Here is a 57,671-nt window from a genome sequence, read left to right on the forward strand (position 1 = left end):
AAGCAAACGGATATTAAGCAGTGGAAAAAGGTGGAGCTACTATATCAACAAGGGTACGCTTACCACTCCTGCGGCTGCGGCGGCCCCGGGTACAGACCCTCCCGGCTGTCGGAGGTACCTGAATTTCTGGAGATACAGCGAACGTTTGAGAATAAGAGAGAGGCGCTGCTGTACCGACTTTTGCAGAGCTAGTTGACGCGGGCTTATAACAAACGTAAGTGAAAGTAAATTTGGCAATTGGAACAAACATATCCTGGATATATTAATACATATCACAGTGTTTCACAGTAAGTGTAAGCCAGGAATAGAGAATGAAATAAATTATCTTCTTTTTAGTTATCATAAAGAAGAGCCTATAGAATCACATGTGAGATGAAGTGAATTATAGAAACTTTCATGCTTTCCCATTTTCCCAAGTGCAAAGATGAACATGCCCGAAAAAAAATATAAGAGGTTCACTATACGCGCTTCGTTCGCTGAACTAACGGGCAGGTTAGCTCAATAAGAACCCGACGCAACTTCAGGGTTTCCTTAGGCTACGTAGGAGCGATAGGGAACTATGCAGTAACTGAGTTCGGCTCGAGCCATGGTTTTTGATGTGACTAATGATAGCGGAAAATCAAAAAAGAACCTGGATAGTTTTATCAGGTTCTTTTATATTGCATATAAAACAGACACGATGATATAATCAGATTGTGACTTCGTAAATTTAAATTGACATAAAAATCACATTTTATACTTTAACTTTACCATGCCGCTAAACTCTTGTCAAATGTTTTTTTCTCAATTTAATAGTTAGGAGAGATATTGAATGAGTTCTTTGGTTCTCGGTTTTCAGGAAATGGAAAAAACGCAGTTTTTGCTGGTTGGCGGAAAAGGGTTAAATTTAGGGGAATTATCAAAAATTGAAGGAATACCTGTACCAGAAGGTTTTTGTGTTACAACAGTGGGGTATCAAAAAGCCATCGAACAAAAAGAAACGTATTATGCATTGTTGGACCGACTAACAAGGCTAAAAGCAGAAGAACGAGCTCAAATTGGTGAAATCAGCAGGCAGATTCGACAAATGATTATGGAAGTAGAAGTTCCTTCCGATGTTGTGGAAGCAGTTACTCACTATCTCTCCCGGTTTGGAGAAGAACATGCTTACGCAGTGCGTTCCAGTGCGACTGCTGAAGATTTGCCACATGCCTCTTTTGCTGGTCAACAAGACACCTATTTAAATATCATCGGCAAAGAAGCAATCTTGCAGCATATCAGCAAATGTTGGGCTTCCCTATTTACGGATCGCGCGGTTATCTATCGTATGCAAAATGGATTTGACCACAGTCAAGTTTATTTATCCGTTATCGTTCAAAGGATGGTTTTCCCGCAGGCTTCAGGAATTTTATTTACCGCTGATCCGATTACATCCAACCGGAAGCTGCTATCGATCGAAGCTAGTTTTGGACTTGGAGAAGCACTGGTCTCTGGCTTGGTCTCTGCCGATTGTTATAAAGTACAGGAAGGGGAAATCGTCGATAAGAGGATAGCAACCAAAAAATTGGCTGTCTATGGACGAAGAGAAGGCGGAATAGAGACCCGGCAGATCGACCCCGATCAGCAAAAGACTCAAACCCTTACTGAACAACAAATTTTACAACTGGCACGCATGGGAAGACAGATCGAAGCTTATTTTGGCTATCCACAAGATATCGAATGGTGTTTGGCCCATGATACTTTTTATATTGTCCAGAGTCGTCCAATCACGACTTTATACCCGATCCCTGAAGCAAATGATCAGGAAAATCACGTTTATGTATCTGTCGGTCATCAACAAATGATGACTGACCCGATAAAACCATTGGGATTGTCTTTTTACCTGTTAATAACTCCTGCACCCATGCGTATAGCCGGTGGAAGGTTGTTTGTTGATGTTACACATATGCTGGCTTCACCTGTCAGCAGAGAAACTTTCTTAAATACCCTGGGACAATCTGATCCGCTCATAAAAGACGCATTTATGACCCTAATAGAGCGAGATTTTATAAAATCGTTACCAGATGATAGAACAGAACGGAGTCCCGGTAATATCAGTAAAGGTAGGTCGTCTGCAGGTTTTCAAGCACAAATCGAAAACGATCCGGCAATCGTTTCTGATTTGATTAAGAACAGTCAAACATCGATAGAAGAATTAAAACAAAACATCCAAACGAAATCAGGAGCAGATTTATTTGATTTTATTCTGGAAGATCTCCAAGAATTAAAGAAGATCTTATTTGACCCACAAAGTTCAAAGGTTTTTATGACTGCTATGAATGCTTCGTCATGGATCAATGAGAAAATGTACGAGTGGTTAGGTGAAAAAAACGCAGCAGATACGCTTTCTCAATCTGTACCAAACAACATTACTTCGGAAATGGGTCTGGCGCTATTGGATGTCGCAGATGCGATTCGTCCTTATCCGGAGGTAATTGATTATTTACAACATGTAAAAGATGATAATTTTTTGGATGAAATGGTTAAGTTGGATGGTGGACAGGAAACTCAAGACGCTATCTATGCTTATCTCAACAAATACGGAATGCGATGTGCCGGTGAAATCGATATTTCGAGAACTCGTTGGAGTGAAAAACCAATTATACTTGTCCCCATGATTCTCAGTAATATCAAAAACTTTGAGCCTAATGCTGGCAATTGGAAATTTGAGCAGGGGCGACAGGAGGCTTTGAAAAAAGAACAAGAGTTATTAGATCGATTGAAGCAATTACCGGATGGTGAACAAAAAGCCAAGGAAACAAAACGGATGATCGATCTGATCAGGAATTTTATCGGTTATCGTGAATATCCTAAATACGGCATGGTTAATCGCTACTTCGTTTATAAGCAGGCTTTACTAAAAGAAGCCGAACAACTCGTACAAGCTGGCATTATTCACGAAAAAGAAGATATATACGATCTCACTTTTGAAGAACTTCACGAAGTCGTACGCACAAATAAACTGGATTATCAGATCATCAGTAAACGAAAAGACGATTACAAATTATATGAAAAACTAACTCCCCCGCGTGTAATCACGTCTGATGGTGAAATCATTGCGGGTGAGTACAAACGAGAAAATCTCCCAGCTGAAGCGATTGTAGGGCTGCCTGTTTCTACCGGAGTTATAGAGGGACGAGCACGTGTCATCTTAAACATGGAAGATGCTGATCTGGAAGATGGAGATATATTAGTCACCGCCTTTACTGACCCCAGCTGGACACCATTGTTTGTATCCATAAAAGGCCTAGTCACCGAAGTTGGTGGACTGATGACTCATGGAGCCGTTATCGCACGTGAATATGGCTTACCCGCAGTTGTCGGAGTGGAGAATGCTACCAAACTGATAAAAGATGGGCAACGAATTCGTGTGCATGGAACAGAAGGGTATATCGAAATATTGTAATGGCTGTATACGCTAAGTAATAGCCTCTGTCATAATGGACGGCATTAAATACAACCTATCATGGATAAAAGGGCGGTTATCCTGTTCGTCCTTTTATCTACCTATGACACAAAGGAGAGTTGTACTTTAAGAACTTATTTATTTGAAGATCAAAACAACATAATGATTTATATATAGCTGACCCAATAATCTAAATCGCTTGTCCTTTACGGTAATAGGTACAAGTTCTTTTCCTCGACTTGAGACAAGTGCTTGTACCGTTAGAACAAAAAAGCCGCTAAAATAGCGACTTTTAATGTCTTGTTCTCGACAGTATCGGGTGTTAAATACCCAAATGTGCCCTCAGAGTCGAACCTGCATATTCGCTTCTGAACAAGCCTCTTTCAACCAACTGCGGCATCAGTTTTTCAAAAAATATTTTCATAGATTCTTCTGAACCGCCCGGAAGAGCTATAAATCCGTCAATAGCCCCAGCCTCAAAACGCTCAATAATATCATTCAATACGTCCTCAACCGTTCCAACGGAAACCCAATTAGCAGATCCGACGACCTCGGGTCTTGCCAACACATCTTCCACTGTAGGCTGATGGTTTATAATATACCGGCGCAAAAGCTCAGCATGTGTCCGGCTACGGACTGGGTGATTCGGATCAGGAAGCATATCGGCAGTTATGCGATGATCCAAAGCAAAGCTGCTTAAATCAAGGCCAAGCACTGACTTGAGCAGTGCATGTCTGCGCTCCATACTTAGATGCGCATGTGCTGACTTATGTAATTCATGCGCTTCCTCGTGAGTTTCAGCCAAGAAAAAATATAATCCAGGCAAAACTTTGATGGCGTTCGGATGTCGTCCATGTTCTTTGGCTCTTTTTCTCAGATCATTTCGCAATTCCACTCCGGATTCAAGGTCTGACATGGCCGCAAAAATAGCATCCGCTATTGAAGAGGCAAAATTTCGTCCTGTATCTGACGCGCCTGCTTGAAATAAAGGAATAGATCCCGATGTATGGGCAGGTAAAGTAAGCGGTCCCTGGACACTGAAAAAATCGCCTGAATGATTAATTGAAGAAACCTTATTCTTATCAGAAAAAATGTCTGACTCGCGGTCAATTACAATCGCTTCATCAGGAAAACTTTCCCATAGTTTGCGTACGACATCAGTAAATTCCATTGCTTTCGCATATCTTTCTTGCGGTGAAGGCATAGGCGAATCACCGAAATTTTCTGCGCCTTCAATCGAAGTTACGATATTCCAGCCTGCGCGCCCGTTACTGAGCCAGTGCAACGACTGAAGCTGCCTTGCGACAACATACGGTGGATTGAAAGTGGTGGAAACCGTTGTCACTAATCCAATCCGCTTAGTTTCACGAGCAATCGCCGCAAAAATCATTGTAGGATCGGGACTGCCAAAGTTAGCGGAATCGCCCAGCATCTGCGGACTAACATAAAGATAATCCGCCTTGAAAATAAAATCGAGCTTTGCCTTCTCCGCCATTTTTGCCAAATCAATGTAATAGTCAATTGACCCCATCTTTTCCACACCGCTGTCCTGGTGCCGCCAACCGTCTCCTTTCATCCAAGTCGCAGATAAGGATAATCCAATGCATAATTGTCTATTTGTAGTCAACTCTATCAACCTTTCTCTATAGAAAAATAATGTTGCGCCTAGGTAATATTCCGATCAGTGCATGCTTAAGTAGGCGAAGCCAACCGAGTTAACATCCAACACCGACGTCTCTCCATGGCAACAAGCGCTCGGTGATCATAATCAGACCTTCGAATTAGTTAATAATGATTCTCATTATCAATATAGATTGTAGCAAGTACTACACAAAATGCAAATATACAAATCGCGAACGCTATATGTAGCATTATCTAATCCAGCCTTGCTGTGTGATTATTTATGATGATCTAATCTTAATCTATGCGTGATGCAGAGGGAGACACACCGAAATTATTTAAATACTTTTGATCTTGAACTTAAATTCTATTTCTTTTAGATGATAGTAAAGTCTATGAATTAATCCGTTTCCTTGGTTAGATAGGATTAAGCAATTGTTTCTATTCAACAAATATCCAAATAGTGATTGAGCTATCGAGAAACGATAGTTCAATGAACAAGACAGCAAGGCTATAACATGTCAAGTTGCATTAGAATTTAAAGAGCTGGAAGTTGCAGTTTCATCTGACCAACCTCCAGCCCGCAAGCTTAAATATCCCGTCGCTCAGGCCAGCTGCAGCGATGGCTTCCCTAATGAGAACCTTACGGTCATGGAACCCACAATTATAGTGAGTTCTATGATGTCCTTCGTCATTGGGGTAAAGTGACTGACTTGACTTGAGCAGAGGTATTTCCGTAAATATCCTTGGCCAGTACGAGAATATGCAGCGTATCGGCTTGGGAGGAACCACCCTGTTTGTATTTAGTAGTTGGAAGCGTTGCTGACCAATTGGTTTTATCTTCTGTAATAACGACACGAATCCCATTGACATAAACTTTAAGCTGCGCGATATCGCTTTGATCTGTGACTGAACCTTCCAAAGTGAGAACATCATCCGTGATTGAAGCATTCAACTTAAGTTCAGGGGTTCCTGTTTCCTTGCGTTTAGAGGGTGGGAGAGCAGTTTGCGGGTTATAGGAAAAGGTTTCATCCTCAAGCGCTGGCGTGCGTGCTGCAATAGGACGGTTTTTGGTCGCCTGCTCATAGGAATAAGCGTAACGAAGCAGGTCATTATCGCTGTATGCGGCACCTGCCATCGTCAGATTAACGGGCATTCCGGTATCCTTCATAGCGCCCATACTCACAGACACACTTGGGATACCGTACTCGCGTAGAATGAAATTCGTATTGGAGAAATAGTTGCCATTCTCCCAAGCCTCCTCATAGGATGTTTCATTCACATCGGAGTCAGCTTTGCCGATATTCGAATTTGCCGGGAATGCAATAAAATCAAGGTTGTTTTGCTTCATCCAATTTTCAAAATCAATCTTTCGCACATTTTCAAGCCCCCGTAGTCCTTCATGAAACTGGGGAATTTGTTCGTAAGGGGTGACGCCTTTCTTTATGGTTTCAATAAATACGTCATAGTGGCCAAGGTCTCTGCCACGTTTGGCATCTACCGAACCGGGCGGATTTGGGAAGACGGTTGCAGGGTCGATATTAGCCCATGACGGAAAATTCGGATCGCCCACACTTTTAAGGAATTCCTCAGCAGCATAAGGATTAAGCAATCCGAATTCCTTTTCAACCCACTTTGCCGGCATCAAACCACGTTCCTCAGGTGTTTTTGCTGTTGCCCGGTCTTTCTCGCTGTTCGCCTGCAAGGGGAAGTCAACTTCCACAACCTCAGCTCCAAGAGCAGTTAAATCCTTTACAGCTTTTTCCCATAATGCCTGTATCGAAGGTCTGAATTTGATCGGAGTTGTGGTTTCATGGTCCTTACCAATATAGATTTTCGGAACGCCAATGCGCTTGCCTTTTAACGCTTGAATGTCTCGCAGCTCTAAATAGGATTTGGGACGGACACTGTTGACAGAAGGGAGTCGAACGGCTTTCTGTTCTCGCCAGAAATCCCCCTTGGTGATCTTATCTTCTACAACGATCACGTCAAGCAAGCGGAGCATGTCCTCGACAGTCCTCGTATGTGGGACAACGACATCCCGTATAGGGAAGAGCGGCCAATTCCCCCGAATGGAGATTAGGCCCCGCGATGGCGTGTAGGCAATTAAACCATTGTTAGATGCTGGTGATCTTCCAGAGGATACCGTTTCCTCCCCCATACCGAAGGCAGCGAGGTTGCGGCTGTTGATACGCCAGATCCGTTAGAGGAGCCAGAGTACCAAGCTGCAGCCAAATAATTTGGATTGTACGGACTTTCAGCACGGCCATAAACGCCTCTTTGCATTCCCCCTGCTGCCATTGGCGGCATGTTGGTTTTACCAATGAGCACCCCTCCGGATTTGCGTATCTTCTCTACTGTAAAGGCATCGTCTTTTGCCATCAGATTTTTGAAAGCTGGAGATCCAGAAGCGACAGTGAGTCCCTTAACCTTGTAGCTGTCTTTAACCGTGTAGGGGATGCCTTGCAGTGGACCGGTCTTAATACCCTGTGCCCTTAGTTGATCAGCCTGAGCGGCTTCTTTTAGTACGTCGGGGTTCAGAACAGGGATGGAATTCAGCCGAATGCCACTAGCATCATAGGCATATACGCGGTTAAGGTACAGGGCGGTGAGTTCGACACTCGACAGTGCTCCTGACTTCATCGCGTCCTGCATCTGAGCAATCGTAGCCTCTTGCAATTGAAATGTAACTAGGGAGGAGACGGGTTCACTACTGGTTTTACTTGAGGAAGAGGGCGAAGGGGTGGCGGATGCAAGGGAGCATCCCGTGAGAGTTAAAATCATACCAGTCGCGATCCATTTGCAATAATTACCGATTACATTCCTTGCATTCGCTTTTAGCATTCGTGCGCACATAGCATTTTCACTCCTTAAATTAGATAGGATCAGGAATTTGAATAGAGAGGAACGAGAAATTCATAAATGTTTCTAATTATACTACTTATTTTCATACGAAATGTCAATTTTTGTAATACGGATATAAAGGGAGCCATTTAAGGTAAAATGGTGCCCGAGATTACACTAGGGAGCTTCCCTAGCAAATCCCGAGCACCAGAGGGCGTTTTCCATGGGTTACACTTGTAAGTCACTGAGGATGAAACACCCAGACATTCTCAATATAGTAAACATTTGGCTAAGATAAATACGAGCGATCATAATGAAAATTCAATGAAATCCACGTAGGCATCCAAGGTTCCGTCATCGCTCGTCAAGGTGAGTTTGACGTCCTGATCTCAGGTAGCGTGAGTAATGTTGGATAAAGTTTGGACAGTCGGCGTTTTGCCCGTGAAATAAAAGGAACCCACAGTTACTCCTCCAATAACCAAGTCCACTTTGGCCGTACTAGCATTGCTTGAAGCCCCCCGTACTGAGATATTATGCGTAGGGTTGGCAAAATACTGTGAGTATGATGCATAGTCAGCAGTGGCATACAGAGCAGCCCCGTCAAAAGGTGTACTGATCTTGCCCGCATAAGTGCCGCCAATGTTCATGTTCTCAGCTTCAACCTTTGTCCCCGTATTGCTCCCCGTGTTGGGGGTAAACTGCCAGGCATCCAAATTAAATAGATTGCCGTTTCCTGTCCCAGTAAACACCAGATAAATGTTGCGAACCCCAGTTGCATTATTGATCGTGGTCTCTACTTCTCTCCAGGTCTGCATACCTCCAGTTGAAGGTACTTTTAAGGTGCCGACTAAAGGGCCTGTCTCACTGTCAAGACGTACTTCAATACTACCACCGACATTTGTGGCAACATTGGCTTTGAACGTCTTTGCTCCGGTAGAGCCAAAATCAGCCTTCCCGACAGCGACCCAGTCCCCATTGTGAATATTGGTCACATTCAGATTACTGACCGGACCGCCAGTGGCTTGAGTGGGCTCGGACGTAATACCCGCCTGCCACGCCATGGTTTCCGCTTCAACTCTGGTATATGGATTTAGATTGGATAGCTGAGCTATTCCAGTCATATTCCCTTGTACCTCCTGGATGCTTCCATCGGTATTGTACACCAGCTTATTAATGTGAGGAGAGCGATAGCCTTTTCCATTTCCAATTTGTGCCTTGCTGACCGTTTGGGCATGATACACGACGTACCACTCATTTTTAAAGTTAAATACAGCATGGTGGTTGTTGCCGCCAACGCCGAAGAATGTATAGGGGTTTTTCAGGAAATGGCCTTTATAAGTGAAGGGGCCCATCGGGTTATCGCCGACCATATAGCCGATTTCACCTGCAGGGTACTGTGGCGGGTGTGTCCCGGCAAAGTTAATGCAGTAGGAATAATAGTATTTGCCATTGTACTTATGAATACCGGAATCTTCAAATAAGTAAGGTGCATCAATGGTGGTTGTGCTTCCAACAACACTTATCATATCGGCCCCCAACTTGATCACTCTAGCTGTTTTAGGATTAGCAATGGAAGCGGGATCGGATTCGTTAGGAATTCCCCCACCGCTATACAGGTATCCTGTGCCATCATCATCCACCAACACAGCCGGATCAAAAAGCCATGTCACGCCAGCCATTCCAGGCGTACTATGTGTCACAAGCGCTTTACCGAGGGGGTCTGTCCAAGGTCCGATCGGCGTGTCTGCTGTCAGGACTCCAATTCCTGCCCCACCATTGGCAAAATAAAGAAAGAATTTATCTTTGCCATTCAATTTTTTATGCGCAATTGCTGGAGCCCAGGAGTTAGAGGCCCATTTGGCAATGCCTCTACCGTTGTTCTTGTTGTTGGCACCTGCGACCGGTATCGTTCCGTGATCCGTCCAATTCACCATGTCCGCGGAGGAAATGACCTGGATGCGATCCAGTGCACTGAAGTCATTGTCTTTAATCGATCCATCATTGTTATAAACATACGTATCACTTGACATGTAGACATACACCCTTCCACCATATACCAATGAATAGGGATCAGCTCCCAATTTATGATCCACTAGAGGGTTGGAATTTCCAGGGAGTTTAGCCAGTGGTCGATTGGCAGCATCTACACTTAGCACGAGAGAGACACCAAGCAATAAAGTGAAGGAGAGAAATAAAGCTAGACATTTTCTAATCATAACAATAACCTCCGTTTTTTTATATGGTCCAAAGCCGAGCTATTCGTAAATTTATCAAACTCAAGAATATACTCAGACCTCTACCCGTAAGGAGAACTGCTGTGAAGAGGGCACGAGAAATAGAAATGAAATCGCTTACATTTATTGAATTTAAAAGTGAACTACGAGAGGAGAGTCACCATATACTGGTCTCTGTTCATTTATTGACAACTCCAGTTATGTGTTGGAGAAAGTATAGTAATCATAAACATTGGGTTATTAAATATTAATATGTAAATTGATTGCAAATAATGGTTTTATTTGGCGCAATCATAGCATGTTCTATCAAAAATAACAATATCATTCTATTTTCTAAAAAAAGCGAATCGAAAGGAACGTAAATTACGATACCAATGGCATGCTGGACCTTTTGCAAAATCGAGATATCCGACCTGTTATTCCAAGCAAGCGCAATCGACGGGTGAAACTTTAAGTTGGCATTAGTTAAACACACTATGTCCATACGTTGTATGCTGAACATGACTGGATAAATTAGTATGAATGATTGCAGCAGAAGAGGCAGCCCTGCAGGGATGCTTTTGCCTGTCCAGGGGAGATTGCATTAATGCAACACTGATATCCAATTTCCAGTATCCTAAATTAGTGCAATAAATGTTGTAAAGTTAGTATGGGCAGTTACCTGATTCATTCATTATTATAAATGCTGTAATCTACATTACCTAGAGTGGGGTGACAAAGTTGAACGAAAGTAAAAAGAAGACGGATCGGCAGTCTGCTGATGGTAGGTGTGTTGACATGTCGGCCGTGTTGAACGGGTGTAGCAGCAATAGCGAGCGGTCACAAGCCGGGTGACACAAAAACTACATGTGCCAGGCTGGAGATAAGAACGGTAAATACGATCAACCGGTAACAATTACGTATTTGTGACCATGGGGTCCAGATATTAAGTTCAAACCAGGAGAAATCATACCAAATGGACAAAAGAAAAGCTGGGAATCGAGTTGAAAAATCAGTAGGTTTCTCCATCCACAAACAATGCATTTAAGACAAAACTGCGTTTGTCTCTTGTATCAAGCGCTGACTTGCTGATATTATCTCATATCGCGGCGAATTTAATTTGGTTCGAGAACTGATTGAATCTCTGACAAATTTGTGGAAGCCGGCGAATTGTTTGATCAATATGCTGACGAGACATGGAAGGAATGTCGAGGGACAAGAACATGGCCCGATTACCAATTATCCAACAAATGGTAGTCATCTTGAACTTTCGAGTTCGTTATCCGTTTCACGGATCGACTTTATCACAAATTCAGAGAAAGCTTTTACTGTTGGAGATAACCACTTTTTCTTTTTAATCAGCATATGGGAGTATATCGGATCGAACTTTTCGGAATGACTTACGATTTTAAGTTTTCCTCTATTCACGTCTTCTTTAACTGTAATATAAGGCAAAAAAGAAAATCCAAGCCCACTCATAACGGTTTGTTTAATCGCCTCAATACTCCATAACTCCATGGTTTGAAATGGGTGAATATCATGCTTTACAAGATATCTTTCAAACATGGTCCGATAACTATAGCTTTCTTCATTCGTAATAAAAAAATGGTTGGTGTTCTCTCGCTTATATTCATCGAAATGGTCTGGACCGTCATTGCTGCACACCAGGACAATGTTCTCCTGGGCCAAAGAATAATGAATGCATTTTTCCGGATGTATTTCCGGGTAGACCATGAAAGCCACATCTACACGTCCACTGATTAAGCCAACCTGGTTTTGTTCACATATACCGTTGATAAGGATGAATTTGACATGAGGATATTTCAAAGAGAATTCCCTTATAATCGGGCTTAATCTAGAAATTGTTAAAGACTCTGGTGCAGCCACCTTTATAGCACCTTTAACCTCCTGGTTGCTTCGTATATTTCTAATCTGGTCATGAGTAGCCAGTAGATCTTCTGCCAGAGGTATTAATTCTCTCCCTAATTGAGTAAGTTTCAAGTGCCTTCTTTCGTAAGTGAAAAGCTCCCCGCCAATCTCTTCTTCAAGCGACTGTATATGGGCAGTGATCGTGGACTGAGTGTATCCCAATTGCAATGCAGCCCCTGTATAACTTCCGATTTCGATAATCGTCTGAAATGTAATAAGGTGTCTAATTTCCATCGATGTTCTCCTTAGGTTTAATTTCTATCGATAAAAATGATAATGATTTTGAATATTTCAATTTTATTAATGAACAGATCCATCATACAATGGAATCCTTCTGATCGTAAATTAATCTACAAGGGAGGAAACAATGAATGGAACCGTTCAAAATTTCAATTCCAGAGCAACAACTGCATGATCTGTCTATCAGACTAAAACAGGTTCGATGGCCTTCGAGTTTCTCTGTAGAACCATGGGCTCTGGGGACAGACCGTTCCTTTTTAAAGAGATTAGTTGATTATTGGAGCACGGAATACAACTGGCGTGAACAGGAAGCATGGTTAAACCGTTTCCCGCAGTTTATGGAACATGTGGATGGCTTCGATATACACTTTGTACACGTTCGGGGTGAAGGCACATCCGCACGACCACTGTTGTTGACTCATGGATGGCCAGGATCATTTGTAGAGATGTTAGAACTAATCCCTTATCTAACAACTCCATCACTATATGGTGGACATGCTGAAGAGGCTTTTGACGTGATTATTCCCTCATTGCCAGGCTTTGCATTTTCGAGTAAACCCACACGACCGGGAGTGGGGTCCAAATACGTAGCTACGCTTTGGGCAAAACTTATGGATCGTTTGGATTATGAAAGGTATTTGGTTCAGGGAGGGGATATTGGAGCAGGGGTCTCAACATGGTTAGCATTCATGTACCCTGAACGGGTGATGGGACTTCATCTCAATTATATTCCAGGAAGCTACAAGCCACCCCTCACTCCGAATACACCATCTGTTAGCGAAGAAGAGCAAGCTTACTTAGACATCGTAGCTGAGTGGTTGGACCGAGAAGGTGCTTATAGCGCCCTTCATAGAACGAAGCCGGAAACACTGGCTTTTGCACTAAGTGATTCCCCAACCGGTCTTGCCAGCTGGATGGTAGAAAAATTTCAAGGTTGGAGTGACTGTGACGGGGATATCGAAAGGTCTTTCTCACTTGATCATATCCTCACTAACATATCGATTTACTGGTTTACCAATTCGATTGCTTCTTCCATGCGAATATATACTGAAGGTACCAAAATGCCACTGCATTTCACCGAAGATCAGCGTGTTACTGTTCCAACAGGGGTTTCCTTATTTCCCAAGGAGCTGCCCACGCCTCCCCGAAGCTGGGTAGAACGCGCCTATAATATTACGTACTGGGAGAAAGCGAATAAAGGCGGTCATTTTGCCGCTATGGAAAATCCTAAATTGTTTGCCGAACATCTAAATCATTTTTTTCATTCCATAAGCATCTGATAGTCTCTATCCTTGAGAGGGTTATGAACAACCAGTACATTTTTTACCAGACATACATTTACCCCTTAAAGGGGAATGGACACAAAGTTGGCCCTCAAACTTTGTCTTAGAGATTACCACAGTGAAACTGGAGTTGACCTGACTACTAAGATCATGTGAAAAGGGGCAAATTTTAATTTTGTGTTACTGTAAAATATGTAAATGCAAAGCGGTAACACAACTCAATATTCTTCTACAAAATCACATATGAGATTCATTCCGCTACGGTAGGTTCACATATTAGTCCATATAAAATGAGAAAAATATCGGGGTGTATACACTTAAATAGATACATTTATCCATACTTCTCTTAATTATAATTCAGCCAAGTATATTCACAACCTCAACCATACTACACAGCTTCGATATTGTTATATGAATAAAACTGATCGAAACCGTCAGTATCACTCACTAATCTCAAGGCAAAGGAGCATAGATGATCCAACAAAATAACCAGTACTCTTGAATGAACTTACAGGGCAAAGAGAGCTTGGAATAATTCAATGCGCAATAAAAAGCTCATGTCGTTGGCTTTGCGTCTAGTTATCGAAGAAAAAAAGGACATTGACCATTTAATTAGTCGCTTATTTAGCAGCTTTTTATATTTTGGAACGACTGCCCGAACTAAAGATGAGAGATTTTATTATATTTCCGGAAAGTGTACAGTTCATACTTTGGAAAACCTGACAAGGCCTTGATCGATATGTGGGTGAAAAGGAAAACTGAAGAGGGGGTTATTCGAAAAAATAAATGCGGTGAAACTTGGGGGCACAGTCTAATAAAGCAATTTAATCGCTCTGTAAGCTTGCTAATGATCTCAAAAGAGGGCATCGCATTTCCTTTCTCAATTTGACTAATGTAACCTCTGGTTCCAACATCTCTAGCTAGATCCTTCTGACACATTTATAAACCTTTTTGTAAGTTCTTTATCTTCTTCCTAGTAAATAAGAATTTGTGTACCCACGGTATTGGAAGAGGGAGAGGGCTTGGTAATTACAATCGAGCCCTTTTTATTTACAGGTGCAGGGTATGTCGTTGAGCATACGGATGGATGGACTTTATGTGTACCCGACAATAGCTTTGTGGCACAACATGAGCATACCATAATAAGGTGTCTCAGCCGGAGAATACAAGAATAAGCAAAAGCTATAAAGAATGAACTGTACCCTGTCAGTCAGACATGAAGAAGAAACTATGTCTACTTGGCAGGGTACTTTCATTCGTTTCTCTGACTTAAGGAGGAAGAATTGATGTGGAAGAAATGTAGTTTGTTTTTATTAGTTCTAGCATTTGTGTCGATTTGCATTTCTGAGATGCCTGCGTCTGCTGCCAGCTCTACAATTACCAAGCATATAGGAAATTCTAACAATGAAATTTGAAATGGAAGGAGAAGATGTCTAAACGTGCTATGACAGATGAAGCCAAAGCATTGAATCCTTGTTTTTCAATCTTCTATGCCGTGAATATGAGAAAAGGCTGAACCAGCTTGTGAAAGCTTTTTATATTATTTTGTGCTGCTATCCTTCCACTGAGAAAGCTAGGACAGAATCAGGATTCTGAGGCTTCTTTGAGGATGTTATTACATAAAAGCGGATCTTAATACAATCTTAATGCTGTAGGCAAATTCGTAATACGGTACTGATTTTGCTCATGATATACTATGGATTGAGAGAGAATATAGTAGAGGGTGGGCACAGGATGGCAGCAAAACAGAACGATGCCGGGTCCATACTTGATCGAATTACTGACTTGCCGGTAAGAAAAAGTAGAGGAAGACTGAAAATTTTTGTTGGATATGCACCAGGTGTTGGGAAGACCTGTGCAATGCTTAGCGACGCTCACGAAGAGCAAAAAGAGGGTATAGATATCGTAGTTGGATACATTAAACATTATGCCCGGCCATACACTGCGGCGTTGTTGGAAGGACTTGAACTTCTTCCTTACATCAAAATTTCAAATAAAGAATCCTCAACTAAGGAATTTGATCTGGACCAAGCGCTCCAGAGAAGTCCTGACCTTATTTTATTGGACGATTTGGCCCATACCAACGCGGCAGGATGCCGACATAAAAAAAGATATCAGGATGTGGAGGAACTTCTTCGCGCAGGAATTCATGTATATACGACGATGAATGTTCAACAGATCGAAAGTCTAACGGATATTGTCTACTCCATTACTGGCATTTCCGTTGACGAACGCATACCGGACAGTGTATTTGACAGTGCTGATCAGGTGGAATTAGTCGATATTGAACCGGATGATTTAATAGGACGTTTGAATAGGGGAAAGATTTACCCTGAGGAGGAGAATACACAGGCTCATTTATTTACCAAAGAGAAGCTGACGACTCTACGTGAAATTGCTTTGCGTAATACAGCAAGTCAGTTAAACCGAATCGCGGAGCAAATCAGTGAGCAGGCGAAAAGAAATGAATTTGATACGAAAGAACATATTCTGGTCTGTCTGTCTTCGGCTGCTTCCAATAAGAAAGTGATCCGAACAGCAGCAAGAATGGCGGCAGCTTTTCATGGTCATTTCACCGCGTTGTTTGTGGAAACACCAGAAGCGAGAGAATTGACATCAAAAAATAAAGCGGAGTTAAGGGAGAACCTTAGGCTGGCTGAGCAAATGGGTGCACAAATCGCAACGATGTATGGAGACGATATTCCAGGACAGATTGCCGAATATGTCAAAACAAGCTGTGTATCGAAAATTGTCCTAGGACGCTCCCCTTACAAGAGGAGAGGGCTTGCAAAATCCAATGTAAGTGATAAACTAACGGCCTTACTTCCTAATATTGAAATCTATATTATCCCCTATACTCAGTCTTCCTTCTATAAAAGATTGCCTTTTTACGAAAAATACCCATTGCTGTCGTTGGCAGATACTATCAAGACCATTGCTATCTTGGCTGTGTGCACAATTATTGGCTTGTGGTTTAAGTATTTGGAATTCCGAGAAGCTAACATTATCACCGTGTACATTCTGGGAGTTTTGTTAAATGCAATTGTGACTAAGGGCAGAATGTATAGCGCCATTTCTTCGGTTATGAGTGTACTTGTGTTTAATTATTTTTTTACCGAGCCTTATTATTCTTTACAGGCTTATGATTCAGGCTATCCGGTCACCTTTCTGGTCATGCTGGCTGCTTCTTTCATGACGAGTACACTGACTATGCGAGTAAGAGAGCAGGCTCGGCAATCCGCGCAAAAAGCTTACCGTACCGAGGTGCTTCTGGAAACAAGCCGGAAATTGCAACAGGCCAAAGACTCTCCGGCTATTATTAATGAAATGGCACATCAAATGGTAAAGTTGTTGGACAGAATGGTCATTTTCTATTCAGTTGACCAAGGGGTACTGTTGGCGCCGCAGTTTTTTCCAAAGAAAGAATCTGCAGTTGATCCAGGGGTCTACACAGGAGGCAACGAACGTGCAGTTGCAGAGTGGGTATATAAAAACAACAAGCGTGCAGGAGCAACGACGGATACTTTTTTTGGCGCTAAGTGTCTATATCATGCGGTGCGTGGAGGAGAGCAGGTTCTTGCGGTGGCAGCTATTGTAATGGATGAGGAAGAACCTTTAGAAGTTTTTGAAAATAGCCTAATGCTTGCCATGCTGGGAGAATGCGCGCTGGCGCTAGAGAAAGAAAAACTGAACGAAAGACAACAAGAGATTTCCATGCAAATCCAGCAGGAGCAACTCCGTGCCAGTCTGCTTCGGTCCATTTCTCATGATTTACGCACTCCACTTACCAGCATCTCAGGCAATGCGGGGATTCTTCTTGGAAACCCAGAGGTACTAAACGAGGAACAGAAAAAAGGTCTATATACGGATATATATGACGATTCCATGTGGTTAATCAATTTGGTAGAAAATTTGCTGTCTATTAGTCGAATCGAAGGTGGTACTCTAAATCTGAATTTTCAGGCAGAATTAATGGAGGAAGTCATTTCGGAGGCTCTGCTTCATGTGAATCGCAACAGTGTGAAGCATGTCATTCAGACGGAACTGGATGATGAATTGATGATGGCTCGAATGGACTCCCGACTTATTGTTCAGGTATTGATCAATATGATTGATAATGCAATCAAGTATACCCAAGATGGCTCTCACATCACAATTTCAGCAAGACGCGAGAGACATATAGTCATTGTAGAAATCTCAGATGATGGCCCCGGTATTTCTTCAGAAGAAGTCAAGGTTAGACTGTTTGAGATGTTTTATACGGCAGACAACATTCATGGGGACGGACGTCGTGGATTAGGATTGGGGCTTTCTCTGTGCAAATCAATTGTGAATGCTCATGGAGGTACTATTGGTGTTAAGGACAATATCCCTAAAGGGACGGTTTTTTATTTTACCCTGCAAGCTGAGGAAGTGAATGTTCATGAATAAACCTTTTATTCTTGTTGTGGAGGACGATAAACCCATCCGCAAGCTGATTACGACAACGCTGGAGACACAGGGGTATAAATATCATACGGCTGAAACAGGGGAAGCATCGATTTTAGAAGCAGTATCCAAGCAGCCGGATCTAATGATTCTGGATTTGGGGTTGCCGGATATGGATGGTGTAGATATCATAAAAAAGTTTCGTGCATGGTCGAATATGCCTATTATTGTGGTCAGCGCACGCAGCGAAGATCGGGATAAAATAGATGCGCTGGATGCCGGAGCGGACGATTATCTAACAAAGCCCTTCAGTGTAGAAGAACTGCTGGCCAGACTTCGAGTCAGTTTACGAAGAATTCGAAATGACAGTGATAAGCTCCTGAAGGATGCTTCCATCTTTATTAATGGAAATTTGAAAATTGATTATGCAGCAGGATGCGTATGGATTGGTGAAGAAGAAATTCACCTGACCCCAAGCGAATATAAACTGCTTTGCCTGCTGGCAAAACATGTAGGCAAAGTACTGACCCATAATTTTATCCTGCATGAAATCTGGGGCAACCACAGCTATGACATTCCTGCCCTGCGTGTGTTTATGGCAACGCTGAGAAAAAAAATAGAAAAAACATCATCACAAACTAAGTTTATTCAAACACATATCGGAGTTGGTTACCGTATGCTTCAGGTTGGAGATGATGGCTAGGTAACAATACCATTATGTAATTAGAGATCATGCTCTTATGGAGCATGGTCTCTTTATTTTTCATCTGCCACTAAATCTTAAGATGATCTTTATACCTATATGAAAACCCTAATCCTAAACTAATGGTGAAAATGTTACGCTGAACTCTGAAGTAAAGAGGATAAGGAGGTTCGGCATGTGAGATGGGCACTACCTTGTTCGTCTGTTTCATCGGCTAAGCTGTCAACTGAGTGAAAGGGAAAGAGGTATGGGGAATGAATGAAATTTTAACAAGTGCGGGTCTGATCTCAATTGTGCTGGCGGTGCTGTATTCCGTTAAAAAAATATATGATTTTATCGATTTGCAGAAGGTGACACGGAAGGATCTCTATGAGAACTATGATATCTATAAAGCAGCTCAGAAGTTTGCTCTCGGTACACCCGTCGATGAGATCAGAGAAATCCTGACAAACAGCTATGAGTTAGACGATAACCAGGTTGAAGAGACAATGTTTTTGGCTCTTCCTCATCGGAACGATACCGATGGTGGTTATCTTGCCTTTATCAAGGCTGTAAATCGGGTGCTGGAACAAGAGGTTTATAGCTAAACTCCGAAAGAAGGAAAAATATGAATCGTCAGGCCGCGTTACCTGGTGTTTGCTCCCAATCTGGCCGGAGAACAATTTCTACAAGCGCTGAGTGAAGAAGAAAAATTATTTGTTGCTTTGGCATCCAATCCTGATCAACAACACCATTTGTAAGAATTAGGAGTAGAAAATGTTATTGAAAGCTTAGAAGGCTTATTCCACTTGTTGAAGACGGAGTGAGCCTTTTTTACATGCAGAAAATTCAACTACAATAAGCAATTAAAAACGGCAAGTCATATATGCAAAGAGGAAGGGAGAATAAGTTCTATAAATTCCATGAAAGCGTTTGACATATTTGAATATCAATCTATAATTATGAACAGAATTGGACCTCACTGAGATGCAAGTATCCTGATTTTTTCAATCTGAATCGGATTAAGATGTCGCCAATTTTCAAATAGGTCGCTGCCTATGAGGAATACGATAATTGATAGAGCTGTTGTTCATAAACAGCAAGCTTCATAACCAGGGGCTTGCTCTTTCATTTACCTAAGGAGAATGGGTCGGAATGACACTTAAAAAAAGAATCTTTTTATTGTTTTTTCTCAGCGCGTTTATTCCCTTTATCAGTATATTTGCAATTTCTTACTATACCATTGATTCCATTTTTGCGAATAAAATCAATGATGGAATTCGGAGCAATCTACAGCAGGTAACTTCATCACTGGAAAATTCAATTACCAACCTGAATCATGTTACTCAGCAATTATCATATAGTGGTACATTAGGAAAAAAACTGGATGAAGTCTTGAAGCCTTCCTCCAATATATTTGAATTGATTGAGGCTAGAGATGAATTAAAGAATGAGTTAAATGTCGTAACGTTTACTAATCCGAATATAGGTCTGACCTTATACTATTTCCAGAAAGAAGGCACTACACAGTTCGCTAACTTTCCCATCAAAGATCGTTTTTCTCCCGAGTCTTTGCCTGTGCTTTCCAAATCATATGGCATTGCGTACTATGGTCCCCATATGAGTATGAACCGATTTGATGATCAGCTTGTTTTATCTGCTATGCGAAAGGTACAGCTGCCTCAAAGGGACGATGTATATATTTACGTCGAATCCGGCTTTCGTCTTACACAGGATATACTGGGTTACAATCAATACAAAGGAGCTTTATCGCATTTAATCCTGAATGGTGAGGGCAACATTGTTTACAGTGAAATTCCAGAAGCGATGAAGGTCGGAGAGAATTTCTCCAGCATATCGAAAGGTACTGCAAAAGATGGAATATCCCGTGATTACCATTGGTTTAAGGAGGACTCCAGTCAGAATTGGAGCGTCATATCGGTAATTTCGCAGGCTAAGTATCAACAGGAGAAAAACCAATGGTTGCTTCAAATATTACTGGTCGCTTTATTTTTTCTCGGCTTTACCGTATTTCTGGCTTGGCTTCTGTGGAAGATGGTTTACAAACCACTAGGTCTGTTCCATTCGGAAATTAACGGAATGTCTCAGAATCCACAAAAGGCAGGAAGCCAGACCCGCACTCAAATTCCCGAGTTTGATTTTCTGTTGGGAGAATTCTCAAATATGCAGCATCAAATCGGCGACCTGTTCAAGGAAGTGCAGCAGAAAGAGAAGATTCGTGCAGATTTGGAAGTGGAAAAATTGTTATATCAGATCAATCCTCACTTTCTAATGAATACGCTGGATACTGTGCACTGGCTGGCCGTCATGAACGGACAAGGAGAGATTGACAAGTTGGTGCAATCCTTAAACAAGCTGTTGTATTACAATTTGGGTAAATTAGGGCAAGTATCCACGATGGAAGAGGAAATTGATGCGCTAAGACAGTACCTAATCCTGCAGCAAATTCGATATGACTTTGAATTTGACGTGCGTATTTCAGCGGATGATCAAGTTCTTCAAATACCTGTGCCTCGTTTTATTCTGCAACCGTTGGTTGAAAATTCACTTTATCATGGACTGAGTGACGAAGGTTTTATTCAAATTGAAGTTACACTTGCCAAAACGCTGAATATTTTAATACAGGATAATGGAGCAGGCATGACCGAGGAAGCGATTCAAAGACTTCTGAATAATCGTATAGCTGAACATAAAAAAGTAGGGATGGGCATCGGACTCAATTATGTCCACCGCATGTTGAGGGCACAGTATGGAGATCAAGCACAACTGGTGATCGAAAGTGAATTGGGTACAGGGACAAGTATACTGCTCATACTTCCTATCAAAGGAGAAGATGTCTGAGGATGATTAAGGTATTGATAGTGGATGACGATAAATTAGTACGAAAAGGAATAAGCTCCGCGATGCCGTGGAACGAGTTCAATATGGAGGTTATAGGAGAAGCAAGTAACGGGTTGAAAGCACTGGATTTTCTGAAAGCCCAACCGGTCGATCTGATGCTGACAGATCTCGCGATGCCGGTGATGTCAGGTATTGAACTGATGCGAGCTGCAAGGCAGCTCTATCCAGAACTACATATTGTTGTATTAACACTGCATCAAGATTTCGATTATATCCAGGAAGCGCTCAGACTTGGAGCCATCGACTATATAGCCAAAGTTCAGCTCGAGAAGGAGCAATTCGAACACGTGCTGCATCGAATACATACCCGGATTGACGAGCTGGCGAATACAAGACGAAAGCTGCCTCTGCTAAGTGAGACCAATGTCCATTATCGCCATGTGTATGCACTTGTTTCACTGGATCGCAAGTCAGGACAGAGCTGGCCGATTGAACTGACATCCAATGTAGACGAGATCCGATGGGAGGTTGAACGGAACAGCTGGATGTGGACGGCACCCATGGACGTAGAGGATCAGCTGTTCCATAAACTGAAGGAATCCCTGGATCAAGTTCCCCAAGTCGCCTTGCTGGTTATGTCCGATGTACAAGAGCGAACATGGTCGCAAATCCAAAACTGGATTATGAATTATACAGAAACGTCCTTATTCTATGCATACAATCCTTATGATCCTGTCATTTCCGTTTCGATGAATGTGGAGGACTCATTTCCAATAGAACCGCAGGATGAAGACATGGATCGTATTAGGCAAAGTTGGTTCCTATCACCATGGACCCACAATGACAGTTATTACAACCAACTGATTGAACAGTTCAAATCACTAAGACTGCATAAAGGCCAGCTGATGGGATTGCTATACTCTATAGTTATGGAATGGAATCACCTTTTTGCTCAGACTACGTTGGGTAGAATCTCAATGATCCATTCTTTTCAATCCTGGTACGAGGTAGAAGATTGGATCAAGCAGACCTCTGTGGGCATTCGTAAGGCAGATGAACAGACTTCGTATTCACAAGAAATTGTAGACGCCGTGAAAAAAGCGATTATGATCATGCAAAATAATTTGGACCAAGCTTTTACAGCTTCAGGTCTGTCCCAACAACTGAACATCAGCCGAAGCTATTTCAGTCAATGCTTCAAGGATTTGATGGGGAAAACCTTTAATGAGTACTCCCGATTTATACGAATAGAGAAGTCTAAAGAGTATTTATTGAATACAACCAACACGATTTTCTGGATTGCGGAGCGAGTGGGTTATACGGATGAAAAATATTTCAGCCGAATTTTTCGCGAATTGACAGGTCTGCTGCCAAGCGAATATCGACAGCTCGGCAGAGGGGATAAATAGCGTACTCTCCCAGATGACCAATAATCCGGGCGAAAGAAGGGAAAGCGATGATTAAGAAGATGGCTGCATGTGTTCTTGTCGTCAGCTTAATTACAGTGACAGTATATTTCAGCAACCCATACTTCCGGGAATCGCCAATGGGACCAACGAAAACAATCTCGGACACTGCCGTTGCCGATCCATTGGGGAAATATGAATATCCCGTTTCCATCCGACTGGGATATGTGGTAGATCCAACAGGCGCGGATCTCTCTGGAGGAGAAACACTTGAGAAGAATATATGGAAAACGATGATTAAACAAAACCTTAACATTGATGTCCAGGTATTATGGCAGGTGTCGAAGGAAAATCTGAGTCAGAAAATCGATCTGGCTATCGCCAGCAATGATCTGCCGGATGCCATGATTGTAAATCAGCTGCAGCTGAACGAGATGATCAAGGCTGGAGAAATTGAAGACCTAACCGAGGCATACAATAGTAGCGCATCACCGGAAATAAAAAAAATTATTGATAGCACAAACGGATTGGCTATGGAACAAGTGACCTTCGATGGCAAGATGATGGCTGTTCCTTCTGTGACAGCGGAAGACTTCAGCATGCTCTGGATTCGACAGGATTGGCTGGACCGTCTTGGACTGAAGCCGCCGAAAACGGTAGATGATCTGGAAGCTATCGCCAAGGCCTTTGTAGAGAATGACCCAGATGGAAACAGTAAGCGGGATACGATTGGCCTTGCTTCAAGCACTGGACTGTATAACGATTTCAACAACAGTGCTTTTTCTTTTGATCTAACCCCAATCTTCGCAGCATATGGATCTTTCCCGGGATATTGGCTGAGCAAAGATGGAAAACCTGTATACGGTTCGGTTCTACCGGAAACGAAGGAGGCCTTGGTCAAACTGCGTGAAATGTACGCCAAAGGCCTTCTCGATCCAGAACTGGGTATCCGCAAAGAAGCGGAAGAAACAGTTATTAACGGTCAGGCGGGGATGTTCTTTCAAGGTTTTTATGCTGGGTACTGGCCCCTTCCGAGCGCTTGGCAGAACGAGCCGGAGGCGAACTGGCAAGCATACGCACTCCCGCTGGATGCAAACGGAGCATACCATGTGAAGGTGGATAATCCGTCAAGTTCATTCTTGGTGGTACGAAAAGGATATGCTCATCCCGAAGCGATCATTAAAATTAACAATCTGTACCTTCGTGATGAGTTCAAGTACGGTACGCGTTTTATGCTGGGCCGCAATTTCTTTGCTCCGGCAGATGAAGCACGATATGAATCGAAGGCAGCGCAGGATATTCTGATGGGAACCAAAACACCCGCCGATTTCAAGGACAAGTCTGAATACAAATTGCTGGAAAACTTAGTTTCGACAATAAAACAAACCAAATTGAAGCCTTATGATCAATATGGTATTTCCTATTGGAATGAACACAGCGACAGCTTTATGCGGGGTTATTCGCTTCTTGTAGGCGGAAGAAATTTTTTCGATCCAAACATCCATAAAGTTCAAAGCCTTACATATATACGAACTCCAACGATGGAGAAGGCTTGGGGTGAACTATCAAAACTGGAACATGATACATTTTTAAAAATTATTTTAGGCGCTGAACCGATCGATTCATTTGATCAATTTGTCGAGGAATGGAAGGAACAAGGGGGTGATCAAGTGACTGTGGAGGTGACTGCACACCATAATCATCGCTGAAGACCATTATGAATGTGATACGATAAATTCTATAAGACACTCTTAAAATTCCATTAATCAAGCCGACGATTCCTATTTCAGGAGCTGCCGGTTTTTTTTGTTCTTCACTTTGATTAGTAAGTAAGGATAGACAAATGTATGTCGGTAAGTAGGATAAATGCTTACAAGCCAACTATGGCTTCATGATCCCGAATGAAACCGTATACATTTCTCTATCCAAACAGACGTTCAATCCCTATCTCGATTTGTCTTCTCCGAGTCTTATAATGAAAGCGCAAACAACAATGATAGAGAAATATTCAAAACGAAGGGGAATCGAATGTGATGAGAACTAAATGGTTCATAAAAAGAAACATGTTGACGAGACGTCTGGCCGTGTTGTCGATGTCTGCCCTGATGATTTCAACCCTTGCAGCCTGTGGGGGTTCCTCCAACCCTCCCACTGCGGAGGAAGCGGGCAAGTATGAGGTAACACCGGGAGACCCATTCAGTGCCTATAAAGACGAAATAACCGTAACGATGGGTCGTGTGACTACAGCCAACCCGAAACTGCCGGCTGGAGATACGTATGAGAACAACGCGTATACTCGGCTGGTCAAAGAAACATTTAACGCTCAGATTAAAGACCAATTTGAAGCCAACGGAGAAGATTACAGCCGTCAGGTTTCTCTCGCCATCGCCTCTGGGGAACTGCCTGACATGATGCGTGTCGATTCCAAGGATGAACTCAAAGAACTGGTTGATAATGATCTGATTGAAGATATGACGGAAATTTACAAGCAGTATGCCACAGATAACATCAAGAACATTTACGAATCTTATGAGGGCCGTGCATTAGATAATGCGACGATAGATGGACGTTTAATGGGACTTCCGGCTACTTCCCTAGATTCCGCGCCAACCATGGTCTGGGTTCGTCAGGATTGGCTGGATTTACTGGGTATCCAACTTGACGCAGACGGAGACGGGGCCATCAAGCTGGATGATGTGGAGAAAACGGCCAAGGAATTCCTGAAAAGAGATCCTGGCCAATCCGGGAAACCGGTAGGTATTCCCTTTGTGAACACCCTTAATACAAGTGACTATAATGGTTCCGCCTATACCATGCTGGGAGTTGCCTCCACCAAGGGTGCATTCCCTCAATACTGGATGAAGGGAAAGGATGGCAGCATTGTTTATGGCTCGACAACAAAGGAAACCAAGCAGATGTTAGGCGTCATGGCAGATTGGTTCAAGAGAGGCATCATCGACCCGCAATTTGGAACACGCACATTTGATGATATTACGGCACTGTACACCAACGGCCAAAGCGGTATTGCTTTTGGACCATGGCATATTCCCGACTGGGGTCTGAGCAGCGTGAAGCAGATGGATAAGAATGCGAAATTCACGGCTTACACTTTGGAGGATGCAGACGGAAAGGTAAACGTGGCACACGCCAATCCAGCCAATCAGTTTATCGTTGTGAGAAAAGGATATGAACACCCGGAACTCGCCGTTAAAATAGTAAACCTTTTCTACGATAAACTGGCAAATGATAAAAATGTGGAAACATCTATGCCAGAAGCCGCCAAGTATCAAGAGAACGGCGTAGACGGTTCTACCAGACCTTTTAATATTGAAGTCAACTCGGCTACCTCGCTGCTGGATGATTACTCTGACGTTGTTCGCGGGATTAAAGGGGAGATTAGTCTGGATCAGGTCCGGACAACCGAATCAAAGAACAATATTGAAAGTATCCAAACCTACTTGAGCGATATGGATACGGATAACGTAACAGCCTGGGCGAAATATCACTCGCGTATCAACGGAGTGGGACTCATCGACAAACTGACACGGGAAAACAAATTCGTCTGGATGACACCCGCTTTCTCTGGCACTACACCAAGCATGAAACAGACATGGGCTAATCTGACCAAGATGGAGCAGGAATCTTTCATCAAAATCGTGACTGGTGCAGAATCTCTGGATTACTTCGATACTTTCGTTAGCAATTGGAAGAAACAAGGTGGTGACCAGGTAATTCAGGAAATTGAAGACGAGGCTGCATCCGAAAAATAAACAATCATGAACTGCTAGAAGGGCCGCGATAAGCAGCCTTTCTTCAGGAAAGGGGTCCATCCATGAAACAGGGAAATGATAGAGCAAAAGTTCGGTTGGGCACGGGTGCCATGTATCATATGATGATGCTTCCGGGAATTTTATTTTTACTGGTATTCAGCTATGTTCCGATGGTCGGTGTCATTACGGCGTTTCAGGATTATATACCAGCCAAGGGGATGTTTGGCTCCAAATTTGTAGGGCTGAAGCATTTTATTTATATGTTTAAGCTGCCGGACATCGCACAGGTTTTTAGTAATACGTTGGTGATTGCCATTGCCAAGATTCTATTGGGAACAATGATGGCTATCATTTTTTCCATTTTGTTAAATGAGATCCGCATCAAATTCGTTAAAAAATCCGTACAGACAATTGTTTATCTGCCACACTTTCTATCCTGGGTAGTTCTAGCATCCGTGGTTGTTAACATGTTCAGTTTGGATGGAATTGTGAATCAAATTTTGGCTTTTTTCGGTCTGGAGAATATTAATTTTCTCGGCAGCAACACCTGGTTCCAGCCGCTGATTATTGGGACAGACGTGTGGAAGGAGTTCGGTTACAGTTCCATCGTCTATTTGGCTGCAATTACTTCGATTGATCCGGGTCTGTATGAAGCGGCAGGAATGGATGGAGCCAGCTGGTGGAGAAAAGTATGGCATATTACATTGCCAGGTATGCTGCCTATTATCCTGCTCATGGGAGTGATGAGTCTGACCAATATTTTGAGTGCCGGCTTCGATCAAATTTATAATCTGTATAATCCGGTTGTCTATGAGTCGGGAGATATTCTGGATACTTATGTATATCGGATTGGACTCGTTGGGCGACAGTATAGCTTCGGTACGGCTGTTGGCCTGTTCAAGTCAGTGATCGGTATTGTTTTGCTATTGTCCGCCAACCATTTGGCCAAGAAATACACCGACCGAAAAATATTCTAAGGAGGCAAAGCCTATGTCATATTCTGTAAGCCTAAAAGATCGAATTGGCCGGTTTGTCATCAATGCCATCGTCATATTGCTGGCATTGATCTGCCTTCTTCCGTTATGGAATATCGTTGCGATTTCATTCAGCAGCAGCGAGGCCGTGTCAGCTAATGCTGTAGGTCTCGTACCGGTCAATTTTACAACAGCAGCGTATACGAAAATTATCGATGATGCTCAGTTCTGGCGTTCCTTTGGCATATCTGTTCTACGTGTTGTGCTCACACTTATTCTCAACATGATTCTTATTATTTTAATGGCATACCCGCTCTCCAAGTCGAAAAGGGAATTTAGGGGCAGAAACATTTATATGAATGTTATGATTTTTGCCATGTTGTTCAGCGGCGGGATGATCCCGAGTTATCTACTGATCAAAAACCTCGATATGCTTAATACAATTTGGTCGCTTGTTCTACCGGGAGCTGTCCCTATATTCAGTGTCATCCTTGTCATGAACTTCTTCTCTGCTGTACCTAAGGCGCTAGAAGAAGCAGCATTCATCGATGGGGCGAATCCGCTCCAGGTTCTGTTCAAAGTGTATGTTCCCGTGTCCATCCCTGCGCTGGCGACGGTAGCACTATTCAGTATCGTGGGAACGTGGAATGATTTTTTTAGCGGTTTGATCTATATGACCCAAGTCAGCAATTATCCGCTAATGACTTATATTCAGTCCCTTAACGTGAATATTGCCGAACTTCTTCAATCCGGCACCAACTCAGCACAACTCAGCAACCTGACTGAAATATCAAACAAAAATCTAAATGCTGCCAAAATCGTAGTCGCTGTCATCCCGCTACTGCTGATTTATCCGCTGCTTCAAAAATATTTTGTGACTGGAATTGTTGTAGGATCGGTAAAAGAGTAATTGTATGATGCGACTTGATTAAGATAAAAACACTATGCGTCTATTGGAAAGGTTGTAATGAACAATGGAAAATAAAAATTGGTGGAAAGAAATCGTTGTATACCAGATATATCCACGGAGCTTTCAAGATAGTAATGGTGATGGAATCGGCGATTTGAAAGGAATTGTTTCCCGTCTGGACTATTTGCAGCAACTCGGTGTCGGTGCGATTTGGCTATCACCAGTTTGTAAATCCCCTCAGGATGATTTCGGTTATGATATTTCGGACTATCGGGATATTGATCCGATGTTCGGGTCTTTGGATGATATGGGGATGTTAATTCATGAAGCTGGGAAACGTGACATTCGAATCATAATGGATTTGGTGTTGAACCATACTTCCGATGAGCACCCATGGTTTCAAGAAGCAAAAAAAAGTAAAGAAAATCCGTACCATGACTATTATGTCTGGAGAGATGGCGTTGAAGGAATGCCACCAAACGACTTGGGTTCCATCTTTGGTGGTTCAGCTTGGGAATGGGTACCCGAGATAGGACAATATTATTTACATCTTTTTTCTGTAAAACAGCCGGATCTCAACTGGGAAAACCCAAAAGTCCGACAAGAGATTTACGAAATGATCAATTGGTGGATAGGCAAGGGTGTAGGCGGTTTTCGGCTTGACGTAATTGACTTAATCGGAAAAGAGCCAGATTTGAAAATTACCAGCAACGGGCCGAATCTGCATAAGTATATCAGGGAACTCAGCAAGGAGACGTTTCAAAAAGCAGGAGACCTGCTGACGGTTGGAGAAACATGGGGCGCTACGCCAGAGATCGCCAAATTGTATAGCAACCCGGACGGCAGTGAGTTTTCAATGGTATTTCAATTTGAACATATTAGTTTGGACGAACAAGAGGGGAAAGGGAAGTGGGATCTTAAGCCTCTAGATTTTCAAGAATTAAAAAAAGTGTTATCTAAATGGCAGACAGAGCTGAAGGGGGATGCCTGGAACAGTTTGTTTTGGAATAATCACGACTTACCCCGAATCGTTTCTCGTTGGGGAGATGACGGAGAATACAGGATAGAATCGGCTAAAATGTTGGCAACCCTTCTTCATGGCATGCGAGGCACACCATACATTTATCAGGGGGAAGAATTAGGAATGACGAATGTTCAATATCCAATTGAAGACTATCGGGATATTGAGTTACTAAATTTCTACAAAGATAGAATTGAGAAAGGATACCCTGAAGATAAAGTTATGGAGTCAGTCTTTGCAAAGGGGCGTGATAACGCTCGAACACCAATGCAGTGGGACGCTTCCGACAACGCTGGTTTTACATTAGGGAACCCTTGGATTAAAGTAAACCCGAATTATAAGGATATCCATGCACAAGAAAGTTTAAATAACCCTGAATCCATATTCCATTATTATCGGAAACTAATCCGATTAAGGAAAGATCATGAAGTGATCATATATGGGGATTATGAGCTGATGTATCCCGAGAATAAAGATTTGTTCGCATACACTCGAACGCTGAAAGGAACCAAACTACTTGTAGTATGTAATTTTCAAAAATACACAACCCATCTCCCACTTCAGAAAGAGCTGGCAGAGACTAAACAGCTGCTAATATCCAATTATCCAAATAACATGTCTGATATAGAAATGCGTCCTTATGAAGCGAGGATGTACCTTATCGATACACTCAATAAATGAAAATGAATATCGTACAAAAGTGTATGATCAATAAATTTCTAATCTTAACTGGTTGAAAAATATTTATGAATTGAATTTAGAATAAGGGAAAAAGGATCAAGCAATATGAAAAGGGCATGGTGGAAAGAAGCTGTGGCTTATCAAATTTTTTATGGACTCCAATGGGGATGGCATTGGTGATATAAAGAGGATGATTCCTTTCATAGTCGAGGTATGAAAGGAATCATGGATTTGTTGATCAATCACACAAGCGACGAACACCCGTGGTTTATCGAATCAATATCTCTTCGCTAGATTTGATTACTTACAGAATAAAGCTGAGACAAGTGACCTAAAGCCATATATCCAGCGCAATGTTATGGCCAAAATGGATTTAAATGTAGTTAAAGAAAGCCAAGAAACCATTGCCAATCGTATGGATGGGAAAATTCTCAGGGAAGACGATTTTGAGTCATTTAGGCAGTTTATATCTCATGATTTCGGAGAAATCAATAAAGAGAATAAACGTATTTTCAATTTCCATCAGTTTAATCGTGAACGGGATACAGCCATTGTTTCCCTCATTTTAGGATCTGGTCTTAGGCTCTCTGAGGTAGCAGGTATTAACATTGAAGATCTGGATATAAATAAAGCTTTAGTGCGTGTTATACGCAAAGGTAATAAAGAACAATATGTATATTTCAGCAAGCAAGCGTTACTGGATTTAGAAAATTATCTGCAGATCAGAGAATCTAGATATATCCCAGAAAAAAACGAACCTTTTTTGTTTATTGCAGCTCCCATAGGTCGTAAAGGAAAAAGCAGACGCTTAACTCAGCGATCCATAGAGAAACTGATCGAAAAATATGCTACAGCTTTTGGAAAACCAGCTTTAACCGTGCATTCTCTGAGACATTCATTTGCAACGCGTTATCACCTGGAGAATAATGATGTACCTAGATTAAAAAATCAATTAGGGCATTCATCCATTCAAACAACAATGATTTATACTCATTTAACTGATGAAGAGATGAAGAATGCAGTGAATAATATGGATAAGTAATGTAAACCTCGAAAGAAATCAAAAGTAGTTTTATAACTACTTGTAATGATATTTTACTGAAACAAGAGAATGAACATGAAAATGTGACAACAAGTTTACCCCTCAGTAGGAAAATGACAACAAGTTTATCCCTTTCAAAGAAAATGGTATCAGAAATATGATATTCAAAAATGCTTTAGGCTTATTCCAACAGAAGTCATATAAGAAATGGGATAAACTTGTTGTCACTGAACATCGGATGATAAAAACATTATCTCATTAATTGCTGCGGAAATCGCGGCTTTTTTATTTTATGAGATAAAGTTCTTGTCAAAACCAAATGACAAGAACTTTATCTCATCACCGATTTTGACAAGAATATTATCCCATTTCCAACAAACCAATTCGGGTTATTGTACCATTTCACGATAGGAGCACCCCTTGAGTCACGGGCTTGATCGTTCACAGCCGAAAGTGGAAGATCTATAATCTTAGGATCATCATCGGAAGTATTGAGAAGCACATAGACGAATTGAAGACTTTATACATTTTTACAATAAGATACGTGCCTGTTATCTTCTGTCGCAATTTCTATTTTAGCGGCTTTTTTATGTTATCGGTACAAGTTCTTGTCCCGAGCCAAGGACAAGAACATGTTCCGATTGCCGATTTGATGATGATCTAAACAGATAACTTACAGTCCACTATTCACCACAACACACAAACTGATGTTCATTCGAAGGTCATGTTTGATTTTCGTGTGTAAAACTGGGTGGAGAGTTGGCTATTTCTGATGAGACGAGCGAATACAGGTGGGTTCCAAAGGAAAATGTTCAATTCAGTAAGCCCATTAATATACGGGTGAAACCTTCTTCCAAGATGAGCCACTATACAATCCAACGTTTGCTTTCTTCAGGCACAACAGGCTTGGTTTCATCTGAACGGGCAGGATAGAGCAATAGCGTCTTTGGCTCCGTTCATCATTAAGGGCATAGCCTGTTTAACAAATGATTCCGCACTTATTGGGCACCCCTCATTGTTCCAAACGTAAGCAGCCCCATACATCCCCCAACTTAACATGATAGAAGCTGTATTTATTAAGAAGTGCGCGTTTGGACTCGATGGCATCTTATCTTTGTCTATAAAGGAAAGAAGTATCGTTTGAATTTTTTCCTTTATTTGAATTTCGAATACAAGTCCAAGCGATGTATACCTTCTTTTGCACATCGTGCTTAGACCCTTGTGAAAATCGCACACACCCAGAAAAATACTCTGAATTGTTTCTTCATTTAGAACTTCGTGCCCGTTTATTCTACGATTTATGATTGTCATAAATGATTCCATTAGTTTGGCCTCAAGAATTTCGAATTTATCTACAAAGTGCGCATAAAAAGTCGCTCTGTTAACAGTAGCCCGCTCTGCAATATCCCTAACGGTTATCGATTCAAAGTCTTTTTCTTGAATTAATGAAGCAAAAGCGTCTTGAAGGAGTCGCCGTGTACGTATCACACGAGGATCAGCTTCATTCTTTTTAATGGTCATCGTTAAGATCTCCCCTAATAAAACGACATTATAGAAATGGTGTTGTCTATACAACGGTTTATGGTTATTGATGATTGCGTACCATTCGGTTGGTATTATAACATATAAATACAACAAGTGTTGTTCAAACTACTAATGTTGTATTGAAACAAAATGCAGAATGCTGCTTTTCCAAAAGGAGGAGAGAACCATGTCGGTTTCACAACCGTCACTAACGATGGAGCACCAACTTTTTTTTGATGTTATTGGAGAACGCCGGTCAGTTCGTAGCTATGATCCCGAGATCAAGATTTCGCGGGAGGAATTGACCGAAATATTGCGGCAAGCCACGCTCGCTCCTTCAGCCGCTAACCTGCAGCCGTGGCGTTTTCTAGTTATCGACTCGCCGGAGCTGAAGCAGAAGCTGCTTCCGATCGCATTCACTCAACAGCAAGTGGTCGAGGCTTCGGCTGTCATTGCGCTACTCGGAGATTTGGAGTGTTATAAATCGGCCGAGAAAATCTACGGAATGGCGGTCGATGCGGGTTACATGCCTGCAGAGACGGCTAAATCGTTCGTGGAACGCTATACCGGGATGTATTCGAGCATGCCGCCCGAGGCCATCCGCGAAAAAGTTTATACCGACGGCGGGCTAGTATCGATGCAACTCATGCTTGTCGCCCGCGCTAAAGGCTACGACACGGTATCGATGGGCGGCTACAACAAACAAAAGTTCATGGAAGCGTTCCGGATATCAGAACGCTACGTTCCGATTATGCTGATCGCCATCGGCAAGGCGGCGAAGCCCGGTCATCCGACGGTGAGGCTGGCAGTTGATGATGTAGCTTTCTTTAACGAAATGCCTAGAGAATAACAAAATGAAAAAGACTTGGCGCCCGCATAATCAACGGCCAGCAGAGACTTGAGGGATACCATCGTTAATTTCAATTCTTGTTTTGCTCGATTGCTCGGGACGGTAGTACAAAAAGATACCAGCTTGAAGCGCTCGCAAAGATTGAACAGCAGATGCTAATGTTGTAATCGTTCCTTTCGAATAACAACGAAGTTATTGGTGGTATTCAGCTTACAATTAATTATTCCGAGGTTTTCGAGATTAGGTACAACATGAGGTTAAATTGAGGGTGTTCGTGTAGACAGGATTATTATGGCAAAGGAATTGGAGAGTCCCCATTTTGTTATACTATTAATGAGGCTAAAACAATGGGTTACGAAATAATCTAACTGACAACCATACACACCGTAAAGATGCTACAGATTCAATAAACGACTTGGATTTGTTGCTAGTCAAGATAGTATGAAATTCACTCAGTAATTAGTTCATACAACTAACGCGAAACGTTAGTTGTACAACAGTATGGAGCAGTTTTGCCAGTTGGCAGCTGCTCCATTTTTATTAAGCTAACCAGGTTAGCGCAGCCAAAATATTCAAAATAAGATGCAGTTCACTGGCTAGTTATTAACTGCAAGTTTTCATTCACGTTTAGCAATTTAAACAATAAATGAACACTTCTTCTACGACGCAACGAGCTAGGAATTGTCGCGAGTATCAAATAGATTATGTAAGAAACTCCGAAAATCCTAGATATTCAAGGGTTTTCGGCACTGGATAAAACATGTTTCGTTATTCCTTCGAATAGGTATTTCTAATATTTTTTTAAAGTTTATTAATTACAATCGATAACTTATAATTAACATGTTTGTTTAAATTTTCAAAAACTGGTCTAACACCTTATTAGACTGAAATCTACATTCCAAAAGGTAACAACCATCACCACTTATTTTGTAGTTATTCAACACAAAATTTTCTTGTTCTTTTATAAGCGCAAGATAAGGCTGATGGGATGTGCTTTTTGTATAAATAGTAATCCAGGCATGTACCCAACAAACGAGTTCATTCTGATTCACTTGGATTGTATATCTTTCAATAACTCCTCTATCCTCTAGTTTTGCCACTCTAGCTGCTGCTGCTGGACCAGTCAAGTGAACCTTTCTGCCTAATTCCTTCATGGTAATTCGACTGTTTATTGAAAGTTCATCTATGATAAGTTTATCAGTGGAATCTAACATCTATCTGTATCCTTTCCAATATGAAGTTCATTGTTTGGAAGACTTAGGTGTCTCTGCTTTTAATGATTATACACAATATAAACTAACTTTAAATGAAAGAAAAGAGTTCGAAACGTAACGATACACGAATAATTATTGTGGAACGAGTAATGAAGTTTGATAATAACGAGATCATGTCCTTAAATTTAGTTTGCCCACATCAATTGAAATTATCATTAATGTGATTGTAGCCTTTACCACTTAATGAATGTATAAACCACATAAAACGGTATTCAGCTTGTTTTCTGATGAGAAGTTTGGTTTTACTCCCAAGGATATTGCAAGCATCATCACAATAAGTTCAATTGTAGCTGTAATTATTCAAATTTTATTGTTTGGTAAATTAGTAAACAAATTAGGCGAAAAAATGGTGATTCAGCTTTGCCTAATCATGGGTTCGGTTTTAGCTTTCATATCTACTATTGTCACTAGCTACACATCAGTCTTAATTGTAACTTATTTTATTTTTTTAGCGTTTGATTTGTTACGACCTGCCTTAACTACCTTTTTATCTAAAACTGCTGGTAAACAGCAAGGTTTTGTGGCAGGTATGAACTCCACTTACACTGGCTTGGGGAATTTTTTTGGCCCAGCATTGGGTGGTATTCTATTTGATATTAATATTCACTACCCTTACCTTTTTGCAGGAATAGTTCTGATCATTGGTTTAGGACTTACAGTATTATGGAAAGGAAAATCTAATCAAGCCTCACTCCGATAAGAAGTGTTTTTAAGGGTGGAACCGCCAAGTGGAAGGTCGTGGAGTATAGTCCTGAGACAACATAAAGTAGGGTGACTGACAAAATAATCTCTCAGGGAATGTACTATAGCACATTCCCTGAGAGATTAAAGTATTATTGAAACGAATTCTAAAGCGATGTTACTGGATCTACTCTTAAGAACCAAAAATTGTTTTTACATGCGGTTGTTGCAACCAATCCTTCAGCGAGGTCAGTGGGAGATCAGGGACAACCACACGATCTTTCACGTCATAATAGTTCAGGGAATCGATATTAGCTCCGATCCAACGATAGAAGCCTCCAATACCATCTGCTTGGTCTGCCCCCATTACTGGAGAGAGAGCTGTTTCAAAATCATCATAGTTCAAGAAATTGAAGGTTATATCTTGTCCCAACCCTTGTGTAAAACGCTCGCCCAGTTCTGCACCAGTAAGTGCTTCCGGACCTGGAGCTAACAGCACTTGTCCTGCCAGCTCAGGATGGGTTAACGCATAATAATGATATTGCGCTGCGTCTTCAGAGCTGATCCATGGGATCGGTTTATCTGCTGGTACAGGGTAAAAAAGCATCCCATTATTGATCAGTCCTGGAATCAAGAAGTTCTCCATATAGAGTGTGGGTTTTACCAAAATAGTTGGAATACCGCTTTGTTGTACGTACTCAATCAATTCTCGTTTAACATCCAACGTTTTGGTATCGGTTGGCTGTTCAGGTAAAAAGCCATTCGAATTCACAACGATCAATTTAACGTGCGCTTGTCGAGCAGCTTCAACGGCATTCGTAATTTGTTTCTTCATTAATGCTGTGTCATACTCGATTGGCATATTCAAGAAGACTTTATCAACACCGTTGTTAACTTCATTCAGCGTTTCTGGTACAGACAGATCACCAACAAATGCCTCTATACCTTGCTCTTTTAAAGCCGCTACGTTTTTCTCATGACGTGTAATGGTGCGAACAGCTACCCCTTTGGAAGTTAACAATCTTGCTACGGCCCCACCTTGTACCCCTGACGCTCCATAGACTAATATCGTTTCCATATATACAACAGCTCCTTATAGTTACATTCATTTGTTCGTTATCGAACTAAATGTTATATTTATAATAACTAACTCACAAACTTTATGTAAGTACGCACATTCGGGATATCAGGTATCTCCCGTGATACTTTTGGAGGTAAACTTATGGAGATCGAACCACTAGAAAATTGCAGTCCTTGTCCGGTCGAATATGCAGTCAATGCAATCGGCGGCAAGTGGAAAATTCTGATTTTATACCATTTATTGAATAAAGATATTATACGGTTTAACGAACTACAAAAATCGCTCTCCACGGTGACGCATCGTACACTTACGCGTCAATTGCGTGAGCTTGAAGAAGGTGGGCTAGTGAACCGCGTTGCTTATGCTGAAATGCCTCCTCGTGTCGAATACTCACTAACAGATAAAGGACATAGTCTCACCCCGATTTTATTGCAATTGCAAAACTGGGGTCTACAACATATGTAAGCAACTTGAATACAAGCAAAGGTGAGTCGGTATTATTCATACTCATATCAGAATTAAACTGATATTTAAAAAATGCCCCCACAATGATCGAATACATCATTGTGGGGGCATTTTTTATTCAAATCATGTATGAACAAAGCTTTTTACTGGAATAAAAAAACAGGTTCACGAATTGTCTACAATTAAGCCATATTGTCTCCCTCGAATAGCTCAGCAGAGCCATTCAGCTATTATAAATCTGAGGTTATGCTTTATTTAAATGTAGAATCTTGTTCTGTAGTTCATTTGATACAGAGGGGTGACGTGTGAATAAAATAGATGAAGCGGCTAGTGGCGGACAAGCCATTCATATTTGGTTGACGGAAAACGATGGGGGATTTCAGCTATGACCCAGAGCATCTGCTTGTTAAAATGGTAGAGGCAGTAAAGAATATTCCAGAAAATAAAACCATTGTCATTTAGTGCGCGGATAACGCACATGATCAAACAGGCTTACGTTTCGTATTGCATTTGTTGAGAGATCGAAAACAGCCAGTTAATGTTGTCAATGTGACAGAGCTCTTTAATACTACTGGGCTTCGTAACAAAGAAGGATTTAATCCCTATTTTAGTGGTTTAATCGATCGAGAGCATTTTCAGGTAATCGTAAAAAAGTATTATGAAGGTGTTCCTCTTGATCCTAACCAAAGAAGAAGGTATGAATCAGAATGGTATGCTCTCGGATGTAAATCATGTGCTCCGTTTGTGGAAAGAAGATTCTGTTAAAGGTACTGATGAATCTGCTCTGGACGAAGTGATAATAAGGTCAGTCATTGAACTAGAGCAAGAACAAGATGAGAATGGGTTTATCAAGGCGGTGAGTGTTGTCGCGAGAGTATTTGATACGTCGCACCAACTCGTAGGGTATTCATTTATTACCAATAGAATATGGATCTTAGTTAACCAAGGAGTTTTAAAGTTTAGTGGACTGCCAAGGGCCTTGTATCAGTTCTCTGTTAAACTTGGCACCCATAGGTTGAGCTAACGGAAAACGATAGCACTATGACAATAGGCAGCCGAAATCATTGGCTGCCTATTTAGCTAACGGGCAGGTTAGTTTAGAAGTCGTATGGGAAGATTATTAAAAAAACTAAGGGGCGATCTCCATGCGACGCGGTGTAATGACATGTGCTCTGATCATAATTTGTTTTTTGGCATCAATTCAAACAGCTTACGCTAAAACGAATCCAGACCCATATAGGGTCATACTTACCTTGTTAACGCCCGAGATACAAGAACAATTAGATATTTATTACAAGGATAAACTGAATGAAAAACCTACGTTTGCTCCATTTCTTGATCCATTGAACGTATTGGTTGGATATCAAGATTCCCATATCATCGTTAATGTAACAGTATCACCTTATATCGGTCCACATCTTGATGTTGGAACTGACTTTATTTCCTTCATGATTGACAATATGGGAACGGTAGAAGTAATCGGGTTTGAGCATCTTAAGGATTTTGAGCTGCCCCCCAATTGGAACCACATTATTAAGAATGAGAAAGGTGTAGGCAAAACTAACGAGGAACGATAGCTCAATTCAGACATGACTGCAGCCGGCCAAACGATCGGCTGATCTTTTCATTACGCTTATGGGCAGGTTAGTGGAATTAATGTAAAGAAGGGAACACTTCATAACCGTGGCCTAGAATTGCCGAACCCCATTAGGTAGCGTTTGCGTAAAAGCGAAAGGATAAAGTTCTGAGATACATTCAATGCTACTTCGGATAAACTTGATTCTTTTCAAATAAATTCCTAACCTGATCGGCCATAAATTGTGTGGAATGCGGCATTTGATGACGTACCCACCACTCCACAATGCCAATAAAAGCAGAGGCCATGAATTGGGCTTTTAACTCATTGTCGATAACGGGCTTATTGTCAGTACTTTCCATTTTATTCATAAGATTGACTGAGATGAAATTCAGCAATCGGTCCCGGAATAGAAAGGCTCTTTGATTGGAAAACATAGCAGAGAAAAACTGGAAATTGTCACGCAAATAATCAAAAACCGGTTTGGGCTCTTGTACCATTCCTTGGCTAAGCGGATTGGCCTCCCGTTTCTTGCACAACGAGATCAATTCGTTGATGTGATCTTCAATGCATTTATCCAAAAGGTCGTATTTGTCACTGTAATGCAGATAAACGGTGCCGCGGTTAACATTGGCACGCTCCGCTATCTCGTTAATAGTGATTTGTTCAAAATCTTTTTCCGAAAAAAGCTCCAGAAACGACTTCGTTATGGACTGCTTGGTTCGGAGAATGCGTCGGTCGGTTTTAACAGCGTTTTCCATTCCTTTCGTTACCTCCTTCAGTTAATCAACAATTCTTAGGGTGTTGTTGTATATAAAACAAATACGCATCCATTAACCATTGAGTAATCGGGGCTTCTGTCTATAATATTAATCAACGACCGTTAAATATTCAACACACGTCACCAAGAAAAATTTTGGGTAAAGGAGCATTTAACAATGGAAAATATACGAGATAAAGTGGTGATTATAACTGGAGCCTCCAGCGGAATAGGGGAAGCTACAGCGAAGTTGTTGGCACAAAATGGCGCAAAGGTGGTATTGGCAGCCAGAAGAGAGGAACGTCTGCATGCGATTGCTAATGAAATTAAACAGGGTGGCGGCGAGGCCGTTTCTGTAAAAGCAGACGTCGTTTCTGCCGAAGATATGCAGAATTTGGCCAAGTTTACCTTAAGTGTGTATGGCCGAATTGATGTATTGGTGAACAATGCAGGGGTCATGCCGAGTTCCAGGCTGAATGAATTAAGAGTAGAAGAGTGGGATCAAATGATCGATGTGAACATCAAAGGCGTTTTATACGGTATCGCAGCGGTATTGCCTACCATGCGGGAGCAGCAGTCCGGTCATATCATTAACCTATCCTCTACAGCCGGTTATCATGTGTCCCCTACAAATGCCGTATACGCGGCCACCAAGTTCGCAGTTAGAGCCATCTCGGAAGGGCTGCGCTTGGAAGAGTCTTCGACTTCGCGTATTAGATCTACCTTGATTGCTCCTGGTCTGACGAAGACCGAACTTTTTGACAGCATTACCAGCCCGGAAGTGCAGACGATCGCCAATCAAATAAGCGGCATAGGGATTTCTCCTTACAGTATTGCTAGAGCCATCGCGTTTGCCATTAATGAACCTGATGACACCCTAATCAGTGAAATTATGGTTAGGCCGACCGCGTTGCCTTGAACATTTCCAAACAAGATGATAGGGAATTTTCCTTATGGCTGAAAATCAAAATACTGGTCATCCACCATCTAAGGCTATTATCCAACTGTAAGCTGATAACGGAAAGATGAATTTACTTTATATATAACAAGAGCTATCATGTTAAATTGTTTTTTGAACTAACTGGGAACGTTAGTTCAATGAAACAGCGACAGTCTAGGACTTTATTTTCTGTCGCTGTTTCAATTTCTAGGGTAAGTCTAAAACTTATTTTATGGAGTCTGACGGTATGACAATTCAAAAAGCCGCGCGGAATAAGAACATCCAGTCTAATCGGGAGACAAGAACATGGTCCCATTGAAAGTCACTATTATAGCGGCTTTTTTGTTTTATCGGTACAGGTTCTTGTCCCGATTGCCGTAATGAACACAAACATGATCCAATTAACAATTAGACATTTATCTATACATTTGTAAAATAGCAAATGTCGTTATGCTTACCTCAGAAATTTCAGAGTAAGACTTTAAATTTCATCAGTGGGGAGACGATTGCCCCTGATCCGCCCCAAATGCTCTTCTACTGCCATCTGCAGGAGCGCTAGAAGCTTTACTACAAAACCGCAGTGAAAGAAACAGACCACTTCAGATTGAAGTAAAAGTAATTTAAGTAATTTAGTTTAAGAAAAAGGAATGCTTAAAGTCGATCTGAAAAATGCCTGTTAGTGGTCGTGGAGCACTTAGTGATCTTAATGCACCTTCATATCTATTCTCTATATTAACTGACCCTCGCATCAAAAACATCGAATAAGATTGATCAAGGAGTGGATTTTGAATAATGATGTCTTTAACCCACAGTAACAACCATCATCAGATTCCAAGTGGTTTTTCGAGCACATTTTAACAATCTGCGAAAATGATCGTCAATCGAATTGATTTAATTTGACATAGGCTTAACAAAATTAATAAACTTCTTGGTTTCGAGGGGGGATTGGAGAAATGTAGCTGTAGTTCAGCTAAACCTGGAGCTGTCATATATACGAGTGAGACAAAATGGGATCAACCTGGGCAATACCAAATCTGCGCTGCTAAGTGTCATTTCCTCCGTTGTGGCAGATGTGGGTTCCTCTCCATAGGACGTCATGTACCAGGATTCATCATCTCTCACGTCTACATGTTGCAGCTCAGCCTCGTCTACCGTTGTACCCAACCCGGAACTCGTTGATACGATTGAATTCATTGGAATAGATGGATTTTAACCTCAAAAATATCGAGGGAAAATCATTTTTTTCATCACTATATTGTACAACCTGTTGTCTATAAAGTGGGATGTAAACGAATACAACAATTGAATTCATCATGTTATTATGAATCCACAGCAAGAAAGAAGTTAATCCTGCTGAGTAAAAGGAAATATAAAACAATTTGCAAGGAGGATTTTTTCAACCCTTTGGGATTGGAAATGGATTTAAAACTAGCTTCGAAAACTAACATACCAGGAGGAATTAACATGTCAAATTCAAAAATTAAAATCGCCGTAGCTTGTGGAAGCGGAGTAGCAACTTCTACTATCGCAGCAGATGGAGTGAAAGAGGTATTAAAAGAAGCAGGAATTGAACATTACGATATCATTAAAACGAGTATGACGGAATTACCGAATATTATTGACAACGTCGATATTGTTCTGACAACTAATAATTTTAAAACCGATGAAAAGCCATATATGAACATCATGGGATTTGTAACAGGGCTTAATGAAGAAAAATTGAAAAATCAATTGGCTGAAAAACTGCTGGATTTAAAAAATAGTTAAGGTGGTAGATCATAATGGATACTGTGCATAATATTATTAAATCTATTACTGATATGGGAGCAACAGCTATTTTACCAATAATAATCACCGTATTAGGTCTAGTTTTTCGAATGAAAATTGGAAACGCTATCAAATCAGGCCTTTTAGTTGGGGTAGGCTTCTTAGGTTTAACATTAGTTGTTGGCTTGCTCAATTCCTCCCTAAAACCGGCAGTTGATTATTATGCAAAAATCGGTTCTGGATTTACAATTGCAGATATTGGATGGCCAGCTGTAGGGGCGGCATCTTGGGTGCCTCCTTTTGCAGCATTAGCAATTCCTCTTGGTTTAATTATTAATCTAGTATTAGTTCGACTTAGATGGACAAAAACGTTAAATGTGGATATATGGAATTACATGCATTTTCTAATTCCAGGAGCTTTGGCTTACTTTCTTTTTGACAGTTTCTGGTTAGGGTTGGTAGTAACATTGGTGATGTCTGTTATTGCTCTATTCGTTGGTGATTTAATTGCTTCAAAATGGCAAGAATACTTTGGTTTAGAAGGTACAACCTGCACAACTATTATTTATTCAGCTTGGGGTTATCCGATTGCCTGGCTGGTAAATAGAATCATTGATTTCATTCCTGGTTTAAATAAATTGGAGTTTTCTCTGAGTAAAATTAATAAAAAAATAGGCGTTCTCGGGGACCCAGTTATTATTGGATTTATTGTTGGATTAGTTTTAGGGGCAATTACTAAAAGACCTGTTACAGAGATAGTGACTATGGCCACAGGGATAGCTGGAGTTATGGTATTAATGCCTAAAGTTGTTGGAGTGATGATGGACGGGCTATCTCCAATTGGGAAATCGGCAAAAGACTTTATGATTAAACGCATGGGGAATAACTCCAATCTAAATGTGGGGATGGATATTGCGCTAGGCTTAGGCGATCCGACTACTATTACAACTACAGTCGTTTCTATTCCAATTGTTATGTTATTGGCACTCATTTTACCTGGAGTTCAGTTCTTTCCAATAGGACTGTTAATGTCTGTTACCTATATTTCTGTAATGTGTACGTTAACAAGTAAAGGAAATCTATTCCGTTCTATTGTGTCGACAGTAGTATTTTGTATTATCACATTTTATTTGGCAGGATTTGTTGCACCAGGTGCAACACAGATGCTTAACAGCGCAGGTGTCGAGTTAAAAGGTTTAGGGACAGATGTTACTTTTTCTGAGATATGGAACTTATTAATTTATTGGGTAAGCACTTTAGTTAAATAAAGACTAGAGAAGAGGAAAAATAATGAATCTGATTTTACCTTCAATATTTGCAGCAGATTTAATGAACTTAAAAAGTGAATGCGATGTTTTATATGAAGAAGGATTTCAAGTACTTCATGTAGATATGATGGACGGAAATTTCGTCCCTCATATCGCATTTGGTCCAGAACAAATTAAAAATATAAAAAAACAAGTGAATATGAAATTAGATGTTCACATGATGGTATCAGCCCCAGAGCAGCATATAGCGAGTGTGTTGGACACTGGAGCAGAAATGATATCAGTTCACTATGAATCAACTCCTCATATTCGTTTTGTCATTGATCAGATTAAGCAACATGGAAGGAAAGCAGGGATCGTCATTAATCCTGGGACGGACACCTTTTTATTGAAACCTTTTCTAAACATCATTGACTATGTTCTAGTTATGTCGATCAATCCAGGAAGACCTAATCAAGTTTTTATGGAAGAAACGATTGATAGAATAAGAGAACTGAAAGTAATGATAGGTCAACGAGATATTCAGATCGAAGTTGATGGTGGAGTCGATGAGAGTATAGCTAGTCAATGTATCGAAGCTGGAGCATCTTTGGTTGTCATCGGATCATATTTATTTTCGAATAACAAAGCACATGTGAAGAATTTGAAAAGTCTAGAACATGGAGAGAGAAAGGATGAGAGAAAATGAAATCATTAAAACTGTATGGTGCCAGAGACATACGTTTTGGAGGAGCGGAAAAACCTCAAATACTGGATGGAAAAGATGTCATTGTAAAAATAAAAGCATGTGGCATTTGTGGATCTGATATCTCTCGATATAAAAAATTGGGTGCAGTCACACCTGGTCAGGTATGGGGACATGAATTTGCAGGTGTTGTAGAACAAGTTGGCGATCAAGTAACAGATCTAAAAGTTGGAGACCATGTTGCTGGATGTCCAGCACTAATTGAAGAAGATGATTATTATTATCGAGCAGGTCAACCAGCTAGAGCGAATTCATTGCATGCAATAGGTGCTAAGGAACCTGGTGGATTCGCCGAATACATTAAACTCCCAGAGAAGAATTTAGTTAAAGTACCTGATGATTTGGATTTCGAATCAGCTTCTATGGTAGAACCTTCTACTGTAGTTTTACATGGGTATTATCGAACCAATCTATCGGTGGGCGACGATGTGGTCATTGTTGGAGCAGGGGGAACCATTGGGTTGTTTGCTGTTCAATGGGCAAAAATATTTGGCGCGAAAAAAGTAATTGCGGTTGATATTGATGATGAAAAACTTCAAATTGCGAAGGAATTAGGCGCCGATTATACGATAAATTCTCTGAATGAAGATGTTCTGACAAAGGTCGCTGAATATACGGATGGCATGAATGCAGATATTGTAGTTGAAGCAGCTGGAACGCCCCATACAGCAGCAACTGTGTTTGGTTACGCCAAAAAAGGCGGCGGAGTTGTGTTCCTAGGTATCCCTTATGCAGACGTTGCGATGGAAAGATTTTATTTTGAAAAAATCCTAAGAAGTGAGTTAACCGTGTGGGGATCATGGAGTTGTGTATCCGCACCATTCCCAGGTAAGGAATGGGCAACGACTGTTCACTTTATGCACAATAACAGATTAAATACTAAAAAAATGATTACACATCGTATACCGCTTGAAGAAGGTTCAGAAATGTTTGAACGATTAATGGAAAGAAAAGAACTTATCGGCAAGGTAATCATGTATCCAGAAAGCTGAAGGTGAACTTATGGACAAATTAATTAAACAAATGGAAGTCATTATGAAAGAATTAGAAAGAAGTATTTCCTTAATGAATGTTGGTGAAAGTGAACAAATTCTACAAGTCTTGTATAATACAAAGCGGATTTTCCTTGCTGGTTCAGGGAGATCAGGTTTAGCGATCCGTGCTTTCGCTAATCGACTGTTGCACTTAGGTAAAACGGTTTATATTGTTGGTGATATTACTACTCCAAGCATTCAAGCAGAGGATATTTTATTTATTGGTTCTGGTTCAGGAGAAACCGCTGGTCTAATAGTAAATGCAAAAAAAGCAAAGCAATCAGGAGCAAAGGTAATTCTTAATACAACGAATTCGCAGTCGACTTTGGGGAAACTAGCTGATTACATGCTTTTAATTAATGTTGACAATAAAGAAACGGATACTGATTTAATGGAATCTTCTATTCAACCAATGGGATCGGCATTTGAGCAATTAAGTCTTCTCTTGTATGATGCGATTGTTTTGGAATGGGTAGCTAATTTTAATGAAACCTATGATGACATGAAATTAAGACATGCTAATTTGGAATAAACGTTTGATTTGAGGCAGAACAAAATTTCGATTCTTCACAGAGCGCCTCCAAGACCAAAGATTAAATTGAGTAATTTGAATACGACCTAAACTTGAAGCCTCTTATATAATCCTCTGGAGCTGTCAATATTATTATTAACAAGGAAGGAGGAGAGAGAGCCATGCAGCTTGATGATAGAAGCAGCAGCTTGCTGCAAGAATTGTTATCAAATCCAAGTGTGAAGAGTAAGAACTTGGAACATAAGTATGGTTTAAGCCGCAGGCAAATCAGTTACAGCCTTGAAAAAATCAATGACTGGTTAGAGGGCCAACGCCTACCAAAAATTGAACGGAATAAACAGGGTGTTTTTATTGTTGATGCTACTCTCTTCTCTGCTGTGCCTAATGAAGTAAACAAGCCTTCGACAAAAAAATATATTTTTTCTGAAGCAGAGCGAGTAGAACTTATTATTCTGATCCTACTGAGTCGTAGTGAAGAATTATCTTTATTTCATTTTACCAGTTCCATTTACGTAAGCAAGAATACCATACTAAATGATCTAAAAGCAGCACAAGAATTAGTCGAACCTTATGATCTTAGTATCCGTTATTCCCGGTTATCTGGTTACTCAATTGAGGGTGTTGAATTTCAAAAAAGAAAGTTATTGATTGATGTCGTTAACAAAATTCATCACATGTACAATGGGGAAAAATGGGTTCAACAGTTAGCAGAGATCACTGAAAAAGAAGTGCAACAGATTCATGAACGTCTTGAAAAGATTGAAAGCCATCTGAGCTTGAAATTTACAGATGATAAGATGAAGACTTTGCCGCATATCCTACTGATCTTGCTGCGAAGAATCAAACTTGGGAAAACAATAAATTCCTTTCATATTAGCTATGAAGAATTATCGGATACCAAGGAGTACCAAGCGGTTCAAGAACTACTATCGGATTTGGTGCATATCCCGACCGAGGAAAGATTATTCATAACGCTGCAAATTCTTACGACGAATGTTTCCTCATCTGAGCTCCTTGGGGAAGACATTGTATCAGATTTAAATCAGGCATTGAAAAAGATGCTGGAGCGATTCGAGAAAATGTCCTGCATCCTCTTACAAGACAAAAAGCAGTTGTTGCATATGATCATGCTGCATATAAAACCTGCATATTATCGCATTAAATACAAACTTACTATTACTAATCCACTACAAGAAACAATTAATAGTGAATTCATAGAACTGCACCACCTTGTAAAAAAGTCAGCAAAACCTTTAGCTGATTACATTGGCTGTGATATTCCAGATAGTGAATGCACTTATTTAACGATGCTGATAGGCGGTTGGTTAACAAAGCAAGGAGACAGCATTCTGAGTAAAACAAAAGCAGTAGTGGTTTGCGCTAACGGAGTATCCGTTTCTAAGCTTTTACTAATTACTTTGAATGATTTATTTCCTGAATTCATTTTTTTGGATTCCTTATCTGTGAGAGAATTCAAGATGTATGATTTGGAATATGACATTGTTTTTTCTTCCGTATATCTGCAAACGAACAAACGACTATTTATAGTCAAGCCAATATTACAAAAGGAAGAAAAGATCTCTCTACGAAAACAAGTGATGGAATTATTGCATGGATTCACTCCATCTGAATTAAGTTTGAAAAATATTCTGGAGATCGTTGAGAAATATGCAACCGTTCAGAACAGGCAACTTCTTGCAAAGGAATTACAACACTACTTTACAAGCCATCACTCGTTGTCTTTCAAATCACAACCCGAATTACAAAAGACAAATTTGCATGACCTGATAACGCCGGAGAATATTACATTGCTTCCTTCAGTATCATCTTGGGAAGAGGCTATACGATTAGGGGCGCTACCGCTGCTGCTTCAAGGGAGTATCCAACCTTCTTATGTAGAAGCTATGATCCAACATTACGATGTGGAAGATCCGTATATCATTATTAGCCCAAATGTGGCAATTCCTCATGATAGTCCTGAAAGTGGGGTAAACGAAGTAGCTATGAGCTTGCTCCGTTTAGAGCAAGGCGTTGAATTTGCAAGAAATAGGCCGATAAACATCGTTATTATCATAGCCGCTGTCGATAAACAACAGCACTTAAGGGCATTGGTTCAGTTAATGAAACTTGTTGAAAGTAAAGATGATTGTGAAGCTATCATTCAAGCCCAAAGTGCAATGGATATCCATAGTATCATCAAAAAATATGGTACGGATTATTAAAAAGATATCTATGTTTTCCGATTTTTATAAAAGGGAGTAATTATTATGAGCGCAAAAACGATAAATGGACTCGTGTTTGATCAGGATTTAATTCAACTGCACGCACGTTACGATTCGAGGGAAGAGCTTATCAAAAGCTTTGGAAAAAAGATAGAAGAGAAAAATTATGCCAAAAAAGGATATACAGAATCTTTGCTTCAACGTGAAATCGAATATCCGACCGGAATCAACATGGGGACAATTGGTATAGCAATTCCACATACAAATAAAGAATTCGTTAACGAAACTGCTATTGCCGTTGCAGTTTTAGATAATAGCATAGAGTTCGAGGATATGGGGGGATCTGATGTAACTGTCAACGCAGAAATTGTGATGGTACTTGTAGTAAAAAATCCTAAGATGCACATCTCATTTTTAAAGAACTTAACAAGTTTGTTTCAAGAAGAAAAATTCGTTAAACGTTTTCAAAATGCAACTAATCCTGCCGAGATCGAGGAAATACTCTTGAAGTTGCTTTAATAGAGACACATAAAATAATGTTGTAAAATTAATTAAATTGGTTGATGGGACCGGATATGAAATTGCGACATATAACAATGATGGAAAACTGGATTTACAGCCAAATACAGATTATCATCTCAAAGTAGAAGCGCAAGGCAATATCACTAAGGTTTATTTGAACAATAAATTAGTTATCGACACAAAAGATCAAACTTATAAAGAAGGATACTTTGGTCTCAATGTATATATATTCTTACCTTCAGTCAGTCATTTTCATCGACCTATCAATTATAAGGACGCGATGCTCTCGCTTCATTTTATTAATCGAGAGCAACAGGGATGCGCATCATAAATAATAAGTTTGAATTTTCACCAAGCTTTCCGTCATTCATTGGAAGGTGCCCTGATCAGTAGCATCTTTCCAATGAATGACGGACCTCTACATAAAAAGGTGTCCAGCGACCTTAGAGATAGTGGGACACCTTTTGCTGTTTTTACGCTTCATTCCTTGATTCAACCTTGCGCTACGAAACGATTAACTTCTTCCAACGACGGCAAGGCAGCAATCGCTCCAACTTTAGTACACACGATGGCGCCGACTTGATTGGCAAGTGTCACAAATTCCTCCTGCTGCTTCGCGTTGGAGGTAAATGCCTTAGGCTGACTCAGCTAGCCCTGTAATGATGTTTAATTCCTCTTCTGGATATTGTGATAAATTCCTCCAGCCTGCCGGGTCCATTCTCTATCAATGTCCTGCAGAGACAGCTGACGGTCAGCTCCGCGATTGAACACGAAATCCCGTTCGCCGTTAGCGGTAAGGGAAACAAAGGCCAGTGTAGTCGGAGTTGCCGGATCAAAAAGGAGCATGGACGTATCCACATGGTGCTCATCCAGAAAGGCTGAAACAAAAAAAGGTGGGATCTCAAACAGTTATTATAGGGAGACATACAGGCCTCAATTTCATTATTCTCCTGAGAAAAATTGGATGAACGATCCTAACGGCTTGGTTTACCATGAGGGAGAGTACCACCTGTTCTACCAGCATACGCCCCATGATACGCGGCCTGACTTTGGTCGCATGTATTGGGGAGAACTCCCACCGACAATTCTGCCTGGAGAGGACGGAGCGAGCTTCTCGGGAAGTGCGGTGGTGGATAAGAACAGTACAAGCTGACTTTTCAACGAAGAAGGATCAGGCTTGATTGCAATTTATACGAATGAGGGCAATCGAAAAACGTTTGAGCAGATCTTTTCATTGGACATCAGATACCTATAATCTTAGGAGGTACCCAAGTCAGAATGCTGGACTGTACTAGATCTTGTTAAAGAGCATTAAAGACTACTCCAACTCAATTGAAAATTGATACAACCATTCGTCAATGCTGTGGTCAGGTACATTTAAAGCACGGTAGGTCGCTGGAACATCCGGGTATCCCCCTACATCTTCCTGACTATCAATTATCTTTCCTCGACCAGTCAGAAAATCGGAGATAATTCGTTGATCTGTTGCATCCCGGTCCTGCGGCCTTGCTCCTGCATGCTCAGTGACCTCCTTTACTACTTCTGAGGCAGCTAGTGCTTCAAGTCCTTCAACCCAAACAGGTGGATTGTCAAGTTCCTTGATTCCGCCAAAAGTCAGCGGGACTGACTTGCCATTACGGTCATAAGCAAGATTATCTTTGAGATAAGCCCAGCCGCTTTTACTGTTCGTTCCGACAATTCCTAACCCTTTAATCGTATCTACTCCATGCCGCATGTAATTCCCGACGATACTGACTCTAGGGCCTTCCGGTTTGATCCCCGTATCCGTCCATTCATTCTCCACGAATCCGAGTCGAATTGCCCATTTTCCTGGATTATAAATGACATTGTTAACAATTACGCCCGTCGAGAATGCTTTGAACCACGGATTACGTTCCATGTTATGGGCATAAAGGTTTCCGATGACTGCCACGTCCTGGACGTAATCATGAACGAGCGTGCCCATGGAATGGGGGCCCTTCTCATGAACGGAATTATACAGGCCTTCGGCGATAATACTATTACTGAGTGTTACACGGTGGGTAGTCGCCTTGGTTCCGCTGGTACGAGGACCTGAGAAGGACATGTTCTCATCCACTCCCCAAGAAAAGGAGCAATGGTCAATGACAATGTTATAAGCGGAGGCTCCGTAAGTGGATACATCTGGTTCAAAGCCTGCGCCTTGAGTGCTGTCACCGTTGCCCATCCGAAACCGGACGTGCTGCATCAACACATCATGCGTTCTGATCTGCATACCTCCCTGGATGAATGTAATGCCAGGGGAGGGAGCCGTTTGACCTGCGATGGTCACGTAGGGTTCTCTTAGCTCAAGACGCTCCTTTTCTAGATTTATGACACCGCCGACTTCAAATACAATAATCCGCGGTCCCTTGGTTTCTAATGCCGCACGAAATGAGCCTTGCCCGTCATTGTTCAGGTTGGTCACTTTGATTATTTTTCCGCCCCGGCCTGCTGAAGTGTCAGTCCCGTATCCCACGGCTCCCGGGAACACCGGTTGTGCTCCGGCTTCACCCGCTGTTACAGCCCCCATCATCCATATCCACAACAACAACATACATAAGCCTACCTTCCATCCTTGTTGCAAACAGCTTCGTACATCCATTTAGGATATTCCTCCTTTTTTTCTCATGCTAAGGATAATATATATATCCTAATATAGCTTTTTTTGAAAGTGGTTCCAACTATTTCAGCATAAAAAGATTTGAATCAGCCGTTTTTGTCGAATCTATCGCTGGCTGTATCAGGCCGCCTTGCCCAAGCGAATATGGAGGTGCTACGGAACAAAGTTAAGCGGAGGATGTCTGTTAATAATTACTCTAAAAAAGAAAGGGATTTAGTAGGCTTGAGAAAAAATCTTTTTAAAGTTACTTTAATAATTTTAAGTATAATCATATCTATTATTTTGTTATTTATTGTTTATGTGACACAAGTTGAAAAACGCAGTATTCAAAGCAAGGTAATAGAAATATCTATGTCTTTAAGCGGATTAAAGAATGAGCCTACACAATTCAAGGAAGCTGCAATTAATAATAATGAAAAGCCATATATTATTCCGAAGGACGTAAAATTTACAGCTAATGTTGAGTTGCAAACAATTGATAATATGGAAGTATTCTCTCTAAGTAATAAAGATCAGAAAAGTGAAAAGCGGTAAGAAATGGGCTGGGCACACCAATACAAGTAATCAAATGAATTGATAAAGAAAAGGATTGAGATATTACGAATGCTTGGGTAGTTCAGCAAAGTATTGGACAAACAGACTGGTTAGAGCCCGTAACCGAGGAAGTGTATATAATAAACTCTAATAAAAAATGAAAAAAACACTAAAACAACGGCAGCCGATCGTCTGCTGTTGTTTTAGTGTTTCGTTGTATACTGTAACCTTTATGGAAAAGGGAAACTGCCTCTTTCTTGACAGAACAGCTATTCGCGCTCAAAAGGCTGCAGATATAAGGATGACGAGAACTACCCTTTCTAACAAGGACCCAACTTGCGTAGCCATGACTTGCGGTGATAGGGCATTCCATTTCGAATCCACCATTCAATGACCCCTACATAAGCAATCCCAGCATATTGCAATATCACATCTTCGAATAAATCCGTGTCTGAGATCATCAAAAATTCTTTTAATATTATCTCTAAGCAAATATACTGTGTTGACCCTATTCCGAGTTGGTCGAAAGGAAGGGTTGTTGTCATAGGAGATGCGCACACACAATAAACCCGAATACTGGATATGGAAGCTCAGTGGCCTTGGAAGACGCGCTATACTTAGCGAAGATGTTACAGAAACATCATTATACCGACGTATTTCGAAACGAATCGTAAAGATCGTATAAAGGCTATTCAGGATACCGTAAAAACCTTTGATGTAAATAAAGGGTTTGATTTTAGTAATGGTTTTGATATTGGTATGTTTAGTGGAACCGGCATTGATCCAGAATACAAGGTTTATTGGAATAATTAATCCCCGAGTTTTCATAATTGGCCAATACCTCCATAGCTGTGGAGGTTATTTGGTTTGATCGGAAAAAGGATAGCATGAACAAAACGTTTGTCAATTTGTCTACTCTCAATAATTTTTACAATGTACTCTTCATGAATAACACGGAGATCCACGTGCAATCCTCAAGAATTTCTTCATAAAGAGTTCATTTCTTAATGATATGGGTGACATGAGGCACTTTAGCGATGCAGGCTGGATAAGAACATAGTCCCAAAATAATAAAAGTTGCAATTGAATTTTTTTTGGTTTACAATACACACAAATGATACAATATTCTATCAATAAATAAAGTTTTATTTCATTTTTAGCTTTGAGAGGAATGATGAAGGTGTAAAAAAGAAAGGTAATCCCCTAATCCCCGAGCTTATGAACCACATTAGTTGACGAAATCAAGCGGTCTACGTTTTTCGGGATGAACTAGGCCGTTTAAAGATAAATACTTTATTATAAGTTATTTATGTATGATGTGACAGCAGGATTGGGATGATTCTAATAATGACAGTTAAGGAGAGATTTTCATGGCATGGTTGTTTCTTATTGTTGGAGGAATTTTAGAGATAGGTTGGGCCTTAGGTTTGGCATTTTCAGATGGGTTTACAAAAATAGAAATTGTAATCCCTACTGTCATTCTAATGGTTGGAAGCTTCTATTTTTTTGCGAAATCCATAAAAATCCTACCTGTATCTACAGCCTATGCAGTTTTTACGGGACTTGGTTCTTTTGGTACCGCTCTTGTTGGAATGATTTTTTTAGGAGATAAAGTAAGTGCACTTAAAATAATGTTAGTGTGTACGCTGATTTTTTGTATTATAGGTCTAAAGTTAGTATCTAATCAACCAAAAGAAGAAGCAGGTGTATAGAATATGAGTTGGTTCTTTTTAGTTCTAGCAGGTTTATTTGAAGTTGGTGGGGTCATATTTTTGAAATTTTCAGAAGGTTTCACTAAACTGAAGCATACATTAACTTTCGCTTTGTTTCTCGGGTTAAGTTTTATTTTTCTTTCTTTGTCTTTAAGAGAAATTCCAATCAGTATTGGCTACGGGATCTGGACAGGTATTGGTGCCTCAGGAAGTGTACTGTTAGGTATGTATGTTTTCAAAGAGCCTAAGAATGTTAAAAAATTAGCATTCGTTGGCGGAATTATCTTTAGTATAGTTGGATTAAAGTTAGTATCCTAGCAATTAAAAAAACCAATAAATTTGAGGTGTGATTCCTGTTATACTTTCAAGTGAACCACTATTGAATGCAAAAAACATTTGCTCACCAAGAGGTGCGATATGAAGAAGCAAGAACTTACGTCAATTAAGCAAATACGATTGAATACTATTTTAGATGAAGCGACTAAGTGCTTGATTGAGAAGCCGAGTGCTTCCATGCATGAGATTGCCGAATCTGCAGGAATCGGCATTGCAACCTTGCATCGTTATGTTGAGAGCCGGGAACAATTGATGATTTATTTAGGGTTTCGTGCTATAGAAGTTGTTGCAGAGACTACGAAAGATATCAGGTTGGATGAAGAGAATTACGAAACCTATATTCCTGAGCTCATTGAGGCCTTGATTCCACTCGGTGATAAAATTTATTTTCTGAACCATGATGCTAGCGTCAATGCTAACAAAGAAATCGAGGAAGAAGATGAGAAGTTAAGAGAACCTATACTGCATGCAATTGGGTTTCTGCAACAGAAAGGGTATTTTCGTGAAAATATTGACAAGAACTGGATTGTCAATGTACTGTACTCACTTCTATTTCTTACTTGGCAGCAAGTAGTCGAAGGGAATATTGCCAGAAATTCCGCAGCTGAGTTGGTTGTGAATACTTTTTATCATGGTTTTAAAGAGCATAAATTGTAAGTGCACAGTGCTTAACAATGATACAATTTAGTTTCAAAAGATACATTATATATCATTCACAGGGAAGTAAACTTCTCTAATCAAGTATTGAAGGCGGGGATGATGTATGTTCATTGAAAATGCGATGGGGAAAATCAATATATCCAAACAAATTATTTCTAAAATTACTCTCAAATCAGCAAATGCTATTACCGGGATCACGTGTACATCAAATGGAATTATTGAAAATATTACTAGTCGCTTCGGCGGAAACAGTAGTCAAAATGGCATTGAGTTAAAGGAAACCGCTACGGGACTCGATATTCACTTATGCATAACCATTCAACACCGATTAAAAGTGCCAGAAGTCTGTAAGGTACTTCAATCGAATGTTAAGGAAGCTGTTGAAAATTTCACTGGAGTAAGCATTGACCGCGTTAATGTAACTATTGTGGGGGTATCCATTGATTGATCTCATACGGGAAACGTTAACCATTCATCAAACGAGAAGGTAGCCGATCAACTTGATCGACTACCTTTATCCGTTTTTTCTTGTATAAGAATCATTAGTAGGGGCGAACGGTTGTGGACAAGAGCATACATCTTGAAGTTATCCTAGATGTATGCGAGGTGCGGATAAGGGATAACTGTTTGTTGGGTCCTGGCGTTCATGTCTATACGGCACCACACCCCATAGATCCATATGAACGAATTAAAGACCCTGAAAATGGAGCACCTGTTTCTATTGGCAACAATGTTTGGGTATGCGGAAGAACTGTGTCGATTGGCCATAAAGTAATCGTCGCATCAGGAGGGGGGAATCCTGCCAAAGAGATCCGCTCGATAAATCTGAGTGAGGATCTTAACTAAGAAGAAATATATTTAGTCTCATATAGATGTAAGATTTAAATTGAAGAGCTATATCCAAGACAGGATTGAACCATGAGGTTTGAGAATCTTTCATGTGAGTGATTGATTCAACTTCAGAAGGAATATGCAACGAAGCTCCTCTGCCACGTGAATCCTTACACTGGCTTAGCCCTAATCGACGATCCGGCGGTTATAACCATTCAGATCAATAATGAGGATTCGGTCTTTAAGGGCACGGAAGATATAAAGGATACGAAGGGCATCGTACCGTACCGACAGGAGTTGCAACGCCGCTTTAACCGGTACCTGCTTGCCAAATATGATACAAGGAAGAATCTGTCCGATGCCTGGACATTTAATGGCGTCTGTGCTCTAGGCACAGAGGAAGATCCGGAGGAGGGCACCGTGCTTTTCCCGGAGGGAGATTTCTATCAGGTTCAGAATAACCCTATGGGTGAATGGACAGGTATAGAGAGCCCCGCACGCTATGCCGATTTCACAGAATTCGGCATTTATATTAACCGTCGGTATTATGGCACAATGATTGACCATGTTCGCTCTCTGGGGGCGAAAGTACCCATTGTGACTAGCAACCTATTAAACGGCGCTGCGGATGTTTATTCCCATGCTGACGACGACTTGATGGAGAACAATACCTACTTCAACCATCCGATACCTCCCTTCGACGAGGCTAAGCCGAAAGTGGCAGATATGCGGGAATATGTAATGTAACTTCCAATCCATTGACCGTTCATAAGGACAGCTTGTTTCTTCGCACTAACATGCTTCCGATGGCCAGCACGGCAGTGGTGGCGGGCAACCCCTTTATCTTGAGCGAGTGGAACGAGTATGGTGTTAACCCGTTCCACTCCACGGCGTTCATTTCGATGGCAGCCTATGCCTGTCTGAACGACTGGGATGGTCTCATCGTTTATTGCTATCATACGTCTGAAAGCTGGAACGACCAGCCTGCCGATGAGATTACCAACATATTTGATGCTTACAACGATCCATCCCTGATCTGTCAGTTCGGTTTTATGGCCGCATTGTTTCTCGGGGACCTCGTGCGTCCGGCGGAGCACCGGGTGGATCTGGTCTTCACGCAGAACGATCTGAAGACCCTGCCGCCAGCTTTCAGTATGCCGAACGCCTATCTCCCTTACATTACAAGCCTGCGCCGTATTCTTGGATCAAGGGGATGCCTATACCGGTGACGCAGACGTTGCTGTTACCGCCGGATTTGTAAAAAATGGCGAGCTTTCTCAGGCTAAACGCGCCGTATATTACGCCTGGTCTCCATATCGGGACGCCCTGCGGCACGCGAACGGCGAAGGGCGGCTGGAGCGTCTTGCCGCGAAGGCAGATGAAGAACTGCCCGGAGCGAAGCTGGGCGACAGGATCCTGGTCTTCAATGAGATTGCTCCCTTGGCTGGCGAAGGCGATTACACTACGTTTGCCGCAAACCTGGATGTCGCGCTCAAGCGTGGGGCCTTCTGCCCGACGACCGAGGACTCGTGGGCAGTGCCCTCGTCTCCGATACCGGTGAATTGGCCTTTGATCCGAAGGCAGGCACCTTCCGCATCCGCACCGAAGGCTGTCCTTACTTCAGCGGCGATCCTTCGAACGGCATCGCGTTGACAAAGGATATTTCCCTTTCTCTTATCAACCATCGCATCTCAGCGGCATTGCTGCCTGTAAAAGGCACTTCCGTAGAATGCTCAGAAACCTACCTTTTGATGGTCCTCGGCCACACCGGCATGGACGAAACCATCTTTACCACGGAAGGCTTATTTACGACTGTCGATTTTCAGGGGAAGCTGTACGCGGACACCCCGGAAGGAACCTTGTTCGTGCGCTGCAAGTCCGCAACGCTTACTGCTCTGGACACGGTGGGCACGCCAATCGCCAGCATCGAATGCGCTCCTGCTCATGACGGCGTGACCTTCGTTCTGGACGGAACAATCCCTGCTGTCCATTTCCTGCTGGAAAGGAAATAAGGCTAGAGGTAAAAAGTTCAATGCAGCAAAAGGCAATTTTACCGATTATTTCGTGAGCGTTGCGAGATGTAGTAGACCGTTATAGTGCACGGATTTAAAATAGGAGGAATCGAAGCCGGTGGTGAACCATCGGCTTTCTTATTATTAGCGTGGCCAGTCAAGCTAGACACAACCAGCTTATTAGTGTCCAACCGGGGCAAGAGCCGAGTCGCCTAGAAGCTTCGGCATCTGGAACATTCAAGAGCTGATTCAGTTGAACTTTGGGCCACTGTATGGATTATCTTTTACCGGCCTTCCTGGTAAGGGAACCACTGTGTGAGTACATATTCCAAAGTTAAGGGGAAAGTAAGCGCTAACATAAGATCTCAAAGGAAA

Annotated in this window: 41 protein-coding genes and 11 pseudogenes (1 of these 52 only partly in view); 40 read left to right on the forward strand and 12 right to left on the reverse strand. The window is 41.3% G+C overall.

Annotated elements, in window-relative coordinates; all coding sequences use genetic code 11:
• Positions 1-192, forward strand: the 3' portion of a protein-coding gene (locus NSS66_RS23585; protein ID WP_226887811.1) for a hypothetical protein. The gene continues 183 nt to the left of window position 1, outside the view; the window shows 192 of its 375 coding nt (coding positions 184-375); its start codon lies beyond the left edge, outside the window; the stop codon is at positions 190-192.
• 619 nt (positions 193-811) lie between these two features.
• On the forward strand, positions 812-3,424 hold the full coding sequence (gene ppsA / locus NSS66_RS23590; RefSeq protein WP_075154236.1) for a phosphoenolpyruvate synthase: 2,613 nt from the start codon (positions 812-814) through the stop codon (positions 3,422-3,424).
• Positions 3,425-3,746: 322 nt separating this feature from the next.
• Here the strand turns inward: ppsA and NSS66_RS23595 are convergent, their stop codons facing one another.
• The 4 genes and pseudogenes from NSS66_RS23595 to NSS66_RS23615 all read right to left on the reverse strand — a co-directional run bounded on the left by NSS66_RS23595 (position 3,747) and on the right by NSS66_RS23615 (position 12,264).
• On the reverse strand, positions 3,747-5,051 hold the full coding sequence (locus tag NSS66_RS23595; protein ID WP_340959910.1) for an NtaA/DmoA family FMN-dependent monooxygenase: 1,305 nt from the start codon (positions 5,049-5,051) through the stop codon (positions 3,747-3,749).
• 684 nt (positions 5,052-5,735) lie between these two features.
• Positions 5,736-7,900 (reverse strand): annotated as a pseudogene (locus NSS66_RS23600) (amidase).
• Between the two features lie 296 nt (positions 7,901-8,196).
• A pseudogene (locus tag NSS66_RS23610) lies at positions 8,197-10,104 on the reverse strand (carbohydrate-binding protein).
• Positions 10,105-11,358: 1,254 nt separating this feature from the next.
• Positions 11,359-12,264, reverse strand: coding sequence for a LysR family transcriptional regulator (locus NSS66_RS23615; RefSeq protein ID WP_340959914.1), 906 nt, complete (start codon positions 12,262-12,264; stop codon positions 11,359-11,361).
• 137 nt (positions 12,265-12,401) lie between these two features.
• Between NSS66_RS23615 and NSS66_RS23620 the strand changes: the two genes are divergently transcribed.
• Positions 12,402-13,550, forward strand: coding sequence for an epoxide hydrolase family protein (locus NSS66_RS23620; RefSeq protein ID WP_028541598.1), 1,149 nt, complete (start codon positions 12,402-12,404; stop codon positions 13,548-13,550).
• Between the two features lie 663 nt (positions 13,551-14,213).
• On the opposite strand, the gene NSS66_RS26875 is transcribed toward NSS66_RS23620, so the two are convergent.
• Entirely contained in the window at positions 14,214-14,492 is a 279-nt protein-coding gene (locus NSS66_RS26875) for a helix-turn-helix domain-containing protein (protein WP_076159626.1), read from the reverse strand.
• 795 nt (positions 14,493-15,287) lie between these two features.
• Here NSS66_RS26875 and NSS66_RS23625 point away from each other — a divergent pair.
• The 12 genes and pseudogenes from NSS66_RS23625 to xerS all read left to right on the forward strand — a co-directional run.
• Entirely contained in the window at positions 15,288-17,984 is a 2,697-nt protein-coding gene (locus NSS66_RS23625; RefSeq protein WP_338532425.1) for a sensor histidine kinase KdpD, read from the forward strand.
• The gene (locus tag NSS66_RS23630; protein ID WP_028541596.1) at positions 17,977-18,684 is read left to right on the forward strand and encodes a response regulator; all 708 of its coding nucleotides are present in this window, start codon (positions 17,977-17,979) and stop codon (positions 18,682-18,684) included. The genes NSS66_RS23625 and NSS66_RS23630 overlap by 8 nt, the downstream gene beginning before the upstream one ends.
• A 254-nt stretch (positions 18,685-18,938) precedes the next feature.
• Positions 18,939-19,271 carry a hypothetical protein gene (locus NSS66_RS23635; protein ID WP_023988804.1) on the forward strand — a complete coding sequence of 111 codons (333 nt, stop codon included), beginning with the start codon at positions 18,939-18,941 and terminating at the stop codon, positions 19,269-19,271.
• A 547-nt stretch (positions 19,272-19,818) separates the two neighbouring features.
• Positions 19,819-21,525, forward strand: coding sequence for a sensor histidine kinase (locus NSS66_RS23640; RefSeq protein ID WP_053325510.1), 1,707 nt, complete (start codon positions 19,819-19,821; stop codon positions 21,523-21,525).
• Between the two features lie 2 nt (positions 21,526-21,527).
• The gene (locus tag NSS66_RS23645) at positions 21,528-22,934 is read left to right on the forward strand and encodes a response regulator transcription factor (protein WP_028541594.1); all 1,407 of its coding nucleotides are present in this window, start codon (positions 21,528-21,530) and stop codon (positions 22,932-22,934) included.
• Positions 22,935-22,981: 47 nt separating this feature from the next.
• A complete protein-coding gene (locus tag NSS66_RS23650) occupies positions 22,982-24,640 on the forward strand; it encodes an extracellular solute-binding protein (protein WP_245240345.1) in 1,659 nt (552 codons plus the stop codon).
• 324 nt (positions 24,641-24,964) lie between these two features.
• Positions 24,965-26,701, forward strand: a complete 1,737-nt coding sequence (locus NSS66_RS23655) for a sugar ABC transporter substrate-binding protein (protein WP_069079931.1) — start codon at positions 24,965-24,967, stop codon at positions 26,699-26,701.
• 62 nt (positions 26,702-26,763) lie between these two features.
• Positions 26,764-27,678, forward strand: coding sequence for an ABC transporter permease (locus NSS66_RS23660; RefSeq protein WP_023988799.1), 915 nt, complete (start codon positions 26,764-26,766; stop codon positions 27,676-27,678).
• 13 nt (positions 27,679-27,691) lie between these two features.
• Positions 27,692-28,585, forward strand: a complete 894-nt coding sequence (locus NSS66_RS23665) for a carbohydrate ABC transporter permease (RefSeq protein ID WP_023988798.1) — start codon at positions 27,692-27,694, stop codon at positions 28,583-28,585.
• 64 nt (positions 28,586-28,649) lie between these two features.
• A complete protein-coding gene (locus tag NSS66_RS23670; protein WP_340959918.1) occupies positions 28,650-30,287 on the forward strand; it encodes a glycoside hydrolase family 13 protein in 1,638 nt (545 codons plus the stop codon).
• A 105-nt stretch (positions 30,288-30,392) separates the two neighbouring features.
• Positions 30,393-30,572 (forward strand): annotated as a pseudogene (locus tag NSS66_RS23675) (alpha-amylase family glycosyl hydrolase); the annotation flags it as partial.
• Between the two features lie 7 nt (positions 30,573-30,579).
• Positions 30,580-31,329, forward strand: a pseudogene (gene xerS, locus NSS66_RS23680) (tyrosine recombinase XerS); the annotation flags it as partial.
• Between the two features lie 912 nt (positions 31,330-32,241).
• Here the strand turns inward: xerS and NSS66_RS23685 are convergent.
• The gene (locus tag NSS66_RS23685; protein ID WP_279833802.1) at positions 32,242-32,850 is read right to left on the reverse strand and encodes a TetR/AcrR family transcriptional regulator; all 609 of its coding nucleotides are present in this window, start codon (positions 32,848-32,850) and stop codon (positions 32,242-32,244) included.
• 190 nt (positions 32,851-33,040) lie between these two features.
• Between NSS66_RS23685 and NSS66_RS23690 the strand changes: the two genes are divergently transcribed.
• Positions 33,041-33,703 (forward strand): nitroreductase family protein, encoded by a 663-nt coding sequence (locus NSS66_RS23690; RefSeq protein ID WP_023988794.1) that lies wholly within the window; start codon positions 33,041-33,043, stop codon positions 33,701-33,703.
• An 801-nt stretch (positions 33,704-34,504) separates the two neighbouring features.
• On the opposite strand, the pseudogene NSS66_RS23695 reads toward NSS66_RS23690, so the two are convergent.
• A pseudogene (locus NSS66_RS23695) lies at positions 34,505-34,917 on the reverse strand (Lrp/AsnC family transcriptional regulator).
• Positions 34,918-35,176: 259 nt separating this feature from the next.
• Between NSS66_RS23695 and NSS66_RS23700 the strand changes: the two are divergent.
• Positions 35,177-35,677, forward strand: a pseudogene (locus tag NSS66_RS23700) (MFS transporter); the annotation flags it as partial.
• Positions 35,678-35,851: 174 nt separating this feature from the next.
• Here the strand turns inward: NSS66_RS23700 and NSS66_RS23705 are convergent.
• On the reverse strand, positions 35,852-36,736 hold the full coding sequence (locus NSS66_RS23705; RefSeq protein WP_340959919.1) for an SDR family oxidoreductase: 885 nt from the start codon (positions 36,734-36,736) through the stop codon (positions 35,852-35,854).
• A gap of 144 nt (positions 36,737-36,880) precedes the next feature.
• Here NSS66_RS23705 and NSS66_RS23710 point away from each other — a divergent pair, with 144 nt between their 5' ends.
• The 4 genes and pseudogenes from NSS66_RS23710 to NSS66_RS23720 all read left to right on the forward strand — a co-directional run bounded on the left by NSS66_RS23710 (position 36,881) and on the right by NSS66_RS23720 (position 38,781).
• A complete protein-coding gene (locus NSS66_RS23710; protein ID WP_340959920.1) occupies positions 36,881-37,204 on the forward strand; it encodes a winged helix-turn-helix transcriptional regulator in 324 nt (107 codons plus the stop codon).
• Between the two features lie 474 nt (positions 37,205-37,678).
• Positions 37,679-37,969: pseudogene (locus NSS66_RS26880) on the forward strand (hypothetical protein); the annotation flags it as partial.
• Entirely contained in the window at positions 37,878-38,228 is a 351-nt protein-coding gene (locus NSS66_RS23715) for a DUF3658 domain-containing protein (protein ID WP_340959922.1), read from the forward strand. The pseudogene NSS66_RS26880 and the gene NSS66_RS23715, both read left to right, overlap by 92 nt.
• A 121-nt stretch (positions 38,229-38,349) precedes the next feature.
• Positions 38,350-38,781, forward strand: coding sequence for a DUF3888 domain-containing protein (locus NSS66_RS23720; RefSeq protein ID WP_340959924.1), 432 nt, complete (start codon positions 38,350-38,352; stop codon positions 38,779-38,781).
• Positions 38,782-38,965: 184 nt separating this feature from the next.
• Here the strand turns inward: NSS66_RS23720 and NSS66_RS23725 are convergent, their stop codons facing one another.
• Positions 38,966-39,541 (reverse strand): TetR/AcrR family transcriptional regulator, encoded by a 576-nt coding sequence (locus NSS66_RS23725; RefSeq protein ID WP_068939620.1) that lies wholly within the window; start codon positions 39,539-39,541, stop codon positions 38,966-38,968.
• 177 nt (positions 39,542-39,718) lie between these two features.
• On the opposite strand from NSS66_RS23725, the gene NSS66_RS23730 reads away from it, so the two are divergent.
• The 9 genes from NSS66_RS23730 (at position 39,719) to NSS66_RS23770 (ending at position 48,901) form a co-directional block, all read left to right on the forward strand.
• Positions 39,719-40,459, forward strand: a complete 741-nt coding sequence (locus NSS66_RS23730) for an SDR family oxidoreductase (RefSeq protein ID WP_028541588.1) — start codon at positions 39,719-39,721, stop codon at positions 40,457-40,459.
• A gap of 1,485 nt (positions 40,460-41,944) precedes the next feature.
• Positions 41,945-42,247, forward strand: coding sequence for a PTS sugar transporter subunit IIB (locus tag NSS66_RS23735; RefSeq protein WP_034095039.1), 303 nt, complete (start codon positions 41,945-41,947; stop codon positions 42,245-42,247).
• A gap of 14 nt (positions 42,248-42,261) precedes the next feature.
• On the forward strand, positions 42,262-43,515 hold the full coding sequence (locus tag NSS66_RS23740; RefSeq protein ID WP_023988790.1) for a PTS transporter subunit IIC: 1,254 nt from the start codon (positions 42,262-42,264) through the stop codon (positions 43,513-43,515).
• Positions 43,516-43,537: 22 nt separating this feature from the next.
• Positions 43,538-44,203: a ribulose-phosphate 3-epimerase gene (rpe, locus tag NSS66_RS23745; protein WP_053325504.1), complete on the forward strand. Its 666-nt coding sequence runs from the start codon at positions 43,538-43,540 to the stop codon at positions 44,201-44,203.
• Positions 44,200-45,252 carry a galactitol-1-phosphate 5-dehydrogenase gene (locus NSS66_RS23750; protein WP_023988788.1) on the forward strand — a complete coding sequence of 351 codons (1,053 nt, stop codon included), beginning with the start codon at positions 44,200-44,202 and terminating at the stop codon, positions 45,250-45,252. The genes rpe and NSS66_RS23750 overlap by 4 nt, the downstream gene beginning before the upstream one ends.
• Before the next feature lie 10 nt (positions 45,253-45,262).
• On the forward strand, positions 45,263-45,826 hold the full coding sequence (gene hxlB, locus NSS66_RS23755) for a 6-phospho-3-hexuloisomerase (RefSeq protein ID WP_025722481.1): 564 nt from the start codon (positions 45,263-45,265) through the stop codon (positions 45,824-45,826).
• 161 nt (positions 45,827-45,987) lie between these two features.
• Positions 45,988-48,048 carry a BglG family transcription antiterminator gene (locus NSS66_RS23760; RefSeq protein WP_340857761.1) on the forward strand — a complete coding sequence of 687 codons (2,061 nt, stop codon included), beginning with the start codon at positions 45,988-45,990 and terminating at the stop codon, positions 48,046-48,048.
• 45 nt (positions 48,049-48,093) lie between these two features.
• The gene (locus NSS66_RS23765) at positions 48,094-48,567 is read left to right on the forward strand and encodes a PTS sugar transporter subunit IIA (protein ID WP_023988785.1); all 474 of its coding nucleotides are present in this window, start codon (positions 48,094-48,096) and stop codon (positions 48,565-48,567) included.
• A 37-nt stretch (positions 48,568-48,604) separates the two neighbouring features.
• A complete protein-coding gene (locus NSS66_RS23770; RefSeq protein ID WP_053325502.1) occupies positions 48,605-48,901 on the forward strand; it encodes a DUF6250 domain-containing protein in 297 nt (98 codons plus the stop codon).
• A gap of 371 nt (positions 48,902-49,272) precedes the next feature.
• On the opposite strand, the pseudogene NSS66_RS23775 reads toward NSS66_RS23770, so the two are convergent.
• Positions 49,273-49,461 (reverse strand): annotated as a pseudogene (locus NSS66_RS23775) (PfkB family carbohydrate kinase); the annotation flags it as partial.
• Here NSS66_RS23775 and NSS66_RS23780 point away from each other — a divergent pair.
• Positions 49,415-49,720: pseudogene (locus NSS66_RS23780) on the forward strand (hypothetical protein); the annotation flags it as partial. The pseudogenes NSS66_RS23775 and NSS66_RS23780 sit on opposite strands and share 47 nt — an antisense overlap.
• Before the next feature lie 168 nt (positions 49,721-49,888).
• On the opposite strand, the gene NSS66_RS23785 reads toward NSS66_RS23780, so the two are convergent.
• Positions 49,889-51,193 carry a pectate lyase family protein gene (locus tag NSS66_RS23785; RefSeq protein WP_071558271.1) on the reverse strand — a complete coding sequence of 435 codons (1,305 nt, stop codon included), beginning with the start codon at positions 51,191-51,193 and terminating at the stop codon, positions 49,889-49,891.
• Positions 51,194-51,292: 99 nt separating this feature from the next.
• Between NSS66_RS23785 and NSS66_RS23790 the strand changes: the two genes are divergently transcribed.
• A complete protein-coding gene (locus NSS66_RS23790; RefSeq protein ID WP_167348630.1) occupies positions 51,293-51,745 on the forward strand; it encodes a hypothetical protein in 453 nt (150 codons plus the stop codon).
• Positions 51,746-52,024: 279 nt separating this feature from the next.
• Here NSS66_RS23790 and NSS66_RS23795 read toward each other — a convergent pair.
• Positions 52,025-52,197: pseudogene (locus NSS66_RS23795) on the reverse strand (TetR-like C-terminal domain-containing protein); the annotation flags it as partial.
• Positions 52,198-53,115: 918 nt separating this feature from the next.
• Between NSS66_RS23795 and NSS66_RS23800 the strand changes: the two are divergent.
• The 8 genes and pseudogenes from NSS66_RS23800 (at position 53,116) to NSS66_RS23835 (ending at position 57,296) form a co-directional block, all read left to right on the forward strand.
• Complete coding sequence (locus NSS66_RS23800) at positions 53,116-53,457, forward strand: DMT family transporter (RefSeq protein ID WP_264453744.1); 342 nt, start codon at positions 53,116-53,118, stop codon at positions 53,455-53,457.
• A 3-nt stretch (positions 53,458-53,460) separates the two neighbouring features.
• On the forward strand, positions 53,461-53,775 hold the full coding sequence (locus tag NSS66_RS23805; protein WP_053325498.1) for a DMT family transporter: 315 nt from the start codon (positions 53,461-53,463) through the stop codon (positions 53,773-53,775).
• 99 nt (positions 53,776-53,874) lie between these two features.
• The gene (locus tag NSS66_RS23810; RefSeq protein ID WP_053325497.1) at positions 53,875-54,450 is read left to right on the forward strand and encodes a TetR/AcrR family transcriptional regulator; all 576 of its coding nucleotides are present in this window, start codon (positions 53,875-53,877) and stop codon (positions 54,448-54,450) included.
• A gap of 106 nt (positions 54,451-54,556) precedes the next feature.
• Positions 54,557-54,901 carry an Asp23/Gls24 family envelope stress response protein gene (locus tag NSS66_RS23815; protein ID WP_053325496.1) on the forward strand — a complete coding sequence of 115 codons (345 nt, stop codon included), beginning with the start codon at positions 54,557-54,559 and terminating at the stop codon, positions 54,899-54,901.
• A gap of 140 nt (positions 54,902-55,041) precedes the next feature.
• Positions 55,042-55,299, forward strand: a pseudogene (locus NSS66_RS23820) (acetyltransferase); the annotation flags it as partial.
• A 147-nt stretch (positions 55,300-55,446) separates the two neighbouring features.
• Positions 55,447-56,031: a hypothetical protein gene (locus tag NSS66_RS23825; RefSeq protein ID WP_053325494.1), complete on the forward strand. Its 585-nt coding sequence runs from the start codon at positions 55,447-55,449 to the stop codon at positions 56,029-56,031.
• A gap of 59 nt (positions 56,032-56,090) precedes the next feature.
• On the forward strand, positions 56,091-56,513 hold the full coding sequence (locus NSS66_RS23830; protein ID WP_340959926.1) for a hypothetical protein: 423 nt from the start codon (positions 56,091-56,093) through the stop codon (positions 56,511-56,513).
• A gap of 300 nt (positions 56,514-56,813) precedes the next feature.
• Positions 56,814-57,296 (forward strand): hypothetical protein, encoded by a 483-nt coding sequence (locus NSS66_RS23835; RefSeq protein WP_340959927.1) that lies wholly within the window; start codon positions 56,814-56,816, stop codon positions 57,294-57,296.
• Positions 57,297-57,671 lie beyond the last annotated feature (375 nt).

Source organism: Paenibacillus sp. FSL R10-2748 (assembly GCF_038005565.1).
Classification (GTDB): domain Bacteria; phylum Bacillota; class Bacilli; order Paenibacillales; family Paenibacillaceae; genus Paenibacillus; species Paenibacillus polymyxa_B.

Excerpts from the sequence above, each read along its gene's own strand:
- NSS66_RS26875 (WP_076159626.1), bottom strand. The coding sequence starts at position 14,492 with ATGTGTCAGAAGGATCTAGCTAGAGATGTTGGAACCAGAGGTTACATT.
- ppsA (WP_075154236.1), top strand. The coding sequence starts at position 812 with ATGAGTTCTTTGGTTCTCGGTTTTCAGGAAATGGAAAAAACGCAGTTT.
- NSS66_RS23760 (WP_340857761.1), top strand. The coding sequence starts at position 45,988 with ATGCAGCTTGATGATAGAAGCAGCAGCTTGCTGCAAGAATTGTTATCA.
- NSS66_RS23625 (WP_338532425.1), top strand. The coding sequence starts at position 15,288 with ATGGCAGCAAAACAGAACGATGCCGGGTCCATACTTGATCGAATTACT.
- NSS66_RS23645 (WP_028541594.1), top strand. The coding sequence starts at position 21,528 with ATGATTAAGGTATTGATAGTGGATGACGATAAATTAGTACGAAAAGGA.
- hxlB (WP_025722481.1), top strand. The coding sequence starts at position 45,263 with ATGGACAAATTAATTAAACAAATGGAAGTCATTATGAAAGAATTAGAA.
- NSS66_RS23670 (WP_340959918.1), top strand. The coding sequence starts at position 28,650 with ATGGAAAATAAAAATTGGTGGAAAGAAATCGTTGTATACCAGATATAT.
- NSS66_RS23810 (WP_053325497.1), top strand. The coding sequence starts at position 53,875 with ATGAAGAAGCAAGAACTTACGTCAATTAAGCAAATACGATTGAATACT.
- NSS66_RS23615 (WP_340959914.1), bottom strand. The coding sequence starts at position 12,264 with ATGGAAATTAGACACCTTATTACATTTCAGACGATTATCGAAATCGGA.
- NSS66_RS23650 (WP_245240345.1), top strand. The coding sequence starts at position 22,982 with ATGATTAAGAAGATGGCTGCATGTGTTCTTGTCGTCAGCTTAATTACA.
- rpe (WP_053325504.1), top strand. The coding sequence starts at position 43,538 with ATGAATCTGATTTTACCTTCAATATTTGCAGCAGATTTAATGAACTTA.
- NSS66_RS23685 (WP_279833802.1), bottom strand. The coding sequence starts at position 32,850 with ATGACCATTAAAAAGAATGAAGCTGATCCTCGTGTGATACGTACACGG.
- NSS66_RS23725 (WP_068939620.1), bottom strand. The coding sequence starts at position 39,541 with ATGGAAAACGCTGTTAAAACCGACCGACGCATTCTCCGAACCAAGCAG.
- NSS66_RS23740 (WP_023988790.1), top strand. The coding sequence starts at position 42,262 with ATGGATACTGTGCATAATATTATTAAATCTATTACTGATATGGGAGCA.
- NSS66_RS23635 (WP_023988804.1), top strand. The coding sequence starts at position 18,939 with ATGAATGAAATTTTAACAAGTGCGGGTCTGATCTCAATTGTGCTGGCG.
- NSS66_RS23720 (WP_340959924.1), top strand. The coding sequence starts at position 38,350 with ATGCGACGCGGTGTAATGACATGTGCTCTGATCATAATTTGTTTTTTG.
- NSS66_RS23665 (WP_023988798.1), top strand. The coding sequence starts at position 27,692 with ATGTCATATTCTGTAAGCCTAAAAGATCGAATTGGCCGGTTTGTCATC.
- NSS66_RS23800 (WP_264453744.1), top strand. The coding sequence starts at position 53,116 with ATGGCATGGTTGTTTCTTATTGTTGGAGGAATTTTAGAGATAGGTTGG.
- NSS66_RS23815 (WP_053325496.1), top strand. The coding sequence starts at position 54,557 with ATGTTCATTGAAAATGCGATGGGGAAAATCAATATATCCAAACAAATT.
- NSS66_RS23710 (WP_340959920.1), top strand. The coding sequence starts at position 36,881 with ATGGAGATCGAACCACTAGAAAATTGCAGTCCTTGTCCGGTCGAATAT.
- NSS66_RS23830 (WP_340959926.1), top strand. The coding sequence starts at position 56,091 with ATGGCCAGCACGGCAGTGGTGGCGGGCAACCCCTTTATCTTGAGCGAG.
- NSS66_RS23690 (WP_023988794.1), top strand. The coding sequence starts at position 33,041 with ATGTCGGTTTCACAACCGTCACTAACGATGGAGCACCAACTTTTTTTT.
- NSS66_RS23705 (WP_340959919.1), bottom strand. The coding sequence starts at position 36,736 with ATGGAAACGATATTAGTCTATGGAGCGTCAGGGGTACAAGGTGGGGCC.
- NSS66_RS23765 (WP_023988785.1), top strand. The coding sequence starts at position 48,094 with ATGAGCGCAAAAACGATAAATGGACTCGTGTTTGATCAGGATTTAATT.
- NSS66_RS23640 (WP_053325510.1), top strand. The coding sequence starts at position 19,819 with ATGACACTTAAAAAAAGAATCTTTTTATTGTTTTTTCTCAGCGCGTTT.
- NSS66_RS23660 (WP_023988799.1), top strand. The coding sequence starts at position 26,764 with ATGAAACAGGGAAATGATAGAGCAAAAGTTCGGTTGGGCACGGGTGCC.
- NSS66_RS23630 (WP_028541596.1), top strand. The coding sequence starts at position 17,977 with ATGAATAAACCTTTTATTCTTGTTGTGGAGGACGATAAACCCATCCGC.
- NSS66_RS23655 (WP_069079931.1), top strand. The coding sequence starts at position 24,965 with ATGAGAACTAAATGGTTCATAAAAAGAAACATGTTGACGAGACGTCTG.
- NSS66_RS23750 (WP_023988788.1), top strand. The coding sequence starts at position 44,200 with ATGAAATCATTAAAACTGTATGGTGCCAGAGACATACGTTTTGGAGGA.
- NSS66_RS23620 (WP_028541598.1), top strand. The coding sequence starts at position 12,402 with ATGGAACCGTTCAAAATTTCAATTCCAGAGCAACAACTGCATGATCTG.
- NSS66_RS23730 (WP_028541588.1), top strand. The coding sequence starts at position 39,719 with ATGGAAAATATACGAGATAAAGTGGTGATTATAACTGGAGCCTCCAGC.
- NSS66_RS23805 (WP_053325498.1), top strand. The coding sequence starts at position 53,461 with ATGAGTTGGTTCTTTTTAGTTCTAGCAGGTTTATTTGAAGTTGGTGGG.
- NSS66_RS23785 (WP_071558271.1), bottom strand. The coding sequence starts at position 51,193 with ATGGATGTACGAAGCTGTTTGCAACAAGGATGGAAGGTAGGCTTATGT.
- NSS66_RS23735 (WP_034095039.1), top strand. The coding sequence starts at position 41,945 with ATGTCAAATTCAAAAATTAAAATCGCCGTAGCTTGTGGAAGCGGAGTA.